The following is a 57,671-nucleotide window of genomic DNA, read 5'->3' on the forward strand; positions in this document are numbered from 1 at the left end:
ACGAGAAATCACTGAACTGCTGGAACGGTGCGGCGTCCGCGCCGAAGTCGCTGTGATAAAACGGAATTCGTTTTAGAAAGCCGGAGTGCTTTTGACCAAGGCGTCACGCCGGGCGCGACGCCAATTCCGCAGCCTGTTGCCACCGCCTGTAGCCGATCACCGCAAGCACGACCATGGCCGCATAGAGTCCGCCCGTCAGCCACAAGCCCTTGAAAACGAACATGCCGACGTAAAGCACGTCCACCGCGATCCAGAGCAGCCAGCTCGCCGAGTGACGCCGGGCTGTCCAGTATTGAGCCACAAGGCTAAAGCTGCTGAGCCCCGAATCTATCCATGGCAGCGCGGCATTGGTGTAGTGGCTGGTGAACCAGCCGATCGCGACGGCGCCGATGGCGCCTGCGGCAAGGCCCGCCCACGCTTGCAGCGGCGAGAGGGGGCTAACTACGACTTCGCCCACTTCCTCCTTGCCGCGCGTCCAGACGATCCAGCCATAGAGGATGGCGATCCCGAACAGTGCTTGCAGCACCATGTCCGAATAGAGCCGCACGTCGAGAAACAGTTTGAAGTAAAGCGCGCAGGCCAGCAGGCTGACCGGCCAACACAGCAGCCGGCGCTTTGCAGTCAGCCAGATGCCCAGAAAGCTGACGACGACGGCGATGATTTCGAGTGCCGACATCAGGCCTGTGCTCCGCTTTCCAGGTGTTGCAGGAATTCCCGCCCCGGCGCGGAAAGGAACCAATCGGCGTGGTCGATGAGATAGTCCTTCCACGCCAGCGTCGCCTGATCGGGATCGCGCAGGATGCCCGCAAAATAATCGATTTCGGACAAGGCGAATTCCACATGCACCAGCGGCAGGAGTCGGACGACGGTTTCGACGTCGGCGGTGGTGAGCGGCAACACCGTTCGATAACCGGCAAGCAACGCGATGGCGCCCCGCGCGTCGGGTAGGTCCCGGTCCATCTCCAGCCAGGGAATGGCGGTGCGCTCTATGGCGGTGGCGATGTCGTGAAGTGCGCAGGTCTGCGTTGCCAGGCCGAAATCGAACACGGCGCTTACGCTGCCGTCTGGCGACCAGAGCAAGTTGGAAGGATGCCAGTCGTTATGCGTCCACAGCGGCGGCTGCTTCTCCAGTCGGGTGGCTAGACCGTTGCCGAGTGCATCCAACAAGCGCACCAATTCCTGCCGCCATGCCTTGTCTGCCAGAAAGGCGGCGATGGGCGGGTGGGCTGCGACATAGGCCTCGGCCGCCGCCAGTGGATCGGTTGCGGGCAGGATCGTGAAGCTGGCGATCAGCGGATGGGAGGGGCGCGGGGCGGCCGTGAAGCCGTGCGCGGCCCGATGCAGCCGCGCGAGAGCTACCCCCGCCGCATGGGCATGTGCGTGCGAGAGAAACGGCGTCCATGATTGCCGATCGTGGTAGAGATCGACGCCGGTCGCCTTGCCCTGCAATTCGTAGCTCCACGGGCCATGCGTGACCGCCCCGGTGCCGTCGGTCGCGGCAAGCACTTCGGGCACGGACAGTCCGTTCGCGCGCAGGTGCGCCATGAACGCGTGTTCTTCCGCGAGCGCGGCTGTTGAGCGCAACTTCTGATGGTGGCGTTTGAGGAAGAATTCGCCGCGGTCAGTTTGCACCAGCGTCGCGGCCGAGAAAGGGCGCGGGGAGTGCCAGATGAGCCCCTCGAAACGTCCGGCGTTGGGAAACAGCCCCAGAACCGCTTCGGCCTCTTCCGCCGTAATGGCCGGCCAAGCCGGCGCCTCCAGCGCAGTGCCCATCCCGTGAACGAGATGAGGCGCAGGCCGGGACGCCGGAAGAGGGACGGGGCTGCCCACGGTCAGAAGGCCCGGCTCAGCGTCGCCACGAAGGCGCGCCCGCTGCCGACGTAGTAGGTCGGTGCCGAACCGGAAATCAGCGTGCCGTTGCGGCCGACCGTATCCAGCGCATTGGTGCCGATTGTCTGCACGCCGGACAGCACATGCGGATTGGTGACGTTGATTGCATTCAGGCGCAAGTCCATGCGCTGGGCGTCGATCAGCCCGGCAAGGTGAACGCCGACCGACAGGTCCAGCGTGGCATAGCCCTTGATGCTTTCATCGTTCATGAACGTCGAATACTGGCGCCCCACGTACTTCAGCGCAGTGCTGCCGAACAGGCGGCCATCGTCATAAGTGCTGCCCATGGCGAACTGGAACGTCGGGCTGGAAACGGCGTGTTTGCCCTTGGTCGGCAGGTAGTCGCCGTTGACCGGTAGGTCGTCGTCCAGCCGCGCATGCAGATATTCGCCGGAGAGATAGACGCTGACGCCCTTGGCTGGGCGATAGTCGATCTCTCCATCCAGGCCGTACGAGGTCTGGCTACCCGCGTTGACCGTGGAATTGACGAGCGCGCCGCCGCTGTCGATCACCGTCGCTACCTGACGGTTGCGGAAGTGATAATGGAATGCGGTCAGCGAGAACGACAGGCTGGGGCCGATATAGCGGTACCCCAGTTCTTCCGAGACCGAATACTCGTTCTTGAGGTTGCTCGCCCCCTGGCTGACGATCTCACCACCGTAATAGCTGTTGTAGAGCGCGAACTCGTTCGGGGTGCGGAAGTTGGTGGTGACGTTGGCGAAGATCTGCTGGCGATCGTCCAGCTTGTAATGCACCGCCGCGCGGGGAAGGGCGGCGAAGCTGTCGCTGCGCACGGTCGATTGCGGGCCGGGCAGGTAATTGCGGCCGTTGCGCAGCACGTCTACGCCCTTGAAACCCACATCTACGCCAAGGCGCGGCGTCACCTGAATGCTGTCGGCCAGGAAGAAGCCCTTGGTCACCGTTTCGGTGCGCGCATTCTCGTAGGCGAGCAGGCGGCCGTCAGCAGTCTGAATCGCCTGGCTCTGATGCCCCCACTGGTCCAGCGGATGGCCATCGGCATCGATCGAGGTGTAGGACTGGGTGACGCGATCGGAGCCGTAGTCGAACCACAGTCCGGCAGTGATCCGGTGCGCGCCCGCTTGCAGCGTCAGCTTGCTGACATTGCCGACGCGCATCTGTTTGCCGGTCCAGTTGCCGAGCACCGTCGCCACGCCGTCCACGGCACCGGGCAGCGTGATCGGTTGCGTCAGTTCCTCGGTGCCCAGGAAGTTGCCGGTCTCGGTCAATTGCGTGCCGTAAGGCGCGTTGCCGTATCCGAACTGCAGGTAGGCGGTGCTGTCGAACGCCAGTTGGTCGTTCAGTTTCAGATGCAGCGGCGCCGCCATGTAGACGTTGCGAAACGGCGCGCGATAGAGCCGCCAGTAATTGGCGTCGCCCTCGCTATAGTGCTTGTCGTAATTGAACCCGCGTCCATACGCCTGCCAATCCGCCAGCGTGGGGCTGGGATAAGTGGAGGTCTTCGCCTCGTTGAAAGATACCGCGATGCTGGCGCGGTTGCCGTCGCCCCACTCGTTCAGCAGCTTCGCATCGACATGTTGGCGGGTGTCGAAACCGGCACCACGCCAGTTGTCCGCGCGGTTGTTGGAATAGGAGACGAAGGCCTTCAGCCCGGTCTGGCCGATCCGGCCGGTATCGAACCGCACGAAGGCGCGGCGCTGGTTGTAGGAGCCGAGCGAAAGGTTGACGAGGCCGCCCATCTCGGCGCTGGGGTCATCCAGCGAAAGCGAAAGCAACCCGCCGGCAGCGGCAACGACCGGCGCGTCGATATCGGCGGCGCCCTGCGCCAGCGTGACCTGCCGCACGTTTTCCGCATCGGCGAACTGAGAGGGGTAGGCGTAGAAATAGCCGATGTCGTTCTGCGGGGCGCCTTCCATCAGCACGCCGATCTGGTCCTGCCCCAGTCCGCGCAGCGTCAGGCTGGAGCTGGTCGACAGGCCATAAGGATCGCTGGACGAAACGTTCGCGCCGGGCAGCAGGTTGACGAGTTGAAAGGCGTTCAGCGTCGGCGCCTGCTTGACGATGAAATCGCTGGAAATCGCGCTGACCGCCTTGGGGGCGGTCTGATCGGGCAGCAATCCTTCGGGATCGGGATGGCCGATCACCTGAATGACGGTTGGGCCTGCATCACCGGCGGAATCCGCCAGCGCTGGCGTTGCCAGCAACAAGATCGGCAACGTCAGTGCGGCACTGTTCAAATAACGGAAATCGGCAATCTTCTTCACGCGTCCACTCCAATCGGAGGGACAACGGATCTGCCGCCAGCCCTCCCTACGCCGGTGCAAGCCGGATCAGGTTCAGCGGGTCGTGGTCTGCTGACCACCTCTCAGCCGCGCGTCAGCGGCCCCCCGGGGATGGCGGGCCTCTAGGCCGTCATGAACGATGTGGAAAGCATTATTCGACGCGGGAACGGGAATTGATCGGGCCGTTCACCCGCCAAAGCCCGCCTGTCGGCGGGAAATAGGACACGCCATCGTTGCGACGATGGCGTGTCCGCTGGAACCAGTGAGGCTCACGCCGGGGAGGCCAGGCGTGCCGCAGATCTTTAGTGCCGGCGCCGTACTGGCATGTCACGGTCGCCGCGCGGCTATCATCGCCTTGAATTCGGGGCCGTGACCGGGGCTGTGATGCAGTTCCCAGGCGTTGCCGGCGGCAAGGTTCAGCCCGTCCGTATCGATGAGCAGCTTCTTGATCGCGCGATTGGATCGCATGCTGTTGCTCGCGATGTCGGCGCAAAGGTCATCCACATAGGCGTCAAGCTTGTCATCCGGTACCGCGGTGTTGACCAGGCCCATCGTCGCAGCGTCCACCCCGGTATAGGTCCGGCAACCGAACATCATTTCTTTGGCGCGCGCCATGCCGATACGGCGCGGCAGGCGCTGCGTAAGGCCCCAGATCGGGACGAGGTCGAATTTGGAGTGAGTGTCCGCGAATTTGGCCGTCTCCGCCGCGACGATGATGTCTGCGGCAAGTACGAGTTCCAGGCCGCCTGTGTAGCAGTGGCCGCGTACTTTCGCGACGAGTGGAAAGGGCAAGGTCGACAGCCGTTCGACAAGGCCGTTCTCGAACCTTTCGGCCGAAGCGGCCGTTTCCTTTCCTGAAGCCAGATCGTCGAGATCATGTCCCGCACAGAAACTGCGTCCGGCGCCGGACAGGACCATGCAGCCGATTGCAGCGTGGTCCAGTCGATCGAGGTGGCCTTCGATTTCCCTGAACATCTGAAGGTTCAGCGCATTCAGCTTGTCCGGGCGGTTGAGGGTCAACCGGCAGATACTGTCCTGCACGGTACAGGTGACGGATTCGGTCATGCCTTGCGGTTCCCGGTGTGCTGCAACAATCCCACATGCCTGAGATCGGCGACGTATTTGTGGATCAGCGCTGCGCCCGGATGGGAGATCGGGCAGCCGGCGGCCTGTGCATCGTCCGCAAAGCGCTGGCAGGGCACGCCTTCGCCCATGCCCGGGTGTTGCGGATGGCGATAGGGTTCGATGATCTGCAGCAGTGAGTGCGCCCGCTGGTCCTCCGGCAGGCCCTGCAGCGCCACCTCGAACCGCCGGAACCAGTCGTCGTATTCGTCGATCCGCTCGATCGCGCAGCCCGCGTCGATCATCCAATCGACGAATTGGTCCAGGGCGACGAAATCCGGATCGGGATTCGCCAGATTGTAGCTGCGAAAGCCTCCGGGCAGAGCGGCGCTGATGCCGGTGATCGCCTCGGCAAGGAAATCGACCGGGAAGCCTTCGTAGCGGGCCCTGGGCCGGCCATTCGAAAGGTTCGGCGCGTAGAAAGTGGCCGGTGCAATCCCGGTTACCGCCAGGCTGAACAGCAAGCGGGTGAACATGTCTGGCACGTTGAGCTGCCCTGCGTATCGGCTGTGCGCGAGGATCATGCCGGGCCGAAACACGCCGATGGGAATTCCGGCAAGGTCATGCGCTTCACGCATCAGCACCTCGCTGGCCCACTTCGACACGTTGTAGCCATTGGCATAGCTGTCATCGAGCTGCGCCGACGATGCGATAGCGCGAATGTCGGATGTCTCGTCCGCCGGGCCGAACAGCATGACACCCATCGTCGAGACATAGTCGAAGTGCTTGAGCCGCGTGGTCAGTGCCAGCCGGATTAGTTCGGCCGTGCCGGCGACGTTGGATTGGAAAAGCTGGGTGTAGGGCAGACGGTGATTCACATGGGCACCGGGATGGACGACAAGATCGACCTCCCGTGCAAGGCGATCCCAGGTATCCTGATCGAGGCCGAGATTTTTGAGCCCCAGATCGCCCGGCAATACTTCAAGGTGACCGGCCGCCAGCTTGCGGAAATGACCGATCAAGGTCGGATCCGTATCGAAGGCTTCCTCCACCCGCAGACGCGCCTGTTCGGGAGAGGCTCCGCGTGACAGCAGGATGAGCTTTCCGCCTGTCCGCGCCAGTCGCTCCAGCCAGGCAAGGGCCTGAAAGCGGCCCAACCAACCGGTGGCGCCGGTCATCAGTACGGTCTTCACCGTCCCGGGCGGTGGGGGGAGGGCGGGCGCTGCCGCCAGCACTTGCGGATCGATGAATTTCGACAGTTTGAGGTCGCTGGCATGGACAGTCGTACTGTCGGCGCCGTGGACGGTGGAGAAACTGGGGCGGTTGCTGCCGGAGCGTGCCGCCTCGACATATTCGGACACCAGCCGCAGATCGCCGGCCGGATTGATGATCACCCCAACGGGGACTTCGAGGCCGAACACTTCCTCCAGAAGCATCGAGAATGAGAGCGCCGACAGCGAATCTCCGCCCAGATCGGTGAAGCGCGACTGCGGCGATATATCCGTTTCCGCGACACCCAGCGTCGCCTTGACCGCGCGCAAGACCGTTTTGATCACTGGCCGGTCGGCGCCGCCAAGCCGCAAGCTGCGCAACTCGTCGACCTGTTCCTGTGCAATCTCGGCAAAGCGGGCTTCCAGCCTGGGGCCGAAGCGGTCGCGGAAGTTCGGCCGGCTGAACTTGCCGATGCCGGTCAGCAGCCCGTTTTCGGGACTGAAGCCTTCGGTATCGACCAGGAAATCGCGCGGGATTTCATAGCTCGCAAGGCCGTGCTCCTCGGCAACATGCTGCAAGGCGCGGCGGATCGCGGCCTTGGCCCGCTCGGCCGCCGCATCGCCCATCTCGAAGTCGGCCAGCAGTTCGTCGGCCGGGACCACGACCGAGAGCAGGAAAGCGCGCTCGCTGGTGCCGTAGACATAGATCTGCCGGACCATAGGGCTTTGCGTGTACAGGGCCTCCAGCCGGGCAATGGCGACGAATTCGCCCTGCGAGAGTTTCTGCACGTTGTTCGTGCGATCGACATAGGCCAGTTCGTCCGGGCCGATCTGCGCCATGACGTCGCCCGATCGATAGAAGCCATCGTCGGTGAATTTCTCTGCCGTCAGGTCCGGCCGCTTGTAGTAGCCGGCCATGAACTTCGGGATCTTCACCAGGAATTCGCCGCGCGGATAGGGCTTGTCGGTCGTGAAATAGCCAAGCTCTGGCACATCCTCGAGCCGGTAGTCGATCACGGGTGGGCGCTGGATTTTCCCGTCGACAGTCACTGTCGCGGTCGCCATCTCGGTGGACGAATAACCGATGGCCATGTGCACGCCCAGCATCGAGAGCATGAACTGATGCACTTCGGGCGACAGCACGGCGGAGCCGCAGCCGACCGATAGCAGGCGGCCGCCCAGAAGATTTTCCCGCATGTCCAGTTTGACTGCTTCCTGCGCATCCATTTCGCCGGTGCCCGCGGCAATGCGGCGATCCACTTCGCCGAGGTAGTGCTGGTAGAGCATCTCGCAAACACGCGGGACGAGCGAGGACATCGTCGGTCGCACCAGCGCAAGGTCCTCGAACAGCGTCGAAAGGTCGCTCTTGGGTGAGCAGTAGCTACAGCCGCCATTGGCCAATGCCAGATAGAGGTAGCCATAGCCCACGGCGTGGCTCATCGGCATGAAGCTCAGCGTGATGCCTGGCTTGTCGGCGTGGTAGAGGAACGTGTTGCGGACGGTTTCCTCGGTATACATCGCGCCTTTCGGCGTCCCCGTCGTGCCGGACGTGTAGAACAGCCAGACGAGCGGATCCGGATCATCGGACACATGCGGGGGAAGCGGAGGCAGTGCCCTGCCACGCGCCACGACATCCTGCAGCGTGTCGATCGCGATGGGGCAGTTGGCGGCTTCCAGTCGCGCGCGGGCCGCTTCGTATCGTTCCCGCTGGGTATCGTCGCGCGGCTCGTAATCGAAGACGACCAGGCGGGGCGGAGGAGTTCCCGCGAGCACCGCATTCACCGCCGCGTCCAGCAATTCGATGCTGCAGGCCAGCACGCGCGGCTCGGTTTCGGCGAGGATGGCGGCGTGCTGTTCGGTGGGAGCATTCGCCTGGAGGGGCACGTTCACTACGCCCAGGTGAATGTTCGCAAGTTGCATGGTCGCATAACCGGAGCTGGCGAAGCCGAGAACCGCGCCGAAATCGCCGGCCTTCACCGGGTTTTCCGCGTCGCCGGCCCATTCTGCGGCAACGGCCTGCACATCGGCCCAAAGCTCGCCGAACGAAGTGGTTTCGAAGCGATCAAGCAAGCGCAGGCCGGCGCGCCCACTCACCGGATCGAAGGCGAGTTCCCGGGCGCGCCGACCGATGGCCGGGCGCTCGGCGTAGCCTTCGAAGATAGCCTGAACCACCTGCGGTAATCGCAATCCCGGCTGTCGTTTGGCTTCCACCACTGCCGGATCGGGAAACGCGGCCACAAACTGAGGATCCTCTGCAACGAGTCTTGCCAGTCGTGCTTTCGCCCAGTCGGTCTGCGCTCCCCCGGTAAAGATCGCGGTTTTCCGGGGTGTTTCCGCCGTTGCCGTGGTCATTTCGCTCTCCGTCACTCGATTGGCGCTTGGTCCCATGCCTATCAAAGAAAAAAGCAACTGCTTACTTGTTTTGAGCGCAAGGCCTGCTAGGTCTCGTCAGGACAAGCCTTCGTTCGCGACAGGACCAGTATGCCTGCGAAATCTACCGCCTCGAAAAGGCCCGATGCCGCCCGCCGCGACTATCGCCCGGCCGCCGAACGCCGGGTGGAGATAATCGCGGCAGCGCAGGCCGAATTCATCCGTGCCAACTTTGCCGGCGCCCGCACGCGCGAGATTGCGGTGGCCGCGGGCGTCAATCAGGCAACCTTGTTCAAGCATTTTCCCACCAAGGAGGACTTGTTCGAGGCAGCCGTGATGCGCCCCCTCATCGAAGCGATGCAGGGCATGCATGGACGCATAGAGACTTATGAATCCGCAGAGACGCCCGCCGAGATGGGCGAACTTGCAAGGGAATCGACCACCCGCCATCTCGAAGACATGCAGCGCGTGCTACCCTTGCTGACCACTGCGCTGTTTTCGGATCTGGAATCCGGTCGCCGCGTGTTTCAGGAGCAGTTGGACCCCTTGATCCGCGCCCGCGGCGAAGTCCTGAGCCCCTTGGCCAAAGAGGGGCTTTCCGCCGAATTCCTAGGCCTTGCCAGCTTCGGCATGATGTTTGCGGTGGCCTTGCAGCGCTGGTTCGGGGGCCGCACCGACGAACTGTCGACCACGGCGAGCCAGTTCAACCGGCTCTATACCACCGGCTTCGCGCGCGAGAAGAGTTCCAGCCGGGACAAGTGATCCGGGGGCCCGGGGCGAGTGCGGGATGATCCGCCGACGGCGGTTTAGTCGCCGGTAGGCGGGCCAATGCGATCATGCAGGATTGACACCCCCGCCATTCGATGATCCCCTGTTGCAGCGCAGCATTCAGGTTCGGAAGAACGCCCCTTGGATCGAGGTAGGCTGGTGAAACCGCAAACATTGCTTCCGCTTGCTCGATTTGCCGGTCCAGGCGCTTCTCCGCAGGAGGCGCTGCTGCGGAGGCCGCGATGAGGGATCCGCTGCGCGTCGACCTCGCCCTTCAGGGCGGCGGTGCTCACGGCGCCTTCACATGGGGCGTTCTGGACCGTCTTCTGGAAGAGGACTGGCTGGAGATCGAGGGGATATCCGGAACCTCCGCAGGCGCCATGAATGCCGCCGTCCTTGTCGACGGCTATCTGACTGACGGGACGGAAGGTGCCCGCAGGGCGCTCGAAAATTTCTGGCGCAAGGTTTCCGACGCCGCGAAGTTGAGTCCATTTCGGCGCAGCCTGCTCGACGTGTTGCTGGGCCGTTGGACGCTGGACTGGTCGCCAGCCTTCAATGCGATGGACCTCGCGGCACGGCTTGTCTCGCCTTATGATCTGAACCCGAGCGGCTTCAATCCGTTGCACGATATCCTCGATCAATGCATCGATTTTGAGCGTTTGGCCGCCAGTCCCATCCGGCTTTTCGTCACGGCAACCAATGTGAGAACGGGGCAGGGGCGGGTTTTTCGCAATCCGCAACTCACCGCCGACGTGCTGCTCGCCTCTGCCTGTCTCCCCGCCATGTTTCACGCGATCGAAATCGATGGAGAGCATTACTGGGACGGCGGCTATGCGGGCAATCCGACGCTTACGCCGTTGGTGCGGGAGACCGAGGCACTCGATACGCTGCTTGTGCAGGTGAATCCGATCGAACGAACGGCGCTGCCCGTTACCGCACGGGACATTTCCAGCCGCCTCAACGAAGTCACCTTCAATGCCACGCTGATCAAGGAATTGCGCATGATGGCCCTGCTGCGCAAGGCTGCCGATCCCGGCAGCGGTGAAGGTGCCCATTGGGCAAACATGCGCATGCACCGCATAGCGTCGGACGCCATGCAGGAGTTCGGTTATTCTTCTAAACTGAATGCGGAGTGGGCATTCCTGACCAAGTTGCGGGATATCGGTCGCCAAGCTGCCGAAGCGTTCCTTGTGCAATCGCGCGGCACGCTCGGGCACAGTTCCTCGTTCGACTTCGACGCGCTGCTCGACAATGTCTGAAATAGCAGGGACTGGACTGGCAGGGCCGGCGTGGTTGGGCTTCCTAGGTATCCTTGCAGCGCTGGGACTGCTGGTGGCCCTGGCCTATCGCGGCTGGAGCGTGCTTTTCCTTGCTCCCGCCGCCGCGCTGGTGGCTGCGGGTTTTTCCGGCTTTCCGCTGCTTGCAAGCTGGACGCAGATATTCATGCCGGCGGTTGCCGGGTTCATTGCCCAGTTCTTTCCCCTGTTTCTGCTGGGCTCGATCTTCGCAAAGCTCATGAACGATTGCGGCGCGGTGGGCACGCTTGCCGACAGCATGATTGCCCGGCTGGGCCAGGATCGGGCCATACTTGCCGTCGTGCTGGCGGGCGCCATCCTCACTTACGGCGGCGTCAGCCTGTTCGTGGCTTTTTTCGTGCTGGTCCCGATGGCGCAGGCCCTGTTCGGCGTATCGGATATTCCCCGGCGCCTTGTGCCCGCCACCGTGATCCTCGGCACATCTACCTTCACGATGACGGCGCTGCCTGGCTCTCCCGCGATACAGAACGTCATCCCCATGCCTTTTTTCGGCACGACGGTCTATGCCGCGCCCGGCTTGGGGCTTGTCGCTGCGCTGATCATGCTGACGCTTGGGCTGCTTTGGCTGGAGCATGCCAGCCGCGCCGCAACCGGGCGCGGTGAAGGCTATCAAGGACCTAAAATGCCGCCCGTCGATACGCAACGGATGCGCGAGCATGGCAGCACCGCTTCCACTTTCGATCCTGCCGAGATCGGGCACGGCGAACCCGCCGCCGGGCGGCCGAAGCTTGCGTCTGCCATCGCGCCGATCGGCGTGATGATCGGTACCAATCTCCTGCTCTCCCTGGTCGTCTTCCCGACCGGCGAAGCCCCGTTCCTGGCGTCGCCCGAATGGGGCGCAACCACCCTTGGCGCGGTGGCCGGCATCTGGGCAGTCTCTGGAGCGCTGGCCCTGGCCATCGTTACGCTGATCGCGGTCAACCGCAGCCGTATCGCGAACTTGCGCCAGAGCATCGATGGCGGTGCGAATGCGGCAGTCCTCCCGGTCTTAAGCGTTGCCAGCCTCGTAGGATTTGGAGCGGTCGTCGCCGCGCTGCCGGCGTTTCATGCCATCCGGGACTGGGTGATGCATCTGGGCGGTGGACCGCTGGTTTCGCTGGCAGTGGCGACGAACCTTCTGGCGGCGCTCACCGGCTCCGCCTCGGGCGGGCTTACTATTGCGCTGGAGGCTCTTGGGCCGACCTATTTGCGCATGGCTGCGGAGACCGGTGTCGATCCTGCCGCCATGCACCGCGTTGCCGTGATCGGCGCTGGCACGCTCGATATCCTGCCGCACAATGGGGCTGTCATCACCTTGCTCTCGCTATGCGGGGTCTCGCATCGAGAAAGCTACCGTGACATCGCCATGGTCGGCATCGCGAATTCCGTTGTTGCGCTTGTCGCGGTGATCGTGCTCGCCAATCTGTTCGGAGCGTTTTAGCACCGAATGGCATGTGCGGCGAAGAACAGCCGATTTTACACTGCTTTACAACGTTGCTGCCGAATTTCGTCTAGCGTGCGCCAAGGCCCAGCTTCCCCAAAGTCATGGCCTCCTCGCCTGCAGTGACGCACTCCCCCGCGCGTCGTTTACCCCATACACTGCAGGAGAGGGAACAATCGACCTGGGCCTCAACCTGGGCTTACTCTCCTGGGCCCCGCCTACCCACCGAGTGAGGCGGGGCCACTTTATCATGGCCCATTCCGGCCGTTTCGCGCAGACGATCGGCCAGCCGCGCTTGGAGCGACTTACGGGCCAGCGCCTGTTCCAGCCGCAGTAGCGCCTTGGTTACTTCGCCTGCCTCCGTATCCAACTGTTCGGCGACATCGTCGAAAGCATCCCACATCGGCCGCAGCTTTGCGGCGAAGTCTACCCCAGTGGGCGAAAGGCTCAGCACCCGACGGCGGGCATCGGTGGGATCGGGAGTGGCGGTCACCAATCCCTTTTTCTCCAGCGATTGGCGCGCCTCGCTGATCGAGGGGTGGGTCACGCCCAGTGCCTGCGCAAGGTCGCTGACGGACATTGGGCCGTTATGCGCCAACTGGTTGATCAGGCCGAACCAGCGCTGCTCGAAGGCGATCCCGGCAGCGGCGTAGACTTTCGCTGCATCGGCATCGATCGTCGCGCTAAGGCGCCGTAACCGGGCGCCCAGCGCCGCTCCCTGCCTTTGTGCAACATAGTCCGTCATCGTCGATCCTCATTCGATCTGTTGACTAATGAGTAGGTGCCTACGTAATTAATGGCAAGTGGCGAATCGGAGGCAGCGGAATGCGAACTTACGATCTTATGGGGCGGCGGGACGTACTGGGCGCTGTCGGTGCCGGGCTGGCGCTGTCCATCCTGCCGCGGGCGGCCCGCGCGGCGGACGGTCTGGATGACTTGATCCGCCAACAGATGGCGGCCGCCCAGATTCCCGGGCTTGCATTAGGTGTGGTGCGAGATGGGCAGGTCCGGTTCGCACGGGGTTATGGGCTTGCCGATATCGGGCGCGGATGGCGTGTCACGCCGGAGACGATGTTCCATATCGCATCGATCACCAAGGCCGTCATCGCCTCGGCCACGATGCTGCTGGTGGAAGAGGGGAAGGTCGCGCTTGATGAACCGGTCGCGCCCCATCTCGATTTCGAGATCGCCGGAGAGAACGCCGCTGCAATCACCGTCCGCCAGTTGCTTATGCATACCTCCGGCATTTCCGACGAAGTCTATTACCAGACCGATTTCCGCAGCCTTGGCACCGATACGCGGATGCCGCTGGACACGCTGCTGCGCGAATATCTTGCGCCGGGCGGCCGTTATACGGGGGCCGGCAATGTGAAGCGGGTTCCCGGCTCGAACTGGGACTACAGCAATATCGGTTTCGCGCTGCTCGGCTATTTGGGCGGGCGGATTGCGGGAATGGACATGCGTGCATTCATCCGCGAACGGCTGTTCGCACCGTTGGGACTGCGCCACATCGCATGGACCATCGCGGAAACGCCGGAAAGGTTGCGTGCCACGCCCTACGATCTTGACGGGACGGTGCCCAAGCCGGTTCCCACCGTGGGCTTTCCTGATTGGCCTGCGGGGATGATCCGCGCTTCCATCGGCGATCTTGCCTTGCTGGTGGCGGCGGCCGCCAATGGCGGGGGCGCCGGGCACGTGCGCCTGCTGGAAGTCGGCTCCAACGTGGAAATGCTGACCATACGAAAGCCCGCCGGGTTGCCGGACTGGTTGACCGGGCAAGGTCTGGCCTGGCAGGAATCGATGCTGGGCGGGGTTCCCCGGATCAACCACTGGGGCGGAGATCCGGGCGTGTTCACGATGGCCTATGTCGATCCGGATCGACGCACCGGCGTGGTTCTTCTGTCCAACCTGTCGGCCACACCAAAGAGCCGCGAAGCGCTGAAGGCGATAGCGACGAAGGCGTTCGACAGCTTCTCCGATTGACGTTTCGCGCGCGGATGGTCGTGGCGCAGAGCGCTCTTCCCGATCAGCGTCGCTTCTTGGCCGTGGTCGCGGTGAAATCCGGATCCTTGTTCGCCACCCAATCGACGAATTTGCGTACGGTGGGATTGGCCAGCAGGCCTTCCACATCCATCCCGTGTCGCTGAAGCTCGGAATTGGTGAAATTGGCGATCAGCGTCTGCTGACAGATGGGGTGCATGGGCACCACATCGCGCCCACCGCAACTCTTGGGAACCGGGTGGTGCCAGACGATGGTCTTGCCCGTCGGCCGGCCGCAAAGCCAGCAGGGTACTACCGGTGCAGGGCCCTCCTCCTCCTCGCGATCGAGATCGTCGTAAGGACCGTGCTTCGAATGTTTGCGCGCCATGCTTCTGCCAATTGCCTGTACTTCCCGCCGACCTATAGCGACTGCGATCGGCATTGCCATAACGCATGCAAAAGCATCCGCAGGTCTTGATTCAGGCACTTTTCAAGGCCGAATCCCCGCTCTGGAGCATCAGCGCTGGGGATTTAGGCCCAGTTGCGGCCTGCTGGGCTTGACCCACGGGCTTTTGGTGGGCCTATCAGGATGCAGGAATACCGCATTGAAGGATGATTCATGAACACCACTGACATTGCTGACAAGATTGCAGCGGAAAACGGCACCAGCAAAGCCGATGCGAAGAAGGTCGTGGAAGCCGTCTTCGGCGCGATCGTCGAAGCGGCTGCGGATGGCAACGAAGTGAATCTGCCCGGTTTCGGCAAATTCAAGGTCAAGGACAGCCCGGCACGCGAAGGTCGTAACCCTGCCACGGGCGAGACCATCCAGATCGCCGCTTCCAAGAAGCTTTCGTTCGCGCCCGCCAAGGCGGTCAAGGACAAGCTCAACGGCTGATTTTCCCTCGGCGTAGCCGGCCAGACTACTGGCTGGCTACGCTGCGACCTGCCTTGCCGCCAAATCGGCGGTGTGCCCGGCGCCGCATCTGGAAGGCCGGGACAATCGAAGCCTTTTCAGGCCACAGCCATCTTCTGGATGGATCGTGCGCGTGCACGCACTTCCTGACGGCGCGAACGGGCCACCGCGAAATAGTTGGTGGTACGGCGCGGATAGAGGTGCGCTTCCAGGAACCCGTCGCACGACAGCCCCGGATCGTTGTGAGCGACGCGATTGGGCAACAGCACATCATAGTCGGCGCGATCCAGCCATTCCCAGATCGCCGTCTTGCTATAGTCTCCCACTTCTTCGGGCCCGCTTTCGAACATGATCGTGGGCTTGTCGCGCGCTAGCAGGGCTTTCCCCCCGCGCAGAACCGCCAGTTCGGCCCCTTCCACGTCGATCTTGACGACATCGGCCGTTTCGGTGCCCACTAGATCGTCCAGTCGCCGGATCGGCACCCTGATTTCCTGCAATTGCTCGCGATCGCTGCGCGGGTAGAGCGACGAGTAGCCGGATCGCTGCAAATCGATGAAGAAAGGCATCTCGCCGTCTTCCTCGCCCGCCGCACAGCCATGGATGGTCGCATTGGGGAACCTTCGGCGGAGGGCCTCCGCCTTCGCGGGCACCGCCTCGATCGCAATGATCACGGATGGACTGCAGCATCGCGCTACGCCGGCGATCACCGAACCGATATGCGCGCCGACGTCCACGAAAGCCTTTCCGGGCAGGCACAGGCTTTCAAGAAGCCGCTGGGCGATAAGATCATTGCCGTATCCACCAAGGTTCTCCGGTTCGGAGACCGCGATCTTCACTAGGTTAATCTGGTCGCGCAGATGTTGCGCAAGCAGACCGACGCGTGTTCCAACCAGGATCGAACGGTCCATGCAGTTATCTTCCCGTCAGGCAAGGTGGGGCGCAGTTCCTGCGCAGTGATCGGGTGGGACGGGCGGGCATCAGCGTTCCGCCGCCAGGAATGCCCGGACGGCGCGCAGCTTCGGCGCCTGGTCCAACGGTTGTCCGGCATATTCGCGAAGACCCCAGGAACCGTAGGATGCGATGGGTGCGGTGGACGAGAACAGCACCAGATCGCCGCCGATCCGTGCCTTCCATTTCGAAAGATAGTCTGCATAGGCTGTCGCCATGCGCGGATCGCGTTGCAGGGCATGCGCGAGGGCCATGTTTTCGGTGACGAAATGCTGGCCGCCCTCATAGGTCAGATACCGCTTGCCGTGGCGCGCCGCGATTTCGCGGTGGATGAGGGCTTTGGAGAGCACCTCGTCCATCGTCGCCGGTACTTTTGCGAAGATGCGATCGGTATCTCCAGCACCGTATTTCGCGATGTCGAAGCCGAAATAGGGGGCAGTGGCCAGGGCATCGACCCATTGCGCTGTATCGGCATCGTCCAGGATGATGGAGGCAAGGTCCGGCCAGGCATTTTGCGATGAGGCTACCCGGACCAGCTGATGCGGGCGATCGGCGAAGACTTCCGTCCAGATCTGCATCGTCTGGCGAACCTTTTGGGCATAGCGCAGCATCTGCGCGCGCTTAGCATCGCCGCCGCCAAGACCAAGGGCCAACCCCTCGGCTTGCGCCTGCTGCGCTGCATCGAACATAGAGTTCCAGATCTCATTCCCCAGTTCGACGTAGACGGTGCGGTGAGGATCGAGCCGGTCATGCACCAGCTGCGCAAAGGAGCGGACGTAGTTCCCGTCCGCCTTGTAGGGCATCAGGAACCAGGGATCGGCGCCCGTCGAATTGGCGACCTCGATCATGTCCTCGATCGAAACGCCGCCGGGGCCGGCTTGGGTGGCGCTTTGCGGTGTCGTCCGATCCTCCCAGCGCACGGCGGGATTGTCGTTGACCGGCTCCCAGTCGAGGAAGCGGATGATCTTGAATTGCCGTACGAAAGTCAGAAATTCAGGGCTGAAACGCTCCGTTGCGGGCCGGTCGGCCAGCCGGCAGTCGATGTTGCGTACGGGATCGTCCTTATCGGTTGCTGCCAGTTCCATCCACGCGCCCTCGTCTTCCGCGCCGGTGGGATTGAGATCTAGCGTGAACGATTGAGCGGCGCGGTTGCGCACCTCAGCGACACCACCCGCTTCGATCTGGCCGCGGCCCTGGTACGTGCACTTGACTATGGCGGGATGGAAAGGGGCAGGCGGAAGGACGATTGGATGGAATGCCGTCTGCCCCGGCTTCAGGAAGCGGATCCAGCCTTGCGCATCCAACTGGTCGACAGGGAAGGGCTTCCAGCCCGCGCCCTCGGAAGAGAACCATTCGCTTTGCAGGATCATGTTCGAAAACACCTGCTGCCGCCCCGAGTTGACGACGCTGAACAGGTTGATGCCGACCCGCATGGGCGCTGGCGAAGGCTCAGGCCCGATTGGCACGGCGGCCGACTTGTTCTGCTGCGCACCGATGGAGACGGCACCGGCCGCGATGGCCGCGAGCACGACGAGACCGAGCACCACCAGGCCGGGAACGACAAGAGTGGTGACCACGAAACGGCCTAGGGCCGGCAGCCGATGTCGGATGCTCCCCATGTTGCCGGGCCTTGTTCGTTCGTTCACCGTTCGTGCCGATTTCACTGGTTCGTCCACCGCTGGCCAGTTGCTCTGCGGCATAATGACAGGAAGCGGTGCACGCTTCTGCTGCCACTAACGACCACTGAATTTATCGGAGAGTGCGGCCTGCGGATTTCCGGAACGCTTCGGCAAATTTTGGCAAGCCCGGCTCCGGCTCCGGCTCCGGCTCCGGCTCCGGCTCCGGCTCCGGCTCAGTTCGGCAGGCGGCTGGTGGTGCTCCAGAAATTCACCACGTCGTGCAAGGCCTCTGCATATTTGCGGCCGTTGAAGGGCTTCACCACATAGCAACTGGCGTGACGCTCGTAACATTCGCGGATGTCGGTGGGGGATTCCGACGAAGTGAACATCACGACCGGGATGTGGCACAGGCGGGCGTCCGATTTCACGGCGGCAAGCAGTTCCTTGCCGTCCATCCTGGGCATGTTGATGTCCAGCAGGATCAGTTGCGGGATCGGGGGCGTCTCCTTGCCCGGTTCCGGGCGAAGCATGTCCAGGGCCTGCACGCCATCGTTGGCGACGGACAATGAGCAGGGCTGCTCTGCGCTCGCCAGCGCGCGCTGGGTCATCTCCACATCACCTTCGTTATCCTCGACGATCAGGATCTTAAACGGCTTCATGTGTGCGGGCCTCCTTGCATGGGAGCGTGAAATAGAAAGTGCAGCCCTGGCCGGGCGCCGAGACGAAATCGATATCACCGCCGCAAAGCTGGATGAACTTGCGGCAGGTCGACAGCCCAATGCCGGTTCCGGGATAGTCTTCCTTGCGGTGCAGCCGCTGGAAGATCGTGAAGATGCGGGACCGAAACGCTTCGTCGATGCCGATCCCATTGTCTGCGACGGTGAACCGCCAGACTTGGTCCTGCCTGGTGGCGGTGACGGCGATTTCGGGCGGACGGTTGCCGTTCTGGAATTTGAGCGCGTTGCCGATCAGGTTCTGGAACAGAACCCGGATCAGGGTCGAACTGGTTTCGAGGCTGGGTAACTCACCATACGTCACCAGCGCCTGGCTTTGCTGAATGACATCCTCGAACTCCGAGAGGGTTTCATGCAGCACGGCCTGACAGTCTACCGTCTCCAGCAGAATATCTTCGCGCCCCACGCGGGAAAACGTCAGGATGTCGCCGATCATTTTCTGCATGCGCCGGGCATTGTCGAGGATGAAGTTGAGGTATCGCCTGCCTCCCTCGTCAAGCGCCTGTTCCGAACTGTCCGCCAGCAGGCTGGCAAAGGCGTTCATCATGCGGACGGGTTCCTGCATGTCGTGCGAGCAGATGTAGGCGAAGCGTTCCAGTTCCTCGTTGGACTGCGACAGGATGGCGTTCAGATGCATGATCTGTTCGCGCTGGACATAGAGATCGAGGTAGACCTTGACCTTGCTTTTCAGGATATCGGGATTGATCGGCTTGAAGATGTAGTCGACCGCGCCGATCTCGGCCGCCTTGGAGGCGTAACGGTCTTCCTTGGAAATGGCCGTCACGAAAATGATCGGCACTCCCGCCATGCTTTCATGCTCTTGCATGAGTACGGCAGTCTCGAAACCATCCATCTCCGGCATCTGCACGTCGAGGAGGACGATCGCGAAATCGTGCCGCAGCACCAGCGAAAGCGCCTCGTTCCCCGATGCGGCCTTGAAGATCTGGGCGTGGAGGGGCTTCAGCACCTTTTCCGTGGCCAGCAGGTTTTCCCAGCGATCGTCGACCAAAAGGATCTTTGGCCGGTCCTGCGCGATGGGAAGCGGCCCCAGGTCCTGCGACGCGTTTTGGATGGTCGTGATCGTCACGCCGGGCCTCCGTCCGTCTCGGCCTGTTGGCGATAATGTTCGGGCGGAGTTTGGCCGCCCAACGTGATCAGAAGGGCGGCAATGCCGGGCAGCGGCAGGATGTGGTCCACGGGCCCCGCGTCCAGCGCGGCGCGCGGCATGTACGGGGATTCGGCGGTCATCGGATCCTGAACCACGGTGCGGCCGCCTTTGGAGCGGATATATTGCAGGCCGCTGGCCCCATCCCTGTTGGCCCCCGTAAGGACGATGCCGATCAGTCCGGGCCCGAAGGTATCGGCTGCGCTTTCGAACAGCGGATCGATGGCGGGGCGGCAGTAATTGACCTTTTCGTCGACCGACAGGCTAAGGCTGCAATCGGGTTCCACCAGCATGTGGTAATTGGCCGGCGCCAGATGGACCGCGCCGCGTAGAAAGTCGGACTTGTCCTGCGCTTCCGTGACGGAGAGGCGGCAGTCCTTTGCAAGTATCTCTGCCAGATAGCCCTGGGAACTCGCATCGATATGCTGGACCACGGCTATGCGCAGCCCAATTCCCTTCGGCAGCGCGGGCAGCAGCGACTTCAATGCCCGCAGTCCCCCGGCGGATGCTCCGATGACCGCGGCCTCGTAACGTGGCTCAACCATGGGTGACCAGCCCCCGTTTCTTGAAGATCTTCTGGCGGCGGTCCAGCGTTTCATACAGCGGTTTGACTGCCGAGAAATTGAGGCTTTCCTTGCTTCCCAGGCAAAGGTAGCCGCCATGACGGAGAGAGTCCGTAAACAGGCTCAGCACGCGTTCCTGCAACGTCTTGTCGAAATAGATCAGCACGTTGCGGCAGGTGATCAGGTTCATTTCGCCGAACACGCCGTCCGTTACCAGATTGTGGTATGAAAAGGTGATCCGATCCCGCAGGAATCCCTTCATCCGGACAAAATCGTAGCTTGAACTGTAGTAGTCCGAAAAGTTGCCGTGCCCGCCCGATCGCTGGTGATTGGCGGCATAGCCCGCCATTAGCCGTTCCGGGTAGATGCCCTTCTCGGCCATATTGAGCGAATCCTTGTTGAAATCGGTGGCATAGAGGCGCGTACGCTCCAGAAAGCCCTCTTCATGCAACAAGATGGCCAGCGAATAGACTTCCTCGCCGGTTGCACAGCCCGCGCACCAGATCTTGATGAATGGATAGGTCTTGAACACCGGGATCAGGCGTTCGCGCAGGGCGCGATAACAGTCCGGATCGCGGAACATTTCCGTTACCGTTACCGACATGCAGCGCAGCAACTGGTCGAAAAACCCATCGTCATGCAGCACGCGCGAGAGGACGTCGCTGAAATGCGCAAGGCCTGCGGCACGCCGGACTAGATCGAGGCGGCGGCGGATGGAGGCATGCGAATAGTGGGTGAAGTCGTAATTCCAGCGGCGGCGGATAGCTTCGAGCAGCAGCGAGATCTCGATCGTCTCGACATCCTCGCGCGGCACTGGGGGGCTCGGCTGCGTCAGGGACTCCATAGCTCTTGCGGCATGGGTCTGCGCCGGACGCGGAGAGAGCCCGAACTTCATGCTGCTTTTTCCTGCCGGAACAGCCAAACCCGCAAGAGCGTGAGAAGCCTTTCGATGTCCACGGGCTTGGTCATGTAGTCGTTGGCGCCAGCCTCCATGCAGTGATGAACTTCTTCCGGCATGGCGCGGGCGGTGAGTGCGATGATCGGCAGTTCGGCCCATTCCCGGTTCTGGCGGATTGCGCGCATCGCCTGATAGCCGTCCATCACAGGCATCATGATGTCCATGATCACGAGATCTATCGCATCGTTCTCCTTGAGTTTATCGAGCGCCATCTGCCCGTTGTCCGCGATGACGAGATTGAGGCCGTGCTTTTTCAGCACCTTCGACAGGGCAAACGTGTTGCGCATGTCGTCATCGACCAGCAGCACGGTCCGGTTCTTCAATGTCAGGCCGGGATCGTGATGCATGCGGATGAGGGCTTGCTGGTCTTCCGACAGGTTCGCTTCGACGCTGTGCAGGAACAGGGCGACCTCATCTAGCAGGCGCTCCGATGAAGAGGCTCCCTTGATGACGATGCTTTCGGTATAGTTGGCGAGGTTTCGGTTTTCCTCTTCGGTCAGGTCGCGCGCGGTATGCACGATGATCGGGGGACGCCCATCGCCACCGATCAGCCCTTTCGCCATTTCCAGCCATTCGAATCCGGTCATATCCGGCAGGCTGAGGTCGAGGATCACGCAGTCGAACGCATGCCGCTGCATCTGTCCGAACGCGTCGGCGCCGGTTTCCGCAACGGTGATTTCGATGTTTTTCTGGCTGAGCAGATTGCGGATCGCGGTCTGGGCCACGCGATCGTCCTCGATCAGCAGCACGCGCTTTATCTCTGCGTGCAGCAGGGTTTCTATGCGGGTGAAAGCCGTGTCGATGTCCTCTTCCGCCACGGGCTTGGCAAGAAACCCGACCGCGCCCCTGCGCATGGGAACGAGCGTCTCCACATCAGCAGCGCCCGACACGATGTGGACCGGAATATGACGCGTGATCAGGGAATGCTTCAATTGGTCGAGAACGCTCAGCCCGTCGATATCGGGCAGGCGCAAGTCCAGAAGAATGGCGGTAACCGGATATTCGGCAGCCAGGATCAACCCGCTCCTGCCGTCGCCGGCGACGAGAACGCGATAGCCGCGTTTGTGTGCGGTCTTCATCAGGATCATGGCGAAGGTGGGATCGTCTTCGACGATCAGCAGGACATTGTCGCCGGGATTTATTGTATGGCGATCGTCGTCTATGAAGCGCGTCGCGGCCGGGCGTTCGGCGGTGGTGTGAACGATGGCGGCGGGCAAGGCCGGCGATAAAGGGGCGTCGGCCGCCAATGCGGGGGACGCGGAGCCATGGCGGATCGGCAGGAACAGGGTGAAGGTCGATCCCTGCCCCTTTACGCTCTGCACATGGATTTCTCCGCCGAGCACTTGGGCGAATTTGCGGGCGATGGTCAGGCCCAGCCCCGTGCCGCCGTAATGGCGGTCGATCGAACCGTCTTCCTGCTGGAATGCCTCGAAAATATCCTTGAGCTTGGCCCCATCTATACCGATTCCGGTATCGGTCACGGCAAGTGCGACGGCATTGGCGGAGTCGAGATCTGGACGCTGCAAAACATCTTCTTGCGTGGCGCGCCGGATGATGAGGGTTACGGACCCAAGGCTTGTGAACTTGAAGGCGTTGGAAAGCAGGTTCTTCAGGATCTGCTCGACACGCTGGACATCGGTGTTGAAAGACGGGGGTAGCGACGGATCGCGCTCGATATGAAAGGCAACGTTCCTGTCCCGTGCCACCGGCTCGAAACTCTGGCGCAGGCGGCCGGCGATGTCGTCGAAGGCGGTGTTTTCGGCGACGATGGTGATCTTGCCGGCCTCGACCTTGGACAGATCGAGAATGTCGTTGATGAGATTCAGCAGTTCCAGCCCGCCGTTATGGATGATGCGTGCTTCCTCCACCTGTTCGACGGTAAGGTTGCCCGTTTCGTTGGCGGCAAGGCTCCGTGAGAGGATCAGCAGGGAATTGAGCGGCGTGCGCAGCTCATGGCTCATGTTGGCAAGGAACTCGGACTTGTATTTCGACGATTGCTCGACTTCGCGGACTTTTTCCTCGATCAGGCGCTTGGCTTCTTCGAGATCACGGGACTGGGCCCGGATTCGTTCGTTCTGCTCTTCAAGCGCGCCGGTTTTTTCTTCCAGTTCCTCGTTCGAGGCTTCGATTTCCTCGTTCGATGCCTTGAGTTCCTCCTGCTGCATCTTGAGTTCTTCTTCGCGCTTCTCCAGCTCCTGCGTGTAGAGCAGTTGCTGGCCCTGCGATCGGGCGCGGCTGCGCTGATAGAGCCAGACCGCCAGAACAATGCCGAAATAGGAGGCCAGCGTAATGGCGCTCATTATCCATTTGTTGTTCGCGACATTGGCGGCATCGACCTCCTGCCGCTCGCGCAGGAGATGTTCCTCCTCTGTGGTCATGATGGCCAGTTGCTCGCGCACGCGGGCCATCAGCGTGCTGCCATGGATCAGGGTGGATTCCGCGGTACTTTCCTGCTCGGCAGATTGGGTTTCGCGCGCCTTGATGGTCGTGGCCAGGTAATCGAGCAGGGCCTTACTCCGCACGTCCAGCTCTTCGAGATTGGCTTGCTGTGAAGGGTTGTCGGCAGTCAGGTGGCGCAGTAGCGCCAGCTCCTGGGCGATGGAGCGATGCATGGGGGTTCTGGCATCGTCGAGCTGGACGTTCTTGCCGTCTCGCAAAGCGTCGCGATAGGTCTGGAGAAAGTCGGAGTTTCCGGTCAGAAGATAGCCCGGCTGGCCGGACACGGCGCTCTCATACAGATCGCGTACAAGCGAGATATGGCGACGGACCGAGTACGTGTGATCCACCCAGCCGCGCGCCCGGGCAAGGTTGGCATCCTGGTTCACGAACATGGTGGTGGCGAACAGGAAAGCCGCGGTAATCACCGCGATCGCAATGGCCGTGGCATGACGGGCAAACAGGTTTTCCCTCGGCTGCACTGGCGTCATCGGCCTCTCACGAACTTTCGAGGCCGGGCGCGCGATTTCGCTGCTTGGGGCGTTGCGTGCGCCCAGCCATAGTCGGTGGCTAAACCATGGCGTAAAAACACTTTTTATGGGCTAAGAACGGCATACGATTTAGTACGTATTCGGAGGTCAGACCGGAAATAAGCAGGGGCTATTTGTACTCGATCAGCACCATCTTGCGGGCGCGCAGGCTGGACCACCAGAAGCCCAGTTGCCCGAAACAATGGGGCACTTTCCCCAGCACGATATGCGTCGCATAGATCGCGTCCGAACGGCGGTAGACCCTCCACCAGAGCACGGGCCATAGCAGCCAGAATAGCGGGAACGACCAGAACAGGTTGCTCAACACGTGCTTGATCAGCGTGGGATCTTCCGCACCGCGCCGGAACCACGCTTCCGCGCCGGCGTGGCCGCTGCGCCGATTTCTCTGCCACCATTGGCGCCATGTCGTCATGGCCACGTCGTGCAGCGTCATCTCGTCAGCCAGGCGGACGATGTTCCAGCCTTGGCGGCGCAGCCGGTGACACAGGTCGTCATCTTCGGCCGCGATCAGCCCGGAATCGTAGCCGCCTACCTGCAGGATTGCCTCAACCCTGCCCAATGCGTCGCCGCCGCAGCTTTGCGCCGGGCCTGCCGGTCCATCCCACTCCCTGTCGCAGACATGGTTGTAGACGGTCAGGTCGGGATATCGTTCACGCCGCCGGCCGAAGACGATCGCCGTGCGGGCATCGGCCGTGATGCCCCGGAGCGCCGCCGCGATCCAGCCGGGATCGAGTTCGCAATCGCCATCCATGAACTGAACGAACCGCGTATCAGGCCAAAGCGCCCGTAATCGGGCAAAACCGGCATTGCGGCCCCGCGCGGCGGTGAACGGCCGGCTGGCGTCGAGTTCGACCACTTCGATGCCGAAACTGCGCGCCAGGGAGACGCTGCCATCCTTCGAACCGGAGTCCACGTAGACGATGCGATCCCCGCTACGCTTCGCGGATTGCAGGCAGAGGCGAAGCCTTTCGCCTTCGTTGCGCCCGATAACCACCACACCGACGGTAGCGTCGGGATCCTCGCCGCCAGCTTGCTTGTTCGGCATCGTGCACTCATCCACTTCGTCAGATAAGCAGGCATCTTCGTCCGCCCGGCAGGACAGGGTGCGGGGAAGGGTCAAATCGGGGCGGGTGGGATCAGCCGCAGCCATGTGGGCAATGTCTTGTGCCAGAGTGCGCTGGCGCGCTGGCGCGGCGACAAGCCTTTCGACAGGTCCGCAATCTCGCGCGGCTTCAGGCCGGATCTCTGGCAATAATAGGGATGCCGCGTGCGCCTGGCGAAGTACCCGTAGAACAGCGCGGCACGGTCCTTGTCGAAGGCAGGGGCCCCGCGGTGGAAGAAGCGGGCGGTATCGGCGAACACGACCGTGCCGACAGGGCCTGTGCAACTGACGATATCGCGGGAGTAATCGGGACCCAGTCGCTTGTTCAGCACGTCTTCGGTGCCGAACTCGAAGACATAGTGATCGTCGACCCCCTGCGAACGGTCTTCCCGGGAAATCAGTTCGAAAGGGCCGCCCTGATCGGTCACGTCGCTGCAGTAGACGGCAAGCTTGATCATCCTGCGGTCCTCGCGGTCGCGATGCCATTGGCGCGGTCCCAGCTCGGTTCCGTCCGCGACGGTGTAGATAAGCGCCAGCCCGTCGTAGGCTGCGGGCAGGCCGATATAGGCCTCGGCAATGTCGAGAAGCCGTTCATCAAGGCCCCAGTGGAATATCTCCGGATTGTCGACAGTGGCGGAAGCTGGCGCGCAGATGAACTGGCGGCCGGCGTCGGCATCGCGGCGGGCACTTTCGGTGCACTCTCCGGCAACCTTTTGCGCCGCGCGCAGCATTTCGGCGGACCCCGGCAAGCCTAGCGCATCGAGCGACGTGATGAACACGCCATCGCGCCGCAGGCCTTCGACGATCTCCCGATCGATGCCTTCCAGTTTTGGTAGCGAAGGGCGATGCCTGTCCAGCGCCCTGGAATAGCGCTTGCCAAGCCGCCGCCGCATCAGCGGCGTGTTCGACAGTTGGAAAACCAGATTTGCCGGCTTGTCGCCAAGGCGATTCAAGACTTTCTGAAAAACGGTCTTAGCCATTCCGCCTCCTTCGATCCGGCGTTCCTGATGATGCCGTGGCCTGACCGGCGTTCGGCAGGCGAATCGCCTGCTTTGGCATCCAGGGTTCCTCGAACCGTGCGCTTGAACATCTGAAACTCGCGCGGTTTGTAGACAAGCCGGTGTTTCCGGTACTGAATTCTCGCAATTCCTCGCCCGCGTTGGAGCGCTATGCTGGGCCACATCGCTCCCTTGGCTGAACCGGCGTCGCGGGCGTGCAACTTGAAGAAGGGTGACATCGCCCATGCCGCCGCAACCAGCTGGAGATCGTGGAAAGGCCGGACGCGTTCTCGTGATCGGCGGCACCGGTTTCGTGGGCCGGCACCTGGTCGGGCGGCTCGCCGCAGGCGGCCGACGGGTGCGGGTGCTGACCCGCAATCCGCAAGTCATGCAACCCGCCTGGTATCATGATGTCGTGGAACTGACGGCGGGAAGCCACCGTGATCCCGCGGCGCTGGATGCAGCGCTGGACGGGATCGACGTCGTCTACCACCTTGCCAAGGGTGAGGGGCGCAACTGGCAGGAATACCTGGACAACGATGTGGAGCCCACGCGCAGGATCGCCGAAGCTGCCCTGCGTCGGGGTGTCCGGCGGTTCGTTTATGTCGGTTCGATCGACTCCTATGCATCGGCCAATGCGACCGACCGCATCGATGGATCGACGGCGCTCGATCCCCGCATAGAGCGCCGAAATCACTACGCCCGGTCCAAGGCGACCTGCGAAAACCTGCTGCTGGCGATGGCACGGGAGCAGGGATTGCCGCTCGTCATCCTGCGGCTGGGGATCGTGATAGGGCCGGGCAGTTCGCCGATCCATTATGGCGTAGGCCGGTTCGCGGCATGGGATCGGCTTACCTACTGGGGAGACGGGCGCCACAAACTGCCGTTCGTGCTGGTGGAGGATGCCGCCGATGCCTTGGTCCGGGCGATTGAGGTTCCGGCCATAGAGGCGCGCAGCTTCCTGATAACCGACGCCCCCCTTATTTCCGCGCGCGATTACGTGGCGGCGATGCAGGTGCATTCGGGTGGACGGGTGCGGGCCGCACCGCGCGCGATCTGGCGATATTGGCTGGCCGATCTGGTGCGTGGAATGGCCAAGACGGTGATCCGGCATCCCAATCGTCACCTCTCCACGCTGCACGACTGGCAATGTCGTTCCCACCGTGCCACTTACGACGCGGCGCAGAGCATCGACATTCTCGGCTGGCGCCCTGCCGGCACGCGTCAGGCGCTGATCGAGCGTGGCATACACCCTGCGGTCGAGGCGATGATGTCGAGGCGATGATGATGTCCCAAGGGGCTGCGGAGCGCCGGGCCATCTGAAGTCTATGGGGGCAGGCGGAACGGATGAATTCGACGTCATGCCATGCTCGTCCAGCCAAGCTTTCGCTCAGTTCAGATGCGTACCCAGCGCAACCCACCAAGTTGAAAGCGACGGAATTCCGCGTGCTTCGCGTCGGCGTTGACGTGGAGAGGCAATGGAACAGGGGCGGATTAAACCCAAAAGGTATCGCTACCATACCTAAATAGTATGGCGAAGGCGGCCCTTTCAGGTGTTCCACCAACTACAAAGCGGAAGCGACGAAACATGTAGACTGTCGGGCGGAACGCTGAATACCCGGGATGAGAGATCGAATAGAAATGCCGTTTTCTGAACTGCGATACCCATGGGAAAATACCGTAGCCGACATGCAGGAGTGCGTAAGCCTTCTTGACTACATGGACAATTACGAGGTGCCGTTCTCGAAGGCGAGAGATAAGGCGCTGTTCCTGCGCACCCTGCAGCTTTCCGTGGCACTCCTGGAAACGGCTCGACCGGAGCAGCTGTCGGCAGCGGGCATCGATATTTCCCGTATCTGCTGCGTCAATTTCGCTGAAAATTCTCTTGATTGGGATGCGTTTCCGGTATCGCTGCACGCGACAACGAAAATCGATCCCGTTGTCTCGATACATGTTCCATCAGCGATTGATGGGTGGGAAGGGCTTGATGCCAGTGCATTTTTTGGAAGCCATTGGCGGACGATGTTCCATGGTGTCGATTTGACCGGCCATCAATGAGGCCCGGATGGAAGGGCGATTCCCAACCGGGATGAATTGATCGATACTCGGCGAAAATAGCCCTGCCGCTTCCTGAAAAATCGCGGATTTTTCTTCCGGGATGCTTGCGTTGGGGCAAATGGCCCGTAATCCTTCGGGATCAACCGTGGTCGCCCTTTCCCGAAAGACGATAGATGAAGCCTGTCCTGGCCGTCGTACCTCTTGCCTGCCTACTGGCAGCGTCCTCTGCGCTTGCCGATACGCGCGCGACCAAGGTGGATGCGCCTGCGGAGCAGCCGGACAAGTCGGGCCCGCTTTTCCAGCCCGAAGCGGTGGAGTCGACCGGGTCGGTAACCGTTGGTGGTTCGCGCATCGGCTATCGCGCGGTTGCCGGAACCCTGGTGGTCCATGCCAAGGGCTGGGAGGATACCGACGCGCTGGACGCGAAAGCGGCGGATGACGACGATGATGGGAAGGCGGCGAAGGCGGAAGCCTCGATGTTCTACGCGGCCTATTTCAAGGATGGCGTGCGAACCCCGGGCCGGCCGATAACGTTCCTTTTCAATGGTGGGCCCGGTTCTTCAAGCGTCTGGCTGCACATGGGGGCTTTCGGGCCGCTACGTGTCGAAACCGCCGATAATGCCCACACCGCACCGGCGCCGTATCGGACGGTGAACAACGATGCGAGCCTGCTGGACGCCAGCGACCTGGTGTTCGTGGACGCGCCCGGCACCGGCTTCAGCCGCATCGCCGGCAAGGACAAGGCCAAGGCCTTCTACGGCGTGGATCAGGACATCGACGCCTTTGCCCAATTCGTGGAGCAGTTCCTGTCGAAATACGGGCGCTGGAATTCGCCCAAGTACCTGTTCGGCGAAAGCTATGGCACGATGCGCGCGGCTGGCATGACGCTGGCCTTGCAAAACCGTTCGATCGACCTGAACGGCGTGATCCTTCTGTCGGACATCCTGAACTGGGACCTCATGCCCGACGATCCGCAGGCCAATCCTTCGGTAGACCTGCCCTATATCGTTGCGCTTCCCACGTACGCCGCAACCGCCTGGTATCATCGCAAGCTGGCCGATCGCCCCGATGACATCAAGGCCCTGCTAGCCCAGGTCGAGGCGTTCGCGACCGGTGACTATGCGCAGGCCCTGATGAAAGGCAACGCGCTGCCCGACGCCGAACGCCGCCGCATCGCCACGCAGTTGTCGGCCTTCACCGGGCTGCCCGTCGACTACCTGCTGAAAACCAATCTCAGGATCGAATATGGCGCGTTCCAGAAGGAACTGCTGGCCGACCAGGGGCTGACGACCGGAACGCTGGACACGCGTTTCGCCGGGGCGACGCTTGATCCGCTCAGCAAGGTGGCTGACTACGATCCGCAAAGTGCGGCGCTGGAGGGGGCCTATATCGCGGCCTTCAACCAGTACGCGCGCGGAACGTTGCACTATGGCTCAAGCGATGGAGCGGACAAGCAATTCAAGCCCGGCATCAGCATCTACGGAAGCTGGGATTATCGCCACCAGCCGCCCGGCGCGGGCAAGCCGCTGATCGCCCTGCCCAACGTACTGCCCGATCTGGCCATTGCGATGAAGCAGAACCCCACCATGAAAGTCATGGTGAATGGCGGGTATTTCGACGTTTCGACACCCTATTTCGAGGGCGTGTTCGAGATGCGTCACCTGCCGGTTCCGCCGGCGTTGCAGGCGAACGTCGAATACCGGCACTACGAATCCGGGCACATGGTCTATGCCCATCTGCCGTCGCTGCATGAGTTGCACGACAATGTCGCTGCCTTCATCCGGAGCACGAGTGGCGGGACGTCCTCAGGAAACTGAGGACCGCTTCGTTCCGGAGTGACGGCGGCTGGTTGCTATAGCGCCGGTCAGGCTGTGCGGGTGAAGCGCCAGCGGTCGGGTTCGCTCTCGGCCGCGTCGAAGCGATAGCCGTCGCTGTCGAAGCCGCGCATCGCATCTACATCGGTGATGTGATGCTCGCACATCCAGCGGGCCATCATGCCGCGTGCGCGCTTGGCGTTGAAGCTGACGAAGCGGGGGCCGTTCGGGCCGGGTTCGCGGAAATCGACATCGATCACGCGCACGCCGGTCAGCTTCCCGGCAACGGCGGCAAAGTATTCCTGGCTGGCAAGGTTCAGCACGACGTCCGATCCCTCTTCGGCAAGCTGCGCGCGCAGAAATTCGGCGATGCGATCGCCCCACCAGTCGGTCAGGCTCTTGTGGCGGGGAGCCCAGCGCGTGCCCATCTCCAGACGATAGGGGCGGATCATGTCGAGCGGACGCAGCAGGCCGTAAAGGCCCGAGAGCATGCGGATATGATCCTGCGCGAAGGCCACGCCGGCCTCGTCCATCGTATGCGCCTCGAATCCGGTGTAGACATCGCCGGCGAACGCGAACAGCGCCTGCCGCTCCGGCAGGTCGGGGAAGTCACGGAAACGGTCCGCATTGAGTTTGGCAAGGCGCGGGGAAATATGCATCAGCTCCGACAATCGCTTCTGCGTCAGGTTCGACGCCGAGCGTGCAAGGCCGAGTGCTTCCTCAGAGAAATGCGGCGTCGTGACGGCCAGCGGCGGCAGCGCGCGTTCGAAATCGAGCGTCTTGGCGGGCGAGAGCAGAGCGATCATGCCGGGGCGGTAGCGAGAGAGGCCGCTTGCGTCAAACCGTAGGCCGGCCGGGGCATGGGTTATCCGGCAGTGGTGCAGGAAATGGCGATTTGTCAGGTGTGTCGCCACCGGTTAAGCCTAAGCGGCCAAGGCGCGATCCGGCGTTAACGGCGAACGGGCGGAACAGGTTGAGCGCAATTTTGCAGACCCACGCGGAACTGGAAGCGCAGGCGCGCAAGGCATTGCAGCGCGGCGATCTCGCTGCCACCGCTGCAGCGGCAAGAACGCTGGCCGAAACCGCCCCGAACCAACCCGCCGGCTTCTTCCTGCTGGGCATGGCCGCCGCCGAGGCCGGCCAGTTGAGGAAGGCAGTCCCTTTGCTGGAAGCTGCGGTGGCGCGTGGGCCGGAGGCGGAGTATCTTGCCCAACTCGCCAAGCTGCTGATCCTGCTGCGGCGCGACGGTGAAGCAGGACGTGCCGCGCGCGCGGCCATGGCGCTTTCGCCCGGCGATGCGCTGACGTTGGATACCATTGGCTGTGTGCTGGTTCGGCTGGGCGATCATGAAGGCTCGATCGGGCCTTTCTCGGCGGCGGTGGCGGCGGAGCCGAGCAATTCCGGCTATCGCTACAATCTGGCGGCGGCCAGCGGCTTTACCGGGCGTGTTGCGGAAGCCCGCGCGCATTACGAGGCCATTCTTGCATCCGATCCCGGAGATGCGCGCGTGCACTATGCGCTCGCCATTCTCTCGCGCCAGACGACCGAAGGCAATCACGTGCCCCGGTTGGAAGCGGCGCTGGCGGCCGCAACGCAGCCGGATGATGCGCTACGCATCCGTTATGCGCTCGCCAAGGAGTTGGAAGATATCGGCAATGCCGGCGCGTCCTATCGCCATCTGTCGGCGGCGAACGATCTTCAGAAACACAAGCTCGGTTACGATTTCGCGCAGGATGCGGCGATTTTCGATGCGACGGAGGCCGTCTTCGATGGCGATCCACCTGCCGGCAGTGTTACCCCCGGCGTTGCCCCCATCTTCGTGGTGGGCATGCCGCGCACCGGTACGACACTGGTTGACCGTATCCTCTCCTCACACCGCGATGTGGAAGCGGCGGGAGAGCTTCAGGCGATGCCTTTGGCGGTGAAGCAACTGTCCGGCACATCGTCGCGCAGCGTCATCGATCCTGCGACTATCGCCGCGAGCGCTGACATCGATCCGGAGAAAATCGCGGCTGCCTATCTGGCGCGTGCCGCCCATCACCGCCGAACCGGAAAACCGCGTTTTACGGACAAGTTACCGGCCAATTTCCTCTACATCGGGCATATCTTGCGCGCGTTTCCCGATGCGCGGATCGTCTGCCTGCGCCGCAATCCGATGGACACGATCTGGAGCAACTACAAGAACCTCTTCGCCAGCCAGTCCGCGTACTATGCCTATTCCTACGACTTGATGGACGCGGCGCGCTATTTTGTGCGGTTCGATCGCTTGATGGGGTTTTGGGAAAGGCAGCTGCCCGGACGGGTGCTGCAATTGTCTTACGAAGCGCTGGTCGTGGATTTCGAGGAGCAGACACGGCGCCTGCTTGAGCATTGCGGCCTCGATTGGGATCCGGCGTGCCTGTCGTTCCATGAGAACGATGCAGCGGTTGCCACACCGAGCGCGGCGCAAGTCCGTCGGCCGATCAATGCGGATGGGCTGGGCAAATGGCGCGCCCATGCTGCCGCGCTGGAACCGGCGCGGGCGTGGCTGGCCGGGCAGGGGATCGTGACGGACTGAAGGCGCTCCCCGCAGTCTTGCGGGAAAGCGCCTTCTGCTCAGGGCCTGATCAGTACTTGATACTGGCCTCGATACCGATCGTGCGGGGATTGAGCACGGTCTGGCGGTAGTAGCGTACAACGACACCGTCGTTGATGCCGATGCGTGACCGGTCGGAACCGACCGAGACCACGGCGTACTTGTCGAAGATGTTGTTGGCGAACAGGCTGACGCTGTACTTGTCGGTCTCGTGCGTCAGCGATGCGCGGTGCAGCACGTAGCCGGGGATCTTGTCGCCATAACCGCGATCCCAGCCGAGGCGGGAAACCACGTTGCCGCGATAGGTTGCGGTCCAGTTGGCGATCAGGCTGCCGTCCTTCATCGGCGCCGTGTAAGTCGCGCCCAGGCTGCCCGAATTCTTCGCGGAGCCCGGCAGGCGGTCGCCTGAAAGCGCGTCAAGCTGCGTGAACTTCGGCCGTGAGTCGTAGTCGTTGGGCGTGGTGCGGATGGTGATGATGCCGGGAATGTCCTCCGTCAGCTTGGCATCGGTGTAGGAATAAGTGCCCTGGATCGCCAACTGGGGCACCGGCTTGAACTGGAACGAGGTTTCGAAGCCTTGCGACTTGGCCGAGCCGCCGTTCACGGTGATGCCGGTGGCGCCGTAGAACGTCGCGGAATCCACCTGGATGCCGTCCCACTTGATGTGGAAGACGTCGAAGTTGAAGCTCAGCTTGCGATCGAACAGTTGCATGCGCATGCCGATTTCGGCGTTGCGTGTCTTGTCCGGTCCGTACTGAAGTTCGTTCGGCAGGGCGCAGGCATTCTGCTGGTTGGCGGGAACCGGATCGGGGCAGGGGGCAACCCTGTTGGGGCCGCCGATGCGATAGCCCTTGCTGTAGGTGCCGTAGACCATGAAGTCCGGCGTAAAGTTGTAGGATGTGTTGAACTTCCAGACCCAGCCGTCCTGCTTCGCGCTGCCGCCCGAAGGAGTGAGGTCGTAGGGGCTGAGCGAGTCGCCCAGCAGCGGCAGCACCAGCGCACCCTGGATGTCCGAAGAATATTTGAAGTAGCGGGCGCCGGCCGTGACCTGCCATTTCGGCGTGACGTGGAAGGTGCCTTCGCCGAAGATTGCCTTTTCGGTCACCTTCGACTTGGTGTAGCTCACGTACTCGAGATCGTCCGGATTACCGGTGATGCCGTAGAAGTCCGAGAGGCCGGGCGTGTGCTCGGCATAGTCGTTGTGCATCTTCTGCTGGTTGTAGAACCCGCCCAGTACCCAGTTGAACGGGCCGCCATGGCGCGAAACCAGGCGGATTTCCTGGTTGAACTGCTTGCGGCGGTTGTCGGACTCGTTCCAGCTGGAGAAGGCCGGGAACAGTTCGTAGTCATAGTCCAGGTCAAGCAGAAGATCGGTATTGTCGCTCTTCGATTTCGACCTGACATTAGTATAGGCTGTAGTGGAGACTAGATCCGCGATATCGGCGATGTTCGCGTTGACCTCCATGCTGGCAAGGTGCGCGCGTCGATTGGTGGGTTCGGTGTAGCGGCTTGCGTTCTCGTACTTGCCGGTACCGAGCACGCCGGCGCTGTTCGACTGGGAACCGTCCGACCGGGTGCGCTGGAACGCGTAAGTGAAGATCACCTTCAGGTCTTCGGTGGTCTGCAGCAGCAACTGGTTGCGGGTGGTGAAGGTCCGTTCGAAATTCAGGTCCTTGCGGCTGGTCAGGTTCTCGCGGTAGTCCTCCGGCGTGACGCCGGTCGTACCGCTGGGCTGGGGTAGCGAGACGCCGGGGTCCTGAAGCAGCAGCGGATAATCGATAAAGCCGGGATCGTAATAGTACCCGGTGGAGGAGCGGAAGGCGATGTGGTCCTTCATGATCGGGATATTGATCATGCCGTCCAACTGATAGCCGGGATCGCTGGCGTGGGCCTTGTCGTAGAAGCGGCCGTGGACCTGGCCTTCAAAGCTGTCCACATTGGGACGGTTCGGAATGTAGCGAATCGCGCCGGCCAGCGTGCCCAGGCCGTAGAGCGTGCCTTGCGGCCCAAGCAGCGTTTCCACGCGCTGGATGTCGAGCAGCTTGAAGTCGTAGTAGAGCGGCACTTCGCCCAGATAGACGCCCAGCGAATCGTCGTAGTTGGAGCCATCGGAGCTGACGTCCGACGCGTTAAGTCCGCGCAGCACGATCGTTCCGGTCGACCCCGGGCCGGTGTCAGAAATGGTCATGCCCGGCGTGAAATCGGCAAGATCGCGCACGTCGTTGATGCGCTGGCGGGCGAGTTCTTCCGAACCGATCGCCGAAATGTTGATCGGCGTGTCCATGATCGTGGTGCTGCGGCGGGTGCCGGTGACGATGATGGCGTCACCCTGATCGGTGGCGGCGGAATCCTGCGGCGCGGCGGTCTGTGCGAGTGCCGGCGCGGTAAGCGTCATGGTCGTGAATACGGTTGCGGACAGAAGCGCCGCCCTCATTTTTGCGCGATGTGACATAGGCTTCCCTGTTATCTGGTCGTTGTCGTTGCGCCGTGGCCTGCTCCTGCCAGAACTCTATGGCCGTTGCTTTTTGTTGGAATTGGCGTGCCGGCCATCGCTTTGCGGATGTTGTGTCGGCGCGCTTGTCGGTCTCGACGTAGTCGAATGACGGTCGAGGTATTCTTGTTGTTGTTGGGTTGCAGCTCAGTTGGCCGCGGGTTTTGCCCTGAACCGTGCGAACACGGGTTGGAACGGAAACAGGAATTGCTGCGGGATCGACAGCCGCTTGCGTTCGTCCTGGCCGACGATGGCGGATTCGCCTTCGCGGTAGGTGCCGAATACGCGGTCGATCAGGATCAGCGAGTTGGCGTAGTTGCAGCGGGTGTCTTCATAGCCCACCGAATGGTGCAGGCTGTGATGCCGGATCGTGGTGAAGAACAGCGAATAGAACTTCGGCGGATCCGATCGCACATTGGCGTGGGCGAAGGTGGAAATCACGTTCAGCACGTTCAGCGCGCAGAATACGGCGGCATCGGGAAGATCGAACAGCGCCACAATGCTCAGGCTGATCAGGAACAGTTCGATCGGGTTGCCGACATAGCCCTTCATCGCGTTCAGTTGGGTGATGTGATGGTGCGGCGCGTGGGTCAGCCACAGCGGCGTCCAGTTGTGCATCGCGCGGTGCATCCAGTACTGGCCGAACTCGATCAGGAACACCACCAGCGCCACTTGCACGACGAAGGGCATATGCATCGCCCAATCGGTGGTGATACCCAGCGACTGCTTCACTGCCCGAAGCGGATCGTCCGCCAGCTTGGCGGTGCACCAGGCGATCGCGGTGGAGCCCAGGATCACGTAGAACAGGTCCGTCGCGAACTCTTTACGGTTGAGGCGCCAGCCAGAATGCCGTTCGTTCAGGTATTCAAGACCTTGCACGAAAGCGCTGATCAGCGCGGAAGTGGCGACGATCGACCACGGGTTCTCGATCCACGAGCGGGGGCCATAGGCCCAGAACAGCACCACCGCGGCGATCATTATGGGCGGAATGAAGTTGAAGATCGTGTTCTTCAGGCCGGCGCGAGTGTCCGCGCCTTCAGCGGTGGGAGAGATGTAGGCGGGCGCGGGATTCGCGTTGGCTTCGGTGAAAGCGATGCCGGCCAAAGCGACGCCGGCCAAAGCGACGCCGGATCGCCCCTCGACCGAAAGAACTGCATTGCTGGACGGCAACTGCTCCATCGAAAATCCCCCATCGGGGCCGGAAATCCGGCCCAATGCTACAGTCTCTCTCTCCCGCTAGGTTTCGCTCTCATCGGCGACTGGATACACGGTATGGATATTACCTTTCCCGTCAAGAGTATTATTTTCGGACAGGTTCCGCCGGTCGGGACGGGCGGAAAACGGCGAATTCCGGTGTTTCGAGGGACGGACGCTGCGCATGTTCAATAGCCGGCTGGCCGCACTGCGAAGGCTGAAGCCAAGGCCAGTTTCGCACCCGAGCCGCTGATTCGCCTTGCGAGAAACGCGGGAATGGTGGGAAACAGCAACTGGCATCGGCGCGGAGCTTGATATAGGGGCAAGACATGGACCGCCGAGCCCCCCGTCCGGCCGCTCGCTCAGCCCTGTGCGCCGGTTTTGGCGGCCATGATTCGCGACGCGCCAGCCGCGTGGCCTTGATGTTGATTGAGAGGATTGCCGCTTGAGCACCGACGCCGCCGGCCTTGCCCGGCTTAGCATGAGTCTTCCGGCCGACCTGTTTCGCCAGTTGGACATGATGGTGGAGGAGCGCGGCCTGCCGTCCCGCTCACAACTGATTGCCGAACTGATCCGGCACGCCCTTGCCGAGCATGAGGCTATGACCCGGCCCGAGGAGATGCTGGCAGGGACGATCACGCTGGTCTATCGGGGCGATCGCGGTCGCGTACGCCACCAGCTTGCGGAGAGCCAGGCGGAATACCTGAAGGAGGTCATCTCCTCTCAGCACGTGTTCCTGGAGGATGACCAGTCGCTGGAAGTGCTGCTGGTGCAAGGGCCGGCGACGCGGCTTAAGGACCTGTGCGATTCCTTGCGCGGGATTCGCGGCGTACATCAGTTGCAGCTCGTGACCACCACCGCGCTGCTGCCGCCACTGCACGAACAGGAAGCTTCTGCCGCGTCCGAGGAGGGCCGGTCACGCAGGAGCGCTGCGAAAGAGCCTGCGGCCTGATTGCCAAGCTGGTCGCCCTATCTGTCGGTATTACGGAATTCGTAACGGGTAATATTTTTGTGATGGACAACCCTTTCAAACGCGGCAATGCTGCACTGCGAAAGGGGTCCGATTCATGATTGCACCGATGCGTAGGTTAGCCAAGATCGCAATGCTGGCCGGGGTGCTTGCCACCACCGCCTGCTCCCAGACTTCCAGCGACGCGCCGAAGCAACGGCACGAATTCAACATCGGATGGTCCATCTACGCGGGCTGGATGCCCTGGCCTTACGCGCAGCAGGCTGGAATCGTGAAGAAGTGGGCCGATAAGTACGGCATCAAGATCAATATCGTCCAGGTGAACGATTACGTCGAATCGGTGAACCAATATACCGCCGGCAAGCTGGACGGCGTGACCGTGGCCAACATGGACGCCCTGACGATCCCCGCCGCCGGCGGCAAGGACACCAGCGCAATCATCGTCGGTGACTATTCGAACGGCAACGACGGCATCATGCTGAAGGGCGGCGGCGATCTGAAGTCGCTGAAGGGCAAGCAGATCAACCTCGTCGAGCTTTCGGTGTCGCACTACTTGCTGGCGCGCGGCCTCGCCTCTGCCGGGATGGCGCTCAGCGATGTGCACACCATCAATACCACCGATGCGGACATCGTCGGTGCTTTCGCCAGCCCCGACGTGACCGCTGCCGTCGCATGGAACCCGCAGCTTTCAGTGATGAAGGCCCAGCCGGGCGCGAAGGAAGTGTTCAGCTCCGCCAATATCCCGGGTGAGATTCTGGACCTGCTGTGTGTCGATACCGCCACGCTGAAGGCCAATCCGAACCTGGGTAAGGCGCTGACCGGCATCTGGTATGAAACCGTCGCGCTGATGAAGCAGCAGGATGCCAAGGGCAAGGAAGCGCGCGCGGCGATGGCCAAGCTGGCCGGTTCGACACCGGAGGCTTTCGACAATCAGCTGACCACGACCTTCCTCTATTCGGATCCGAAGGCCGCCGTGGCGGCTACCTCCGCGCCGGCGCTGGTGACGACGATGACGCGCGTGCGCGACTTCAGCTTCTCCAAGGGCCTGTTCAAGGGCGCTGCCTCCGCCGATGCGGTGGGCATGGCGTTCCCCGGCGGCAAGACGCTGGGCGATCCGCAGCATGTGACGCTGCGCTTCGATGAAAGCTTCATGAAGATGGCGGCTGACGGGAAGCTCTGAGAGCTGAACCCTCTATGGTGCGGAAATTCGCGGCGCTGCAACATACGGCAGCGGATTTCCGGCCAGCCTCTGAGAGCTTCGAAACCGCCTCATAAAGGTGAAATGACGCAATGCGTTGGATGAATCGTCAAGTTCGGCGAAGCGATCGTCTGCTGCTCGGTGCCTTGCCGATCCTGGCGCTGGTGGTGGTCTACTTGGTGCTGGCGGCCAGCCGCCACGCGGCCAATCCCGCCGACAAGATCCTGCCGCTGCCCAGCAGCATGGTCCAGAGCATGTCCGCGCTGATCTTCCAGCCGGACCCGCTGACCGGGCAACTGGTGTTCTGGGCCGATACCCTGGCCAGTCTTGAGCGTCTGGGCATCGGCCTTGGCATCTCCACGCTGATGGCGATCGTGGTTGGTCTTGCGCTGGGCATCCTGCCACCGGTGCGCGCGACGCTCGGGCCGCTGGTGACTGGCATTGCCGTCATTCCCCCCATAGCGTTGCTGCCGATCCTGTTCATTGCCTTGGGGCTGGGCGAAACCGCCAAAGTCGCGTTGATCGTGGTCGGCATCGCGCCGGTCATGATCCGCGACATCGCCGCGCACGTCACGGCCCTGCCAAGGGAACAGATCGTCAAGGCGCAGACGCTGGGCGCCAGTAGCTGGCAAGTGATGATCCGCGTGGCTCTGCCGCAAGCGATGCCGCGGCTGCTGCAAGCCATGCGCCTGTCGTTGGGGCCAGCCTGGGTCTTCCTGATCTCTGCAGAGGCGATCGCGTCCGACGTGGGCCTTGGCTACCGCATATTCCTCGTCCGCCGCTATCTCTCGATGGACGTCATCCTGCCTTACGTCGCCTGGATCGCGTTGCTGGCGATCGTCATGGACGTGACGCTGGCGTTCCTAAGCCGTCGACTGTTCCCCTGGGCGCATGGAGAGAGCCATTGAGCACGCTACTCAGCCTTCGCGACGTCTGGGTCGAATATGGCGACAAGATCGTCATCGAGAAGCTGGACCTCGACATTCACGCCCGCTCTTTCGTGTCCGTGGTCGGCCCATCGGGTGCGGGCAAGAGCAGTTTCCTGCGCCTGATCCTGGGCCAGGAAGCGCCGACACGCGGGACGATATCGCTCGACGGCCAGCCGCTGGTGCCCGAATGCGGGCCCGATCGCGGCGTGGTGTTCCAACGTTATTCGGTGTTTCCGCACCTCTCCGCCTTGCGCAACGTCGTGCTCGGCATGGAGTGCGCGCAGGCGCCATTTTCGGCCCGCCTCTTCGGCAGCGCCCGGCGCGCGGCCGAAGAAGAGGCCGCAGAAATGCTGAAGGCGGTGGGTTTGGGCGACAGTCTGCACCTCTATCCCGCGCAGATGTCCGGCGGCATGCAGCAGCGCCTTGCCATCGCGCAGGCGCTGGTCAAACGGCCGCGCATTCTCTTGCTGGATGAGCCGTTCGGCGCGCTGGACCCCGGAATCCGGGCGGACATGCATCTGCTGATCCGCCGTCTCTGGGCCGAATATGCGCTGACGATCGTGATGGTCACACACGACATTCGGGAGGCTTTCACGCTGGGAACCCGCGTGCTTGCCTTCGACAAGCGTCGCCACGATCCACACGCCCCGCACCGCTTCGGCGCCACCGTCGTCTACGACCTGGCGCTGCGTGAGCGGAGTGACGAAACCGCCGAAAAAATTAAAAGTATTACGCTTGACGAGATAGGTAATAATTGAGAGGGTCGGGCATGGGCTCCGAATCCTCCAGCCTGGCAAGACTCAGCATGAGCCTTCCGGCAGACCTCTTCAGACAGTTGGACACGATGGTGGTGGAACGCGGATTGCCGTCCCGTTCCCAGCTGATCGCAGAACTGATCCGCCACGCTCTTGCAGAGCATGAATCGCTTACCCGGCCGGACGAGATGCTCGCCGGCACCATTACCCTGGTTTATCGCAGCGAACGGGGCCGCGTTCGCCACCAGCTTTCGCAGACGCAGGCCCAATACCTGAAGGAAGTGATCTCCTCCCAGCATGTCGTGCTGGAGGACGATCAATCGCTTGAAGTCCTGCTGGTGCAGGGCCCGGCCGTGCGGCTGAAGGAACTGTGCGACGCCATCCGGCGCGTACGCGGAGTTCAGCAGCTGGGCCTTGTCACCACGACCTCGCTCCTGCCGCCTCTCTACGAGCAGGATGCCCGCAACATCAAACCGATCGGAGCTATTTGATGATCGAGACTCTGGCCAATCCGCTGGCGGCGCGGGACCATGCGCGCAGCATGGAAGGAACGGTGATCGAAAGCATGCCGGTGCTGCCGCCGGTGGCGGACGATCTGCCGCCCGAAGTGGCTGCGGACGATCTCGTATGGGAGGAAACGATTGCCGCTGGCGGCTATGCCACGCGTCGCCTCTCTCGCGGTTCGCGGTTGCGCCTGATCGATCTTCGCGGTGATGCCTGCGCCTCGGTCCTGCTGTTCAATGCGGAGATGCCGACCGAACGGCTGAACGTTGCCGATACCGTCAAAGTGCAGTGGAACGCTTATTTGGGCGCGGGCAAGCTGCTGCTTTCCGATATGGGGCGGGTGCTCGTCAGCATTCTGGAAGACGATGCCGGCACCCACGATACCTTTGCCGGTACGTCCAACGCCGCAACCAATGCCGCCAAGTATGGGGAGGGCAGCAATAGCGGTGCCCATCCCAACGGCCGTGATCGCTTCCTTCTGGGCGCGGCCAAGCACGGGCTCGGCCGGCGCGACGTGCACCCTTGCGTGACGCTGTTCAAGGGCACCCATATCGAGGCAGACGGCACGATTACGCCGCAAGTCGGACCCTTCGCTTCCGGTCGCAGCGTAGTGCTGCGCGCGGAGATGGACGTGATCGTGGTGATCGCGAATTGCCCTCACGTGCTCGATCCCCGTCCGGAATGGACGGTAACGCCGCTGCGCGCCACCGCCTGGCGCGGCCCGGTTACACCGGCGGACGATCCGGTCCGCACGGCCACGCCTGAAGGGCTGCGCGCCTTCCAGAATGTCGAAGACTACTTCCGTCGCTGAAAGACTACTTCATCGCTGAAAAGGGACAGGCCCTCATGAACGCCGATACCCACCTGTCCGGCCTTGCCGGTGCCGTTATCCATGACGTGATCGTGCCCGCCCGTGCGCCGTGGCTGTATCATGTCGCTGCCGGCCAGACGCTTCGCATCGTCGATCTGGAAGGCAACCAGGCCGTCGATTTCCTGCTCTATTCCGCCGCCGACGATGCCGAGCGCTACAGCGCGCAGGACACCGTCGCCGCGCAGGGCAACCTGTTCCTGCGCACCGGCACCGTGCTGCTGTCGAACGAGGGGCGGCCGATGATGACCATCGCGGCCAGCGCGGTGGACTATCACGATACCATCGGCGGCGCCTGCTCGTGCGAGTCCAACACGCTGCGCTACGGCCATCACACCAAGGCCGAACATGCCTGCGTAGAGAACTTCCTGGAAGCGAACCTGACCGAGGGGCGCAGCAAGCGCGACATCGTTTCCAACATCAACTTCTTCATGAACGTACCGGTGGAGCCGGACGGGTCGCTGGGCATCGTCGACGGAATATCCGCGCCGGGCCTGACTGTGGACCTGCGGGCGGAAATGGACGTCGTCGTCGTCGTCTCCAACTGCCCGCAGGTCAACAACCCCTGCAATGGTTTCAATCCCACTCCCGTCCGGATGATCGTGACCGCATGAACTTCGACACGGTTCTGATCGCCAACCGAGGCGCGATCGCCACCCGCATCATCCGCACGCTGCGCCGCATGGGCCTGCGCTCCGTCGCGGTCTATTCCGAGGCCGACGAAGGCTCCGATCACGTTTCCTTGGCGGATGAAGCCGTGCTGATCGGCCCGGCCAAAGCATCGGAGAGCTACCTCAACATCCCCGCGATCCTTGACGCCGCGCGCAAGACCGGCGCGGGCGCCATCCATCCCGGCTACGGCTTCCTTGCCGAAAACGTGGAGTTTGCAGAGGCTTGCGCTGCGGCGGGGATCGTCTTCATCGGGCCCACCACCGACAATATCCGCACGTTCGGCCTGAAGCACAGCGCCCGTGCATTGGCAGCGGCGCATGAGGTGCCGCTGGCGCCGGGCACCAACCTTCTGACCGACGAGGCGGAGGCGGTTGCAGCCGCGCAGGAGATCGGCTTCCCGGTCATGCTCAAGGCCACGGCTGGCGGCGGCGGCATCGGCATGCGCGTCTGCGAAGATGAGGCGGACTTGCGCGAAGGCTTCGCCGCCGTGGCGCGGCAGGGCATGAGCAATTTTGGCGATGCCGGCGTCTTCCTGGAACGTTACATCCGCCGTGCGCGCCATATCGAGGTGCAGCTGTTCGGCGACGGCAAGGGCCGCGTCATGGCGCTGGGTGAGCGCGATTGCTCGCTCCAGCGGCGCAATCAGAAGGTGGTGGAGGAAGCGCCGGCGCCCTTGCTGCCGGCAGCGGTGCGCAGCGAACTAATCGCATCGGCAATACGATTGGGTGAGGCGGCGAACTACCGCTCGGCCGGCACGGTCGAGTACCTCTACGATGCCGATCGCGCGGAATTCTTCTTCCTGGAGATGAACACCCGCCTTCAGGTCGAGCACGGCGTCACCGAAATGGTGATGGGCATCGATCTGGTCGAATGGATGGTGCGCGGCGCGGCGGAGGACCACAGCTTCCTCGACCGCGAAACGCCGACACCGCAGGGCCATTCTGTGCAGATGCGCCTCTATGCCGAGGATCCTTCGCTCGATTACCGCCCCACTTCGGGCACGCTGACCGCGCTGGAATTCCCGGACGATATCCGCGTCGAGACCTGGTGCTCTTCGGGCAGCACGGTCAGCGCATGGTACGATCCGATGCTGGCGAAGCTGATCGTCCACGCGCCGACCCGCGCCGAAGCCGTAGAGGCCGCGCAGGCCGCGCTGGACAAGAGCCGCGCCGACGGCATCGAGACGAACTTGCGCTGGCTGCGCGACGTCGTCCGCACCCCGGCCTTCGTCAGCGGGGAAGTTTCGACCCGCGTGCTCGACGCCATCGCTTACGAGCCGCGCTCCATCCGCGTGATCAGCGGCGGCACCGCGACGACCGTGCAGGACTGGCCGGGCCGCCAGCACCTCTGGGCCGTGGGTGTTCCGCCTTCGGGGCCGATGGACGACCAGTCGTTCCGTCTCGGCAACCGCCTGCTCGGCAATCCGGAAGGCACGGCCGGTCTGGAAGTGACCGTTACGGGGCCAACGCTGACCTTCGTCGCTCCGGCGCGGATCTGCCTGACCGGTGCCGATTTCGGCGCAATGCTGGACGGTGTGGCGATCCCGCGCGGTGTTCCGCTGGACATTGCCGCCGGCCAGACGCTTTCGCTGGCGCGGGCGTCTTCGGGCGGGATGCGCGGCTACATCCTGTTCGCGGGCGGGCTGGACATTGCCCCCTATCTCGGCAGCCGCAGCACTTTCGAACTCGGCCAGTTCGGCGGTCATGCAGCCCGCCGATTGCTTGCGGGCGACACGCTGCATCTGGCCGGGGACGCGATCGATGCCCCACTGCCGGCTGCGCCCTTGCCGGAGATTTCGACCGAGTGGACCTTGCGCGTGCTCTATGGCCCGCACGGCGCGCCGGACTTCTTCACGGACGAGGACGTTCAGTCGTTCCTAGCGGCCGAATGGAAGGTGCACTACAACAGCAACCGCACCGGCGTCCGCCTGATCGGCCCCAAGCCGCGCTGGGCGCGCACGGACGGCGGCGAGGCCGGCCTCCACCCCTCCAACATCCACGACAATCCCTACGCGATCGGCGCGGTGGACTTCACCGGGGACATGCCGATCATCCTCGGGCCTGACGGTCCCTCGCTGGGTGGTTTCGTCTGTCCTTTCGTGGTGATTGCCGCGGATCGCTGGAAAATCGGCCAGCTTACGCCTGGTGACAAGCTGCGCTTCGCGCCCGTTACCATCGCCGACGCGGCCGAGGCGGAATCGATGCAGCGCGGTTTCGTTGCTGATGGCACGCTGCCCAAGCCTTCTCCCGAACGGCCGGTGGAAACGCTTTCGCCGATCCTTGGCGAGATTGCCGAAGGGCCGGGCCGGCCGCGTACCGTTTATCGCCAGCAGGGCGACCGCAACATCCTGGTCGAATACGGCCCGATCGTGCTCGACATCGAACTTCGCATCCGCGTCCATGCGCTGATGACGGAACTGGAGCGGCTGGCGCTGCCCGGGGTGATCGACATCGTGCCCGGCATCCGCTCGCTTCAGCTTCATTTCGATGGCGCTGCGATGGACCAGAGCGCGGCCTTGACGGCACTGAAAGCGGCCGAAGAGCGACTTGGCGATCTTGAGGACTTCACGATCCCCTCGCGCATCGTCCACCTGCCGCTCAGCTGGCGCGATCCGGCGACGATCGAGACGATCGAGAAGTACATGGCCACCGTCCGCGCCGATGCGCCATGGTGTCCCGACAACATCGAGTTCATTCGTCGCATCAACGGGCTCACCGATCAGGCCGCGGTCGAGAACCTGATCTTCGATGCCAACTACCTCGTCATGGGTCTTGGCGACGTCTATCTGGGCGCGCCGGTGGCGACGCCAGTGGATCCCCGACACCGGCTCGTCACCACGAAGTACAACCCGGCGCGCACCTGGACGCCGCCCAACGTCGTGGGCATCGGCGGCGCCTACATGTGCATCTACGGCATGGAGGGGCCGGGCGGTTACCAGTTGTTCGGGCGGACCATCCAGGTGTGGAACACCTACCGCCAAACCGACGCCTTCATTGAAGGCAAGCCCTGGCTGCTGCGCTTCTTCGACCAGATCCGCTTCTATCCGGTGAGTGCGGAAGAACTGGCCGACTGGCGCCGTGAATTCCCCACCGGGCGGCGATCGCTGCGGATCGAGGAATCGGAATTCCGCCTAGCCGACTATCGCGCCTTCCTGGCCGAAAACGCGCAATCGATCGCGCAGTTCGAGGAGACCCGCCAGGCCGCCTTCGATGCCGAGCGTGACGATTGGCAGCGGCGGGGCGAGTTCGACCAGGTGGCCGCACTGAGCGAAAGCGATGTGCCCACGGCGGACGCGATCGAACTGCCGGCCGGATCCGACCTTGTCGAGGCGCCCTATGGTGGCAGCGTTTCGACCCTGCTGGTCCAGCCGGGAGACGTGGTGGAGGCGGGCGACAAGATCGCCATTATCGAGGCTATGAAAATGGAATGCCCAGTGGAAAGCCCCGGCCGGGGCACGATCGAGGCGCTGTACATGCGCGAAGGGCAGGCACTGGAACCCGGTGCGCCGATGCTGGCTTTGCGGAGGCATGCATGACCGTGCTGGATCGTAACCGGGCGACCGAACTCGACCGTCGCAGCGCCACCGCTATCGCGGAGGCTGTCAATGCGGGCCGGATCAGCGCCGTCGAAGTGGCGGAGGAAACGCTGGCGCGCCTTGCCGCCTACGACGCGATCCAACCGCAGATCTGGATCAGCCGGGCCACCGCCGAAGCCTTGCTGGCGGCTGCGCGCGCTATCGATGCGCGGGTGGCGGCGGGCGAGAACCTGCCGCTGGCCGGTGTACCCTTCGCAGTGAAGGACAATATCGACGTGGCCGGGTTCGAGACCACGGCGGCTTGCCCGGCCTTCGCCTATCGCCCCGAAGCCTCGGCCGGGGTGATCGAGCGGCTGATCGAGGCCGGCGCGCTCTGCGTGGGCAAGACCAACCTCGACCAGTTCGCCACCGGGCTGGTCGGCACGCGTAGCCCCTATGGCATCCCGCGCAATGCCTACAATCTCGCCTATGTCAGCGGCGGATCGAGTTCGGGCTCATCGGTTGCCGTCGCGGCTGGACTGGTGGCTTTCGCGCTCGGCACAGACACTGCCGGATCGGGCCGCGTTCCCGCCGCTTTCAACCATCTGATCGGGTTCAAGCCCACCAAGGGGCGTTGGTCCACGCGCGGGCTGGTTCCGGCCTGCCGCACGCTCGATTGCATCACCGTCTTCACCGACGATACCACCGACGCACGGCTGGTCGATCAGGTGGCGGCGGGTTTCGATCAGGCCGATGCCTATTCCAAGCCCCTCGCCGACCTGCCGCGTGAACGGAAGCGGATCGGCGTCCCGCGCCGCGACCAGCGCGCGTGGTTCGGGGATGCCGAGTCCGAGTTTCTCTACGACCGCGCGCTGGAAAAGTTCGCCACGCTGGGTGAGATCGTCGAGATCGACCTTGCACCGTTTCAGGAAGCGGCGTTGCTGCTTTACGGCGGCCCCTGGGTGGCGGAGCGTACTGCCGCCATGGCCGAAATCCTGGCGAGCGATCCCGATGCGGTCGATCCCACCGTCCGCACCGTCGTTGAGCCCGGCGCGGATGTCAGCGCGGTGGAACTGTTCAACGGCATCTACCGCCTAGCCGATCTCAAGCGCCATGCGGACACGCTCTGGACCTCGATCGACCTGATGGCGTTCCCCACCACCGGCACGACCTATCGCGTGTCGGAACTTGCGGCCGCACCCGTCGCTCTCAACAGCAATCTCGGCTTCTACACCAATTTCGTAAACCTGCTGGACATGGCCGCCTTGGCGGTCCCGGCGGGGATCCGCGCGAACGCGACGGGCTTCGGGATTACCTTGATCGGGCCGGCGGACACCGATCGCGCCCTGCTCGACACGGCCGACGCCTATCTCGCGACCGCCGACCTTCCATCGCTTCCAACACTCGATCTTGAGGGAAAAATGCAGACAGTGAAACTGGCCGTCGTCGGCGCCCACCTGAAGGACATGCCGCTGCACTGGCAGCTTACCTCGCGCGAGGCGACGTTCGTGGGCGCCTTCGAAACGGCGCCCAGCTACAAGCTCTATGCGATGGCGGACAGCGTGCCGCCCAAGCCCGCGCTGGTGCATAGCGAGGACGGCGGATCGATCGCGGTCGAAGTCTACGAACTGGGTGTCGCCGAATTCGGCAGCTTCGTGGTAGAAGTGCCTGCACCGCTCGCCATTGGCACGGTCACGCTGGCGGACGGTAGCAGCGTCAAGGGCTTCGTGGCCGAACCGCGCGCGATGACCGGGGCGGAAGACATTACCGGTCTGGGCGGATGGCGCGCCTATATCGCCGGCCGCGCCTGAGTTTCGCTCATCCGGGGCACGCTTCACGCAGATCGAAGGGGGGAACTATGCGCAAGTTGGAACGGACGATCCTGGCCGCGACACTGGCCGCAGTCGGGCTGCCATCGGCCGCTTTCGCCCAGGGCGAGCAGGTCATCACCGTGCCGGGCTTTGCAGATTTCCTGGCTGTGGACGGACAGACCGTCTGGGCCACGAACAAGGGCAAAGTCGAACATTGGTCCCGCGACGGCAAGCTGGCCGAAGTCGCCATGACGCACCCCTGCGGGGCGATGGCGATTGCGCATGGCTCGCTTTGGGTGGCAGACTGCAAGGAGGGGACGCTCAACCGGATCGACATCGCGACGGCAAAGCTGATCACCTCTATTCCCACCGGCATTGCCAACCCCGAAGGCGAGCTGAACGTCGTGGCGGGGGCCGGTTCGATCTGGGTCGCCAGTGACGCGAAAGGCCTCATCGCGCGGGTGGACCCGGGCACGAACAGCGTGACCGCCTCGGTCACCGTCGATCCGGGCACCTGGTACATGGCCTTCGGGGCCGGATCGCTGTGGGCCGTCAGCGCGTCCCGGCAATCGCTCCAGCGCATCGATCCGGCAACGAACGCGGTGATCGGCAAGACCCCGCTTGGCAAGGAGCCGGGCTTCCTGGCCGCCGGTTCGGAAGACGTCTGGGTGCAGGAGCAGGGAGACGGAACCGTTGCCCGTATCGATCCGCAGACCGGGCAGCTGACTGGTCGCGTGAAGGTGGGTGATAACCTTAAATGGGGCGATATCGACATCGGGCACGGCAAGGTCTGGCTGCGCACAACCGACGATCAGGTCTTCGTCGTGATCAAGGCAAAGACGCTGAAGATCGAGGCGCGGATCGGCAAGCCGGCGGGCAGTGGAGCGCTGCGTTTTACCGACTACGGCCTGTGGACCACCGCGCATGACGAGCACACGCTGACCTGGTGGCCCCTGTCGGCCTTGACCGCCAAGCGGTAAAACGCGGGCTACGGAACGTGAAAATCGGAAAGGGGGCCGCGAAGGCCCCCTTTCTTTACCCATCCGCCTTCAACGGCTTTGCGACCCGAGCGGCTCCGGCATGGGATATCTTGGTGGGTCAGGGGTGAACCGCCGACCGGTCCCGCCGCGTTTTCATCATTTCGACCAGCGGCGCGAAGGGGAACATGAACTGCTCCCGGATCGAGAGGCGGCGCTGGCCGTCCTGGCCCACTTCCGCGGCCTCGCCATCGCGGAATGTGCCGAACATCCGATCGCACAGGATCAGCGCATTGGCATAATTGCAGCGGGTGCTCTCGTAATCGGTGGAATGATGCAGGCTGTGATGCTCGACCGTGGTGAAGAGGTAGGCGTACCAGCGCGGCGGATCGAAGCGTACATTGGCGTGGGCGAAGGCGGCCACCGCCGTCAGCACATGAGCCGCGCAAAAGGCCGCGGTCAGCGAAAAGTCGAACAGCGTCACCACGCTGAGGCCGATCAGGAACAGTTCGATGGGATTGCCGACGGCGCCTTTCAGCGCATTCAGCTGGGTGACGTAATGATGCGGCGCATGGGTCAGCCACAACGGGTACCAGTTGTGCATCGCCCGATGCATCCAATACTGGCTGAATTCGATCAGGAACACGATCAGCGCGACCTGCAGGAGGAACGGCGCATGTTCCAGCCATGGCGTGCTGATACCGATGGCGTTCTTGGCGGCTTCCAGTGGCGCGTCCCCCCAGTGCTTGCGGGCATAGCGGATCACGGTGTAGCCCAGCGCGACGTAGAACAGGTCGGTCAGCAGTTCCGTTCGGGTCAGGCGCCAGCTTGCATGGCGTTCGTTCACCCGCTCCAGCGCCAGTATGCCCAGTTTCGTCACTACGGCGCCGGCGAACAGCGTCCACCAACTGGTGGTGAGGGAAGCGGGAGCCAGGGCCCAGAACGCAATGATCGCTGCGATTGCCGCAGGCTGGATGCAAGTGAACACGATACGCTTCATCACGCTCATCCCTTGATCGCCGCAGAACGGGACGTTTCCGTTCGGTTTTTCGGGCCTTACCCAAAAGCCGCCGCGATCGATCGGCTTTTCGGCCGAAACCCGTCGCTCGGACCCAGGCGACGTCGATGTTCCATGCCTAGCCTGGGTGGGGCATAGCGACAGACCGATTTGTCGAATGTCCTGCATCAATTCGATCTATGACTCGCCGGCAGAGATGGACTACGCTGCGCTAAAGAGCCGGGACGCCCGTTTGCGCCGGGGCGAGGGGGATGCCTGCAGAATGAGCGATCGAACGCCGTTGATTGACCAGAAGTTCGCCAATCGTGTTGACTGGAACCTCATGCGGACTTTCGTCGACATCGTTCGCGCCGGGGGGATCGGCGCGGCCGCCCGGCAGCTCAACAAGCAGCAGCCCAGCATCAGCGCCGCGCTCAAGCGGCTGGAGGATCACGTCGGCGCCACTTTGCTGATCCGGTCCGCCACCGGGGTAGAGATGACCGCCGCTGGCAAGGCGATGATGGCGCTGTGCGAGGATATGCTGGAATCGGCCCGGATGATGCCTCACCAGATCGCGCAGGCGACCCGGCAGGTGGAAGGCATCGTTCGCATCCAGATGGTATCCGCGATCGTGTCTCCCGAGTTCGACGAGGCGATCGCCAGTTTTCACAGGCGCAATCCCAACATTCACATAGAGATCCGGGTTTCGCCGTGGCGGCAGGTGCTCGACGCGCTGGAGCGCGGGGAAGTGGAAGTCGGGATCGGCTATGACAGCAGCGTTCGCGGCGGCCTTGTCTATGAGCCGCTTTTCGTGGAGCGCCAGCAACTCTATTGCGCGCGCAACCATCCGCTGTTCGGGTATCGCATCAGCCAGTTGAAGGAACTGAAGGACGAAGCTTTCGTCCTTACCGGTGATGACGAGGTCGAGGCGATTACGCATTTGCGTCGTCGCTATCGGTTTGGCAGCCGGACGATCGGCATGGCGGAGGACATCAACGAGGCCCGCCGGCTTATCGTTTGCGGGGTGGGAATCGGCTTCCTGCCGGTCGCGGCGGCCCAGACGGAAGTGGCCAGGGGGATACTCTGGCCGATGCTTCACGCCGATTCCGAACCATCCTACGACATCTTCCTGCTCGCCCGGATCGAGCCGGCGCGCGATACCGCGACGCAGTTGTTCATCGACGAGGTTTTCCGCCGCATTCGCGCGCGGCCACGGTCATAGGTTCGATCTATGGCTGGCATCGCAAATTTGCCCCTGCCGCAATGCCCCCTCCCAGCCCAGTCTCGAAAGGGTCGGGCAAAAGGGGAAGACGGCGAATGCGCGCAGAGACGATCCGTCAGTTCGCAACAGAGTGCCGCGGCGGCGTAACCGGGGTAGGGGCCATCCTGCTGAGGGCGCTTCGCGAGGGCGTGAATGCGCGGGCGCAGGCGGTTGATGGGGCCAGTTCTCGCGCAGTAAACGCCGCCCGCCGGGTGGCAAATGCCAACCGCCGGGCGGAAAACGATCGTCGGGGGAACTGATGCGGCGCGGTTACGTCGCATCATTGCTGTTGGCCGGTGCTGGCCTGAGCGCGGGGGCTTGCGCAGAGGCTGCCGAAACGCCGTCCACGCGGCTGGTTTCCTGTGGTGAGGAAAGCTGCCTTCTGGTTTCGGGCCAGCGCGCCGATGCGGGTGCGGAAGTCCGCCTCAACGGGCATCAGGTCTCGGTCGAGGGCGGGCGGAAATGGAAGGTGACGCTGCCGATGGACACGGTGCGCGCATGGTCCGTCCCGATGTCACGGGCAATCGAAGTTACGGTTATCGGCGGGGGCGCGGGCGGCGATGTGGCGATGAGGGCGGATTTGCCCATCGGCTTGCTGGGCCACGTAACCGATCTGGCGGCGCTCGAAATCCGCAGCCGGTAATCCGCCTTGGCGGGATGAAGACAACGATTCGCCGGTTTTTCGGCCCCGATTGCCAGTTCGCTCACTGAACGCTATGAAAGAAGCGGTCGCCGAAGAGTGGCCGCTCGACAAGTGTTCAGGAGAAGATGATGAAGATCGGTCTCATGGCCATGGCATCGCTCGCCTTCGTTTCGGTTGGCGCAGCCCCCGCGACCGCCACTGAAAACCCGTTCGCCCGTGACAGGGTGGTCATGGGCATCAGCGATCTTGACCTTGCCACCACGAACGGCCAGCGGCGGCTGGCGATCCGCATGGACCAGGCTGCACGCTCCGTCTGCGGCGAGCGGCTGGCCACGGTGCACCTTGCGCTCGAACGGAAGGCGCAGGAGTGCCAGGCTGCCGTGAAGGCGGACATTCGCGCCCGGATAGAAGCGCGCACGGCGGTGGCTTCGGTCGCCCCGCAAGTCCAGCTCGCCAGCGCGCGCTAATTTCCTGCCCTAGAGCGTTTTCTAATCAGGTGGAATCACCTGATGACTCGGAAAACGCGGCAAACCAAAAACTTAGAGCAGTTGATCCGATGCAATCGGATCGGAAACTGCTCTAGCACCCTTGGCCCATTCGCATGGGCCGAGGGGCGGCATGCCGTAGCCATCCGGAATGCCTCGGGTGGTGATTTGCGTTGCGAACTCGGCGCAGATTGGCAATCCGCTCAAGCGGCATCGTGAAAGATGATCCCCAGCGTATGTCGCTGGCCTGTGCGCAGCGTGCTGACGCCGTGGCGCAGGTTGACGCGATAATCGCCGCGCGTACCGCGCTGCGGGCGACTGTTGACCGCGAAAAGCACCGCGTCGCCCTTGCTCAGCGGTACTACCGTGGCGCGCGATTGCATGCGCGGGCGTTGTTCCGTCAGTACAAATTCACCACCGGTGAAATCCCTGCCCGGTTCGGACAACAGTACGGCGACCTGAAGCGGGAATACGTGATCGCCATAAAGATCCTGATGCAGGCAGTTGTAGTCGCCCCGCCCATATTGCAGCAGCAGCGGCGTTGGGCGTCGCTGGCCGGCCTCATGGCATCGTTCCATAAAGGCCGCGTGGTCCGCAGGGAAGCGAACGTCCATGCCCATCCGTTCATGCCAGCGGTTCGCGATCGGGACGACGCGGGGATAGATGGCGGTCCGCGCCGCCTGAACCAGCGGCGGCAGCGGATAGGCGAAGTAGCGATACTCGCCCAGGCCGAAGCCATGGCGCGCCATGTGGATATGGCTGCGAAAGGTCGGCGTCGGGCCGTAAAGGCCGGCGACGGCATCGCACTCCTCATGTCCCAGCAGGCCGGGCAGCAAGGCCCAGCCTTCGCGGTCCAGATCGCTGGCGACGGCTTGCCAGTCATAGCCGGCGATGCGTGTTTCGAAAGGCAAGGCTCTCTCGCTCATGCCACGCCTTCCATGTTGATCAGCTTGCGCTTGCGGTGGACACCCCAGCGGTAGCCTGAAATGCCGCCGTCGGCCTTGACCACGCGGTGACAGGGAATGACCACTGCGATGCGATTGGCCGCGCAGGCCGCGCCGACTTCCTGTGCCGTGATAGTCATCTCCACCGACTTGGCCAGCGTACCATAGCTGCGCGTCTGGCCGGAGGGGATCGTCCGCAGCGCTTGCCAGACTGCCAGTTCCTGCGCGCTTCCACGCAAGTCGAGCGGCAGCGCAAAGGCGCGATGCGGTGCATCGACCACTGCGATGGCTGCTGCGAGCGCCTCGCCGGCAATGCTTTCGTCCGCGATCAGTTGGGCATCCGGGAAGGCGGTGCGAAGATCGCGCAGGGCCCGCGTTTCGTCATCCGCGATCAGGAGCCCCGCAACACCTGCCTCGCTCACTGCCACGATCACGGTGCCGAGGTGAGCCTCGCCGATCGCGTAGTGCAATTTCTCTCTGTCGGTACTCATGGTCTTCGTCCTTCATCACCTGCTCTAGCAATAGGGCAGGCGATGAATCGGCGCGCTCCGATCCTTGCTTTCAAATTGGCGTGGGCAGCAGGTGCGGAAGAAATTCGGGCTCGCTACTTCCCGCGTCCCGTAGCCACGCCGCGTATCTCGTTGGCCTGCCAGACAAGCAGGGTGGGCAGGCCGATGGCAAGGTCACGCGCCCGCTTGGCAAGCGACAAGGCAAGCGCCGTTTCCGCCGGAAGGCCGAACAGCGGGCCGACGAAGGCATAAGCTACCTCCTGCACACCCAGCGCACCGGGAATGATGAAGGCGATGCTGCGCAGTGTGAAGATCAGGCTTTCAAGGGCCAGCACGTCCCACACCGATGCGTGGGTGCCCATCCAGCGCAGGGCCAGCCATGCGCCGATGCCGCTGGCGACCCAGGCGGCCAGATTGGCGCCGAAGGCCAGCGCCACGCGGTCACGCTGGGCATAGATGCGCGAGAGTTCCGTGCGGATGTTGGCCATGGCGATCGATCCGGGCACGAAGCGCCCGGCAAGGCGGGTGGCGAAGTCCAGCGCGGTGCGCTGCATGGCAAAGAACAGCAGGATGATCGCCACCATCACGAAAGTGCCGCCCAGGATCGCCGGACGCAGTTGGGCGCCCGCGCCGTCGCCGATCAGCAGCGATCCCATGAGGGCCAATCCGAACAGCGTATAGGCTAGTTGGCTCGCCATCTCGGTGGTCATGTCCACCACCAGTGAGGCGTGGACACGGGTGGAGGGCAGCGCAGCCGCTGTCAGGGTTCTGACGCTGACGATGATGCCGCCGAGTTGCGAGAATGGCAGAAGGTCGGACACGGCTTCGCGCACCATCCGGGCCCATGCGAACAGCGGCCAGCCGGAGAGTGGCATCGATCGGCCCCGCTCATCCGGCGCCGCCGCGAACCATGCCCCGCCGAGGAGGAAGAAAACCCCCAGCGACCACAGGCAGTATAGCAGAAAACCGGTCGGCCCCATGCGGCCGGCGGTGCCGAAAACTTCCCGCAGCCCGGCCGCGCCGATCGTCCAGACGGCGACACCCAGGCCCGCCAGCGTCGCCAGCAGTATGCCGATGCGCGTCCAATGCTTCAGGCGACTTCTCCTGCCTTCGGTCCCTTTATGAAGCGTAGTACGAAGCGGATCGCCCCGGGCACGAAACGGGGACGGATGAGGCGTTTGTCATAGGCGGAGAGCCGCCGGTCGTTCTCCGCAAGGCAGAGCCGGGCCAGTTCGGGGAAGCTGATTTCCACGCCCAGCTCTTTCGATCCGTTGAGCGTGAAATTGTTCTCCTGCGCGCGGGTGTTGTCCTTGCCCATGCCCTTGGCCATGTCGATCCGTTCCCAGATCAGGAACATCCAGACGGCCAGGACCTTCAATTCGAACCAGGGCCGGCGCCACAGCGGCATGTTGCGCCGCCACCAGGCCACCCAGTTCACGAAGAACAGGATATGGCGCCCTTCCTCGCGCATCACCGGTTCGAACGTGTCGACCAGTTCGGGCGGGAAGAAGCCGGAATCCTTGGCCACCTTGAACAGGCCGAAGCCGAAGAAGCTGTCGATGCATTCCGAATAGCCGGTACGCATGAAGGCGAATTCGGGATCGGCGGGGCGCTTGTATTCAGGCTCCGGCACCAGTTCGATGCCATAGGCCTGCACCATGTCGGACAGCACCAGCTTGTGGCGCGATTCCTCGAAGGCGTTCATTTCCACGGCGGACTTGAGCAGCGGATCGTCCACCCCTTCCGCAAAAGTGCGTACATTCATGCCGGCGCGCCCCTCGGTAGCGACGGCGATGTCCCAGATCGGCAGGGAGACGATCTTGTTGCGGGTATCGTCGTCCAGCGTGGGCCAGTCGATCAGCGCCGGGCGATAGGGATCGTGCGTGTCCAGCAGCGTGCGGCTCATCAGCAGCAGATGATCGGGGCTGCCGTACTTCAGCCGCCCGGTGGGCAGGGGGACCGTCTTGTCGTAGTCGCCCCATGTGCTGGCCAGCGTCATGATCGCTCTCCTTCGATAAAGTCCGCAAAGCGTCCGAGCGTGATGGAATTGCGCGCCACGGCCTGCCTGGCAAGGGCATCGGTCAGCGCGGCAAGCTCCTCCGCATAGCGATAGCCGGGTGCCGATCCGGCATAGGGGCCGGTGGCGGGATGGGCGTAGATTTCGCTCAGCCCGTCGGGCAGATGCTTTAGCAGCCCCTGGATGCGCGGCGCCGTCATCGCGCCGGACCATGCCAGGCCGAAAACCTGATCGGGCGTGGCAAGGCTGGCGCGGCGCATCAGGCGCTGCACCTGTTGGGCCCAAATCCCCTCGATCCCCGACCGCGCGCCTTCGCTTTCGACCGCGCGCAGCACTGCACGCGGTTCCACCGGCGCACGGACCGTCCGCATGCCGTGCGCCTTGCCCACTTTGACGAGCGTGGCGGCGATGGTGGGATGAAGGTGGAAGTGCTTGTGCGCATTCACGTGGTCGAGTGGTAATCCCGTGGCCGCAAAGGCATCGAACTGCGCTGCTACTTCCGCCGCAAGCTGCCGGCGCGCGGCAGGAGAGGCGAAGATCCGCATGGCGGCGCGCACCATGTCGGTGCGGAAATTGCCCTCGGCATCGACCAGCGCGGGCACGCGATCGGGCGGCGAAAGCGGCCGCCCATCCACCAGCACGACGTGGAGGCCGATGCCCAGCGTGGGCAACCGTCTGGCCCGCTCCACCGCGTCCTCCACCGCTGCCCCGTTCACCATCAGGCTGGCGGCAGTCAGTATTCCATCGCGATGCGCGCGTTCGACCGCCTCGTTGACTTCCGGAGAGGCTCCGAAATCGTCAGCGGTGACGACCAGGCGCTTCACGGCCCGGGTCAGTGCCGACGGGGTGAGGCGGGAACGCGCATCACGCGGTGACCTTGCGCCGGCGCAGGAAGTCGAAGAATTCCACGCCTTCGCGCAGACGGCGCTTCATCATGTCCCAGTCGCGCACCATTTCCCAGACGATCGATCCGATCTTGGACGGGCGGAAATAGAAGCGCTTGTAGAACTCTTCCACCTTGTCGAAGATCACCGGCGCGGGCAGGTGTTCGTAGCTGAGCTGCGCGATCTGGTTGCCGCCATCGGTCAGCAAGTGATCGGTGCCGTCGAACCAGCCGTTGTCCATCGCCTGCTTGTAGAGGAACGTGCCGGGATAGGGCGCCGCCAGCGAGACCTGGATCGTGTGCGGATCGATTTCCTTGGCGTAGTTGATCGTTTCCTCGATCGTTTCCTCGGTCTCGCCGGGAAGGCCCAGGATGAAGGTGCCGTGGATGACGATGCCCAGTTCGTGGCAATCTTTGGTGAACTGCCGCGCGACATCGACGCGCAGGCCCTTCTTGATGTTGTGCAGGATCTGCTGGTTGCCGCTTTCGTAGCCGACCAGCAGCAGGCGCAGGCCATTGGCCTTCAGCACTTCCAGCGTCTTGCGCGGGACGTTGGCCTTGGCGTTGCAACTCCAACTCATCGGGAAGCCCGGCTTGCCGAAGCCCAGCTTGCCCAGCGCGATGGCCAGTTCTTCCACGCGCGGGCCGTTGTCGGTCAGCGTATCGTCGTCGAAGAATATCTCCTTGGTCTGGGGGATGTTCTCCATGACGTATTTCACTTCCTCGATCACATGCGCGATCGAGCGTGTGCGGTAATTGTGTCCGCCCACAGTCTGCGGCCAGAGGCAGAAGGTGCAACGGCTCTTGCAGCCGCGCCCGGTGTAGAAGCTGACGTAAGGGTGCTTTAGATAGCCGCCGAAGTACTTCTCGATCGTCAGGTCGCGCTTGTAGATGGGGGAGACGAACGGCAGTGCATCCATGTCCTCCAGCACCTTGCGGTCTCGGTTGTGGATGATCGATCCATCGGAATCGCGCCAGGAAATCCCGTCCACCTCGCGCAGCGGGATCCCATTGGCGACGTCTACGATCGTGAAGTCGAACTCATTGCGGCATACGAAATCGATCGCGGTGCTGGCGGCCAGCGCCTTCTCGCTCTCGACCGCGACTTTGGCGCCGATCATGCCGATCAGCGCCTTGGGATTGCGTCCCTTGATCAGTTCGGCGGTGCGCACATCCTGATTAAAGCTGGGGGTGGAGGTATGGAGGATCACCAGATCCCGGCCGTCCACCTCATGCGCGATATCGTCCCATGAAAGGTCGTGCGCGGGAGCGTCGATCAGTTTCGATCCCTCCACCATGGCGGCGGGCTGGGCCAGCCAGGTGGGGTACCAGAACGA

At 63.0% G+C, this 57,671-nt stretch carries 48 protein-coding genes and 1 riboswitch (1 of these 49 cut by a window edge); of the genes, 22 read left to right on the forward strand and 26 right to left on the reverse strand.

Annotation, left to right across the window (positions count from 1 at the left end; genetic code table 11):
- Positions 1-103: 103 nt before the first annotated feature.
- From pnuC to car, 5 genes are all read right to left on the reverse strand, one after another.
- Positions 104-676, reverse strand: coding sequence for a nicotinamide riboside transporter PnuC (gene pnuC / locus WBP07_RS30565; RefSeq protein WP_395396995.1), 573 nt, complete (start codon positions 674-676; stop codon positions 104-106).
- Positions 676-1,773 carry a phosphotransferase enzyme family protein gene (locus WBP07_RS30570; RefSeq protein ID WP_395396996.1) on the reverse strand — a complete coding sequence of 366 codons (1,098 nt, stop codon included), beginning with the start codon at positions 1,771-1,773 and terminating at the stop codon, positions 676-678. The genes pnuC and WBP07_RS30570 overlap by 1 nt, the downstream gene beginning before the upstream one ends.
- A gap of 59 nt (positions 1,774-1,832) precedes the next feature.
- The gene (locus WBP07_RS30575) at positions 1,833-4,124 is read right to left on the reverse strand and encodes a TonB-dependent receptor (protein WP_395398282.1); all 2,292 of its coding nucleotides are present in this window, start codon (positions 4,122-4,124) and stop codon (positions 1,833-1,835) included.
- A 35-nt stretch (positions 4,125-4,159) separates the two neighbouring features.
- Positions 4,160-4,269, reverse strand: a riboswitch (TPP riboswitch).
- 209 nt (positions 4,270-4,478) lie between these two features.
- The gene (locus tag WBP07_RS30580) at positions 4,479-5,216 is read right to left on the reverse strand and encodes an enoyl-CoA hydratase/isomerase family protein (RefSeq protein WP_395396997.1); all 738 of its coding nucleotides are present in this window, start codon (positions 5,214-5,216) and stop codon (positions 4,479-4,481) included.
- Positions 5,213-8,776 carry a carboxylic acid reductase gene (gene car, locus WBP07_RS30585; RefSeq protein ID WP_395396998.1) on the reverse strand — a complete coding sequence of 1,188 codons (3,564 nt, stop codon included), beginning with the start codon at positions 8,774-8,776 and terminating at the stop codon, positions 5,213-5,215. Before car ends, WBP07_RS30580 begins: the two co-directional genes overlap by 4 nt.
- 129 nt (positions 8,777-8,905) lie before the next feature.
- Between car and WBP07_RS30590 the strand changes: the two genes are divergently transcribed.
- The 3 genes from WBP07_RS30590 to WBP07_RS30600 all read left to right on the forward strand — a co-directional run bounded on the left by WBP07_RS30590 (position 8,906) and on the right by WBP07_RS30600 (position 12,298).
- A complete protein-coding gene (locus WBP07_RS30590) occupies positions 8,906-9,556 on the forward strand; it encodes a TetR/AcrR family transcriptional regulator (RefSeq protein WP_395396999.1) in 651 nt (216 codons plus the stop codon).
- 248 nt (positions 9,557-9,804) lie between these two features.
- On the forward strand, positions 9,805-10,821 hold the full coding sequence (locus tag WBP07_RS30595; protein WP_395397000.1) for a patatin-like phospholipase family protein: 1,017 nt from the start codon (positions 9,805-9,807) through the stop codon (positions 10,819-10,821).
- Entirely contained in the window at positions 10,814-12,298 is a 1,485-nt protein-coding gene (locus WBP07_RS30600) for a GntP family permease (RefSeq protein ID WP_395397001.1), read from the forward strand. Before WBP07_RS30595 ends, WBP07_RS30600 begins: the two co-directional genes overlap by 8 nt.
- A gap of 199 nt (positions 12,299-12,497) precedes the next feature.
- Here the strand turns inward: WBP07_RS30600 and WBP07_RS30605 are convergent, their stop codons facing one another.
- Complete coding sequence (locus tag WBP07_RS30605) at positions 12,498-13,043, reverse strand: MarR family winged helix-turn-helix transcriptional regulator (protein WP_395397002.1); 546 nt, start codon at positions 13,041-13,043, stop codon at positions 12,498-12,500.
- Between the two features lie 80 nt (positions 13,044-13,123).
- On the opposite strand from WBP07_RS30605, the gene WBP07_RS30610 reads away from it, so the two are divergent.
- Positions 13,124-14,281, forward strand: coding sequence for a serine hydrolase domain-containing protein (locus tag WBP07_RS30610; RefSeq protein ID WP_395397003.1), 1,158 nt, complete (start codon positions 13,124-13,126; stop codon positions 14,279-14,281).
- Positions 14,282-14,324: 43 nt separating this feature from the next.
- Here the strand turns inward: WBP07_RS30610 and WBP07_RS30615 are convergent, their stop codons facing one another.
- Positions 14,325-14,666 (reverse strand): hypothetical protein, encoded by a 342-nt coding sequence (locus WBP07_RS30615; protein WP_395397004.1) that lies wholly within the window; start codon positions 14,664-14,666, stop codon positions 14,325-14,327.
- Positions 14,667-14,897: 231 nt separating this feature from the next.
- Between WBP07_RS30615 and WBP07_RS30620 the strand changes: the two genes are divergently transcribed.
- Complete coding sequence (locus WBP07_RS30620) at positions 14,898-15,173, forward strand: HU family DNA-binding protein (RefSeq protein ID WP_395397005.1); 276 nt, start codon at positions 14,898-14,900, stop codon at positions 15,171-15,173.
- Between the two features lie 116 nt (positions 15,174-15,289).
- Here the strand turns inward: WBP07_RS30620 and WBP07_RS30625 are convergent, their stop codons facing one another.
- The 9 genes from WBP07_RS30625 to WBP07_RS30665 all read right to left on the reverse strand — a co-directional run bounded on the left by WBP07_RS30625 (position 15,290) and on the right by WBP07_RS30665 (position 26,247).
- Positions 15,290-16,099: an FkbM family methyltransferase gene (locus WBP07_RS30625; protein ID WP_395397006.1), complete on the reverse strand. Its 810-nt coding sequence runs from the start codon at positions 16,097-16,099 to the stop codon at positions 15,290-15,292.
- A gap of 69 nt (positions 16,100-16,168) precedes the next feature.
- Positions 16,169-17,716, reverse strand: coding sequence for a hypothetical protein (locus tag WBP07_RS30630; RefSeq protein ID WP_395397007.1), 1,548 nt, complete (start codon positions 17,714-17,716; stop codon positions 16,169-16,171).
- A 275-nt stretch (positions 17,717-17,991) separates the two neighbouring features.
- A complete protein-coding gene (locus tag WBP07_RS30635) occupies positions 17,992-18,417 on the reverse strand; it encodes a response regulator (RefSeq protein WP_395397008.1) in 426 nt (141 codons plus the stop codon).
- Positions 18,404-19,579 carry an ATP-binding protein gene (locus WBP07_RS30640; protein WP_395397009.1) on the reverse strand — a complete coding sequence of 392 codons (1,176 nt, stop codon included), beginning with the start codon at positions 19,577-19,579 and terminating at the stop codon, positions 18,404-18,406. Before WBP07_RS30640 ends, WBP07_RS30635 begins: the two co-directional genes overlap by 14 nt.
- On the reverse strand, positions 19,576-20,202 hold the full coding sequence (locus WBP07_RS30645) for a chemotaxis protein CheB (protein ID WP_395397010.1): 627 nt from the start codon (positions 20,200-20,202) through the stop codon (positions 19,576-19,578). The genes WBP07_RS30640 and WBP07_RS30645 overlap by 4 nt, the downstream gene beginning before the upstream one ends.
- Positions 20,195-21,115, reverse strand: coding sequence for a CheR family methyltransferase (locus WBP07_RS30650; RefSeq protein WP_395397011.1), 921 nt, complete (start codon positions 21,113-21,115; stop codon positions 20,195-20,197). Before WBP07_RS30650 ends, WBP07_RS30645 begins: the two co-directional genes overlap by 8 nt.
- Entirely contained in the window at positions 21,112-24,105 is a 2,994-nt protein-coding gene (locus tag WBP07_RS30655) for a response regulator (RefSeq protein WP_395397012.1), read from the reverse strand. The genes WBP07_RS30650 and WBP07_RS30655 overlap by 4 nt, the downstream gene beginning before the upstream one ends.
- 169 nt (positions 24,106-24,274) lie before the next feature.
- Positions 24,275-25,210 carry a glycosyltransferase gene (locus tag WBP07_RS30660; protein ID WP_395397014.1) on the reverse strand — a complete coding sequence of 312 codons (936 nt, stop codon included), beginning with the start codon at positions 25,208-25,210 and terminating at the stop codon, positions 24,275-24,277.
- A 71-nt stretch (positions 25,211-25,281) separates the two neighbouring features.
- Positions 25,282-26,247, reverse strand: a complete 966-nt coding sequence (locus WBP07_RS30665; RefSeq protein WP_395397015.1) for a hypothetical protein — start codon at positions 26,245-26,247, stop codon at positions 25,282-25,284.
- Between the two features lie 262 nt (positions 26,248-26,509).
- Here WBP07_RS30665 and WBP07_RS30670 point away from each other — a divergent pair, with 262 nt between their 5' ends.
- The 3 genes from WBP07_RS30670 to WBP07_RS30680 all read left to right on the forward strand — a co-directional run bounded on the left by WBP07_RS30670 (position 26,510) and on the right by WBP07_RS30680 (position 30,140).
- Complete coding sequence (locus WBP07_RS30670; RefSeq protein WP_395397016.1) at positions 26,510-27,550, forward strand: NAD-dependent epimerase/dehydratase family protein; 1,041 nt, start codon at positions 26,510-26,512, stop codon at positions 27,548-27,550.
- Between the two features lie 356 nt (positions 27,551-27,906).
- Positions 27,907-28,323 (forward strand): hypothetical protein, encoded by a 417-nt coding sequence (locus WBP07_RS30675; protein ID WP_395397017.1) that lies wholly within the window; start codon positions 27,907-27,909, stop codon positions 28,321-28,323.
- 173 nt (positions 28,324-28,496) lie between these two features.
- Positions 28,497-30,140 (forward strand): S10 family peptidase, encoded by a 1,644-nt coding sequence (locus tag WBP07_RS30680; protein ID WP_395397018.1) that lies wholly within the window; start codon positions 28,497-28,499, stop codon positions 30,138-30,140.
- Between the two features lie 47 nt (positions 30,141-30,187).
- Here the strand turns inward: WBP07_RS30680 and yaaA are convergent, their stop codons facing one another.
- Positions 30,188-30,943, reverse strand: coding sequence for a peroxide stress protein YaaA (gene yaaA / locus WBP07_RS30685; protein ID WP_395397019.1), 756 nt, complete (start codon positions 30,941-30,943; stop codon positions 30,188-30,190).
- A 176-nt stretch (positions 30,944-31,119) separates the two neighbouring features.
- On the opposite strand from yaaA, the gene WBP07_RS30690 reads away from it, so the two are divergent.
- A complete protein-coding gene (locus tag WBP07_RS30690) occupies positions 31,120-32,694 on the forward strand; it encodes a tetratricopeptide repeat-containing sulfotransferase family protein (protein WP_395398283.1) in 1,575 nt (524 codons plus the stop codon).
- Positions 32,695-32,743: 49 nt separating this feature from the next.
- Here WBP07_RS30690 and WBP07_RS30695 read toward each other — a convergent pair whose 3' ends face one another.
- Both WBP07_RS30695 and WBP07_RS30700 read right to left on the reverse strand, forming a co-directional pair.
- The gene (locus WBP07_RS30695; protein ID WP_395397020.1) at positions 32,744-35,164 is read right to left on the reverse strand and encodes a TonB-dependent receptor; all 2,421 of its coding nucleotides are present in this window, start codon (positions 35,162-35,164) and stop codon (positions 32,744-32,746) included.
- A gap of 186 nt (positions 35,165-35,350) precedes the next feature.
- Positions 35,351-36,382 (reverse strand): sterol desaturase family protein, encoded by a 1,032-nt coding sequence (locus WBP07_RS30700; protein WP_395397021.1) that lies wholly within the window; start codon positions 36,380-36,382, stop codon positions 35,351-35,353.
- 496 nt (positions 36,383-36,878) lie between these two features.
- Between WBP07_RS30700 and WBP07_RS30705 the strand changes: the two genes are divergently transcribed.
- The 10 genes from WBP07_RS30705 (at position 36,879) to WBP07_RS30750 (ending at position 48,598) form a co-directional block, all read left to right on the forward strand.
- Positions 36,879-37,349 (forward strand): CopG family ribbon-helix-helix protein, encoded by a 471-nt coding sequence (locus WBP07_RS30705; RefSeq protein ID WP_395398284.1) that lies wholly within the window; start codon positions 36,879-36,881, stop codon positions 37,347-37,349.
- Positions 37,350-37,464: 115 nt separating this feature from the next.
- On the forward strand, positions 37,465-38,547 hold the full coding sequence (locus tag WBP07_RS30710) for a putative urea ABC transporter substrate-binding protein (protein ID WP_395397022.1): 1,083 nt from the start codon (positions 37,465-37,467) through the stop codon (positions 38,545-38,547).
- 110 nt (positions 38,548-38,657) lie between these two features.
- Positions 38,658-39,473, forward strand: a complete 816-nt coding sequence (locus WBP07_RS30715; RefSeq protein ID WP_395397023.1) for an ABC transporter permease — start codon at positions 38,658-38,660, stop codon at positions 39,471-39,473.
- Positions 39,470-40,252 (forward strand): ATP-binding cassette domain-containing protein, encoded by a 783-nt coding sequence (locus tag WBP07_RS30720; RefSeq protein WP_395397024.1) that lies wholly within the window; start codon positions 39,470-39,472, stop codon positions 40,250-40,252. The genes WBP07_RS30715 and WBP07_RS30720 overlap by 4 nt, the downstream gene beginning before the upstream one ends.
- Before the next feature lie 11 nt (positions 40,253-40,263).
- The gene (locus tag WBP07_RS30725; protein ID WP_395397025.1) at positions 40,264-40,740 is read left to right on the forward strand and encodes a CopG family ribbon-helix-helix protein; all 477 of its coding nucleotides are present in this window, start codon (positions 40,264-40,266) and stop codon (positions 40,738-40,740) included.
- Positions 40,740-41,564, forward strand: coding sequence for an urea amidolyase associated protein UAAP1 (locus tag WBP07_RS30730; RefSeq protein ID WP_395397026.1), 825 nt, complete (start codon positions 40,740-40,742; stop codon positions 41,562-41,564). Before WBP07_RS30725 ends, WBP07_RS30730 begins: the two co-directional genes overlap by 1 nt.
- A gap of 35 nt (positions 41,565-41,599) precedes the next feature.
- Complete coding sequence (locus tag WBP07_RS30735) at positions 41,600-42,235, forward strand: urea amidolyase associated protein UAAP2 (RefSeq protein WP_395397027.1); 636 nt, start codon at positions 41,600-41,602, stop codon at positions 42,233-42,235.
- Positions 42,232-45,828, forward strand: a complete 3,597-nt coding sequence (gene uca, locus WBP07_RS30740) for an urea carboxylase (protein ID WP_395397028.1) — start codon at positions 42,232-42,234, stop codon at positions 45,826-45,828. The genes WBP07_RS30735 and uca overlap by 4 nt, the downstream gene beginning before the upstream one ends.
- Positions 45,825-47,618 (forward strand): allophanate hydrolase, encoded by a 1,794-nt coding sequence (gene atzF / locus WBP07_RS30745; protein ID WP_395397029.1) that lies wholly within the window; start codon positions 45,825-45,827, stop codon positions 47,616-47,618. Before uca ends, atzF begins: the two co-directional genes overlap by 4 nt.
- 47 nt (positions 47,619-47,665) lie before the next feature.
- The gene (locus tag WBP07_RS30750; RefSeq protein ID WP_395397030.1) at positions 47,666-48,598 is read left to right on the forward strand and encodes a YncE family protein; all 933 of its coding nucleotides are present in this window, start codon (positions 47,666-47,668) and stop codon (positions 48,596-48,598) included.
- Positions 48,599-48,716: 118 nt separating this feature from the next.
- On the opposite strand, the gene WBP07_RS30755 is transcribed toward WBP07_RS30750, so the two are convergent.
- Entirely contained in the window at positions 48,717-49,595 is an 879-nt protein-coding gene (locus WBP07_RS30755; protein WP_395397031.1) for a sterol desaturase family protein, read from the reverse strand.
- Between the two features lie 280 nt (positions 49,596-49,875).
- On the opposite strand from WBP07_RS30755, the gene WBP07_RS30760 reads away from it, so the two are divergent.
- The 3 genes from WBP07_RS30760 (at position 49,876) to WBP07_RS30770 (ending at position 51,963) form a co-directional block, all read left to right on the forward strand.
- Positions 49,876-50,814, forward strand: a complete 939-nt coding sequence (locus tag WBP07_RS30760; protein WP_395397032.1) for a LysR family transcriptional regulator — start codon at positions 49,876-49,878, stop codon at positions 50,812-50,814.
- Between the two features lie 298 nt (positions 50,815-51,112).
- Positions 51,113-51,496, forward strand: a complete 384-nt coding sequence (locus tag WBP07_RS30765) for a hypothetical protein (RefSeq protein WP_395397033.1) — start codon at positions 51,113-51,115, stop codon at positions 51,494-51,496.
- Between the two features lie 125 nt (positions 51,497-51,621).
- A complete protein-coding gene (locus WBP07_RS30770; protein WP_395397034.1) occupies positions 51,622-51,963 on the forward strand; it encodes a UrcA family protein in 342 nt (113 codons plus the stop codon).
- Positions 51,964-52,184: 221 nt separating this feature from the next.
- Here WBP07_RS30770 and WBP07_RS30775 read toward each other — a convergent pair whose 3' ends face one another.
- From WBP07_RS30775 to hpnJ, 6 genes are all read right to left on the reverse strand, one after another.
- Positions 52,185-52,907 (reverse strand): 2OG-Fe(II) oxygenase, encoded by a 723-nt coding sequence (locus tag WBP07_RS30775; RefSeq protein ID WP_395397035.1) that lies wholly within the window; start codon positions 52,905-52,907, stop codon positions 52,185-52,187.
- A complete protein-coding gene (locus WBP07_RS30780; protein WP_395397036.1) occupies positions 52,904-53,416 on the reverse strand; it encodes a methylated-DNA--[protein]-cysteine S-methyltransferase in 513 nt (170 codons plus the stop codon). Before WBP07_RS30780 ends, WBP07_RS30775 begins: the two co-directional genes overlap by 4 nt.
- Before the next feature lie 113 nt (positions 53,417-53,529).
- Positions 53,530-54,528, reverse strand: a complete 999-nt coding sequence (locus WBP07_RS30785; RefSeq protein ID WP_395398285.1) for a lysylphosphatidylglycerol synthase domain-containing protein — start codon at positions 54,526-54,528, stop codon at positions 53,530-53,532.
- A complete protein-coding gene (locus WBP07_RS30790; RefSeq protein WP_395397037.1) occupies positions 54,525-55,433 on the reverse strand; it encodes a ferritin-like domain-containing protein in 909 nt (302 codons plus the stop codon). Before WBP07_RS30790 ends, WBP07_RS30785 begins: the two co-directional genes overlap by 4 nt.
- Positions 55,430-56,275 carry a hopanoid biosynthesis-associated protein HpnK gene (hpnK, locus tag WBP07_RS30795; RefSeq protein ID WP_395397038.1) on the reverse strand — a complete coding sequence of 282 codons (846 nt, stop codon included), beginning with the start codon at positions 56,273-56,275 and terminating at the stop codon, positions 55,430-55,432. The genes WBP07_RS30790 and hpnK overlap by 4 nt, the downstream gene beginning before the upstream one ends.
- Before the next feature lie 40 nt (positions 56,276-56,315).
- Positions 56,316-57,671: the 3' portion of a hopanoid biosynthesis associated radical SAM protein HpnJ gene (hpnJ, locus tag WBP07_RS30800; RefSeq protein WP_395397039.1), read on the reverse strand. 90 nt of this gene lie beyond the right edge of the window; the window shows 1,356 of its 1,446 coding nt (coding positions 91-1,446); the start codon falls outside the window, past its right edge; it ends in the stop codon at positions 56,316-56,318.

Origin of the sequence: Novosphingobium oxfordense (genome assembly GCF_044029435.1) — a bacterium.
Taxonomy (GTDB): domain Bacteria; phylum Pseudomonadota; class Alphaproteobacteria; order Sphingomonadales; family Sphingomonadaceae; genus Novosphingobium.

What these genes read in the sequence shown, in the direction of transcription:
- pnuC (WP_395396995.1), bottom strand. Translation starts at nt 676, where the DNA reads ATGTCGGCACTCGAAATCATCGCCGTCGTCGTCAGCTTTCTGGGCATC.
- WBP07_RS30570 (WP_395396996.1), bottom strand. Translation starts at nt 1,773, where the DNA reads ATGGGCACTGCGCTGGAGGCGCCGGCTTGGCCGGCCATTACGGCGGAA.
- WBP07_RS30580 (WP_395396997.1), bottom strand. Translation starts at nt 5,216, where the DNA reads ATGACCGAATCCGTCACCTGTACCGTGCAGGACAGTATCTGCCGGTTG.
- car (WP_395396998.1), bottom strand. Translation starts at nt 8,776, where the DNA reads ATGACCACGGCAACGGCGGAAACACCCCGGAAAACCGCGATCTTTACC.
- WBP07_RS30590 (WP_395396999.1), top strand. Translation starts at nt 8,906, where the DNA reads ATGCCTGCGAAATCTACCGCCTCGAAAAGGCCCGATGCCGCCCGCCGC.
- WBP07_RS30595 (WP_395397000.1), top strand. Translation starts at nt 9,805, where the DNA reads ATGAGGGATCCGCTGCGCGTCGACCTCGCCCTTCAGGGCGGCGGTGCT.
- WBP07_RS30600 (WP_395397001.1), top strand. Translation starts at nt 10,814, where the DNA reads ATGTCTGAAATAGCAGGGACTGGACTGGCAGGGCCGGCGTGGTTGGGC.
- WBP07_RS30605 (WP_395397002.1), bottom strand. Translation starts at nt 13,043, where the DNA reads ATGACGGACTATGTTGCACAAAGGCAGGGAGCGGCGCTGGGCGCCCGG.
- WBP07_RS30610 (WP_395397003.1), top strand. Translation starts at nt 13,124, where the DNA reads ATGCGAACTTACGATCTTATGGGGCGGCGGGACGTACTGGGCGCTGTC.
- WBP07_RS30615 (WP_395397004.1), bottom strand. Translation starts at nt 14,666, where the DNA reads ATGGCGCGCAAACATTCGAAGCACGGTCCTTACGACGATCTCGATCGC.
- WBP07_RS30620 (WP_395397005.1), top strand. Translation starts at nt 14,898, where the DNA reads ATGAACACCACTGACATTGCTGACAAGATTGCAGCGGAAAACGGCACC.
- WBP07_RS30625 (WP_395397006.1), bottom strand. Translation starts at nt 16,099, where the DNA reads ATGGACCGTTCGATCCTGGTTGGAACACGCGTCGGTCTGCTTGCGCAA.
- WBP07_RS30635 (WP_395397008.1), bottom strand. Translation starts at nt 18,417, where the DNA reads ATGAAGCCGTTTAAGATCCTGATCGTCGAGGATAACGAAGGTGATGTG.
- WBP07_RS30645 (WP_395397010.1), bottom strand. Translation starts at nt 20,202, where the DNA reads ATGGTTGAGCCACGTTACGAGGCCGCGGTCATCGGAGCATCCGCCGGG.
- WBP07_RS30650 (WP_395397011.1), bottom strand. Translation starts at nt 21,115, where the DNA reads ATGAAGTTCGGGCTCTCTCCGCGTCCGGCGCAGACCCATGCCGCAAGA.
- WBP07_RS30655 (WP_395397012.1), bottom strand. Translation starts at nt 24,105, where the DNA reads ATGACGCCAGTGCAGCCGAGGGAAAACCTGTTTGCCCGTCATGCCACG.
- WBP07_RS30660 (WP_395397014.1), bottom strand. Translation starts at nt 25,210, where the DNA reads ATGCCGAACAAGCAAGCTGGCGGCGAGGATCCCGACGCTACCGTCGGT.
- WBP07_RS30665 (WP_395397015.1), bottom strand. Translation starts at nt 26,247, where the DNA reads ATGGCTAAGACCGTTTTTCAGAAAGTCTTGAATCGCCTTGGCGACAAG.
- WBP07_RS30670 (WP_395397016.1), top strand. Translation starts at nt 26,510, where the DNA reads ATGCCGCCGCAACCAGCTGGAGATCGTGGAAAGGCCGGACGCGTTCTC.
- WBP07_RS30675 (WP_395397017.1), top strand. Translation starts at nt 27,907, where the DNA reads ATGCCGTTTTCTGAACTGCGATACCCATGGGAAAATACCGTAGCCGAC.
- WBP07_RS30680 (WP_395397018.1), top strand. Translation starts at nt 28,497, where the DNA reads ATGAAGCCTGTCCTGGCCGTCGTACCTCTTGCCTGCCTACTGGCAGCG.
- yaaA (WP_395397019.1), bottom strand. Translation starts at nt 30,943, where the DNA reads ATGATCGCTCTGCTCTCGCCCGCCAAGACGCTCGATTTCGAACGCGCG.
- WBP07_RS30695 (WP_395397020.1), bottom strand. Translation starts at nt 35,164, where the DNA reads ATGTCACATCGCGCAAAAATGAGGGCGGCGCTTCTGTCCGCAACCGTA.
- WBP07_RS30700 (WP_395397021.1), bottom strand. Translation starts at nt 36,382, where the DNA reads ATGGAGCAGTTGCCGTCCAGCAATGCAGTTCTTTCGGTCGAGGGGCGA.
- WBP07_RS30705 (WP_395398284.1), top strand. Translation starts at nt 36,879, where the DNA reads ATGAGTCTTCCGGCCGACCTGTTTCGCCAGTTGGACATGATGGTGGAG.
- WBP07_RS30710 (WP_395397022.1), top strand. Translation starts at nt 37,465, where the DNA reads ATGATTGCACCGATGCGTAGGTTAGCCAAGATCGCAATGCTGGCCGGG.
- WBP07_RS30715 (WP_395397023.1), top strand. Translation starts at nt 38,658, where the DNA reads ATGCGTTGGATGAATCGTCAAGTTCGGCGAAGCGATCGTCTGCTGCTC.
- WBP07_RS30725 (WP_395397025.1), top strand. Translation starts at nt 40,264, where the DNA reads ATGGGCTCCGAATCCTCCAGCCTGGCAAGACTCAGCATGAGCCTTCCG.
- WBP07_RS30730 (WP_395397026.1), top strand. Translation starts at nt 40,740, where the DNA reads ATGATCGAGACTCTGGCCAATCCGCTGGCGGCGCGGGACCATGCGCGC.
- WBP07_RS30735 (WP_395397027.1), top strand. Translation starts at nt 41,600, where the DNA reads ATGAACGCCGATACCCACCTGTCCGGCCTTGCCGGTGCCGTTATCCAT.
- uca (WP_395397028.1), top strand. Translation starts at nt 42,232, where the DNA reads ATGAACTTCGACACGGTTCTGATCGCCAACCGAGGCGCGATCGCCACC.
- atzF (WP_395397029.1), top strand. Translation starts at nt 45,825, where the DNA reads ATGACCGTGCTGGATCGTAACCGGGCGACCGAACTCGACCGTCGCAGC.
- WBP07_RS30750 (WP_395397030.1), top strand. Translation starts at nt 47,666, where the DNA reads ATGCGCAAGTTGGAACGGACGATCCTGGCCGCGACACTGGCCGCAGTC.
- WBP07_RS30755 (WP_395397031.1), bottom strand. Translation starts at nt 49,595, where the DNA reads ATGAAGCGTATCGTGTTCACTTGCATCCAGCCTGCGGCAATCGCAGCG.
- WBP07_RS30760 (WP_395397032.1), top strand. Translation starts at nt 49,876, where the DNA reads ATGAGCGATCGAACGCCGTTGATTGACCAGAAGTTCGCCAATCGTGTT.
- WBP07_RS30765 (WP_395397033.1), top strand. Translation starts at nt 51,113, where the DNA reads ATGCGGCGCGGTTACGTCGCATCATTGCTGTTGGCCGGTGCTGGCCTG.
- WBP07_RS30770 (WP_395397034.1), top strand. Translation starts at nt 51,622, where the DNA reads ATGATGAAGATCGGTCTCATGGCCATGGCATCGCTCGCCTTCGTTTCG.
- WBP07_RS30775 (WP_395397035.1), bottom strand. Translation starts at nt 52,907, where the DNA reads ATGAGCGAGAGAGCCTTGCCTTTCGAAACACGCATCGCCGGCTATGAC.
- WBP07_RS30780 (WP_395397036.1), bottom strand. Translation starts at nt 53,416, where the DNA reads ATGAGTACCGACAGAGAGAAATTGCACTACGCGATCGGCGAGGCTCAC.
- WBP07_RS30790 (WP_395397037.1), bottom strand. Translation starts at nt 55,433, where the DNA reads ATGACGCTGGCCAGCACATGGGGCGACTACGACAAGACGGTCCCCCTG.